General features: G+C 72.1%; 45 protein-coding genes (1 of these 45 cut by a window edge). 30 read left to right on the forward strand and 15 right to left on the reverse strand.

Features of this window, described 5'->3' with window-relative positions; genetic code table 11:
- The 16 genes from hisG to argH all read left to right on the forward strand — a co-directional run.
- Nucleotides 1-481: the 3' portion of an ATP phosphoribosyltransferase gene (gene hisG, locus O7614_RS13405; protein WP_278138776.1), read on the forward strand. Its footprint begins 365 nt before the window's first position; the window shows 481 of its 846 coding nt (coding positions 366-846); its start codon lies beyond the left edge, outside the window; the stop codon is at nt 479-481.
- Nucleotides 482-763: 282 nt separating this feature from the next.
- Entirely contained in the window at nt 764-1246 is a 483-nt protein-coding gene (locus O7614_RS13410) for a PH domain-containing protein (RefSeq protein ID WP_278138777.1), read from the forward strand.
- A gap of 357 nt (nt 1247-1603) precedes the next feature.
- Nucleotides 1604-2254 (forward strand): translation initiation factor IF-3, encoded by a 651-nt coding sequence (infC, locus tag O7614_RS13415; RefSeq protein WP_278138778.1) that lies wholly within the window; start codon nt 1604-1606, stop codon nt 2252-2254.
- A gap of 19 nt (nt 2255-2273) precedes the next feature.
- Nucleotides 2274-2468, forward strand: a complete 195-nt coding sequence (gene rpmI, locus O7614_RS13420; protein WP_030488428.1) for a 50S ribosomal protein L35 — start codon at nt 2274-2276, stop codon at nt 2466-2468.
- A 32-nt stretch (nt 2469-2500) separates the two neighbouring features.
- Nucleotides 2501-2893, forward strand: a complete 393-nt coding sequence (gene rplT / locus O7614_RS13425; protein WP_007458417.1) for a 50S ribosomal protein L20 — start codon at nt 2501-2503, stop codon at nt 2891-2893.
- 29 nt (nt 2894-2922) lie between these two features.
- The gene (locus tag O7614_RS13430) at nt 2923-3774 is read left to right on the forward strand and encodes an RNA methyltransferase (RefSeq protein ID WP_278138779.1); all 852 of its coding nucleotides are present in this window, start codon (nt 2923-2925) and stop codon (nt 3772-3774) included.
- A gap of 219 nt (nt 3775-3993) precedes the next feature.
- On the forward strand, nt 3994-5061 hold the full coding sequence (pheS, locus tag O7614_RS13435; protein ID WP_278138780.1) for a phenylalanine--tRNA ligase subunit alpha: 1068 nt from the start codon (nt 3994-3996) through the stop codon (nt 5059-5061).
- Nucleotides 5062-5101: 40 nt separating this feature from the next.
- Entirely contained in the window at nt 5102-7681 is a 2580-nt protein-coding gene (gene pheT, locus O7614_RS13440) for a phenylalanine--tRNA ligase subunit beta (protein WP_278138781.1), read from the forward strand.
- 232 nt (nt 7682-7913) lie between these two features.
- Nucleotides 7914-8915, forward strand: coding sequence for an N-acetyl-gamma-glutamyl-phosphate reductase (gene argC, locus O7614_RS13445; protein WP_278138782.1), 1002 nt, complete (start codon nt 7914-7916; stop codon nt 8913-8915).
- The gene (gene argJ / locus O7614_RS13450) at nt 8912-10084 is read left to right on the forward strand and encodes a bifunctional glutamate N-acetyltransferase/amino-acid acetyltransferase ArgJ (protein ID WP_278138783.1); all 1173 of its coding nucleotides are present in this window, start codon (nt 8912-8914) and stop codon (nt 10082-10084) included. Before argC ends, argJ begins: the two co-directional genes overlap by 4 nt.
- 55 nt (nt 10085-10139) lie before the next feature.
- Entirely contained in the window at nt 10140-11045 is a 906-nt protein-coding gene (gene argB, locus O7614_RS13455) for an acetylglutamate kinase (protein WP_278138784.1), read from the forward strand.
- Complete coding sequence (locus O7614_RS13460) at nt 11042-12319, forward strand: acetylornithine transaminase (RefSeq protein ID WP_278138785.1); 1278 nt, start codon at nt 11042-11044, stop codon at nt 12317-12319. The genes argB and O7614_RS13460 overlap by 4 nt, the downstream gene beginning before the upstream one ends.
- On the forward strand, nt 12316-13314 hold the full coding sequence (gene argF, locus O7614_RS13465; protein ID WP_278138786.1) for an ornithine carbamoyltransferase: 999 nt from the start codon (nt 12316-12318) through the stop codon (nt 13312-13314). The genes O7614_RS13460 and argF overlap by 4 nt, the downstream gene beginning before the upstream one ends.
- Complete coding sequence (locus tag O7614_RS13470; protein ID WP_278138787.1) at nt 13311-13826, forward strand: arginine repressor; 516 nt, start codon at nt 13311-13313, stop codon at nt 13824-13826. The genes argF and O7614_RS13470 overlap by 4 nt, the downstream gene beginning before the upstream one ends.
- Nucleotides 13823-15034 (forward strand): argininosuccinate synthase, encoded by a 1212-nt coding sequence (locus tag O7614_RS13475; RefSeq protein ID WP_278138788.1) that lies wholly within the window; start codon nt 13823-13825, stop codon nt 15032-15034. The genes O7614_RS13470 and O7614_RS13475 overlap by 4 nt, the downstream gene beginning before the upstream one ends.
- 76 nt (nt 15035-15110) lie before the next feature.
- On the forward strand, nt 15111-16574 hold the full coding sequence (gene argH, locus O7614_RS13480) for an argininosuccinate lyase (RefSeq protein ID WP_278138789.1): 1464 nt from the start codon (nt 15111-15113) through the stop codon (nt 16572-16574).
- Between the two features lie 43 nt (nt 16575-16617).
- Here the strand turns inward: argH and O7614_RS13485 are convergent, their stop codons facing one another.
- From O7614_RS13485 to O7614_RS13505, 5 genes are all read right to left on the reverse strand, one after another.
- Entirely contained in the window at nt 16618-16971 is a 354-nt protein-coding gene (locus O7614_RS13485; RefSeq protein ID WP_278138790.1) for an MmcQ/YjbR family DNA-binding protein, read from the reverse strand.
- A gap of 180 nt (nt 16972-17151) precedes the next feature.
- Nucleotides 17152-18009, reverse strand: coding sequence for a hypothetical protein (locus O7614_RS13490; RefSeq protein WP_278138791.1), 858 nt, complete (start codon nt 18007-18009; stop codon nt 17152-17154).
- Nucleotides 18010-18049: 40 nt separating this feature from the next.
- Nucleotides 18050-18898, reverse strand: a complete 849-nt coding sequence (locus O7614_RS13495) for a GNAT family N-acetyltransferase (RefSeq protein WP_278138792.1) — start codon at nt 18896-18898, stop codon at nt 18050-18052.
- 176 nt (nt 18899-19074) lie between these two features.
- Complete coding sequence (locus O7614_RS13500; protein ID WP_278138793.1) at nt 19075-20592, reverse strand: GMC family oxidoreductase N-terminal domain-containing protein; 1518 nt, start codon at nt 20590-20592, stop codon at nt 19075-19077.
- A gap of 66 nt (nt 20593-20658) precedes the next feature.
- Nucleotides 20659-21990, reverse strand: a complete 1332-nt coding sequence (locus O7614_RS13505) for an MFS transporter (RefSeq protein ID WP_278138794.1) — start codon at nt 21988-21990, stop codon at nt 20659-20661.
- A gap of 299 nt (nt 21991-22289) precedes the next feature.
- Between O7614_RS13505 and O7614_RS13510 the strand changes: the two genes are divergently transcribed.
- Nucleotides 22290-25262: a helix-turn-helix transcriptional regulator gene (locus O7614_RS13510; protein WP_278138795.1), complete on the forward strand. Its 2973-nt coding sequence runs from the start codon at nt 22290-22292 to the stop codon at nt 25260-25262.
- A 58-nt stretch (nt 25263-25320) separates the two neighbouring features.
- Here the strand turns inward: O7614_RS13510 and O7614_RS13515 are convergent, their stop codons facing one another.
- Nucleotides 25321-25737 (reverse strand): DNA-binding protein, encoded by a 417-nt coding sequence (locus O7614_RS13515; protein WP_278138796.1) that lies wholly within the window; start codon nt 25735-25737, stop codon nt 25321-25323.
- 119 nt (nt 25738-25856) lie between these two features.
- Between O7614_RS13515 and O7614_RS13520 the strand changes: the two genes are divergently transcribed.
- The 6 genes from O7614_RS13520 to O7614_RS13545 all read left to right on the forward strand — a co-directional run bounded on the left by O7614_RS13520 (nt 25857) and on the right by O7614_RS13545 (nt 30425).
- Nucleotides 25857-26483 carry a DNA-3-methyladenine glycosylase gene (locus tag O7614_RS13520; protein ID WP_278138797.1) on the forward strand — a complete coding sequence of 209 codons (627 nt, stop codon included), beginning with the start codon at nt 25857-25859 and terminating at the stop codon, nt 26481-26483.
- Nucleotides 26484-26541: 58 nt separating this feature from the next.
- Complete coding sequence (locus tag O7614_RS13525) at nt 26542-27009, forward strand: NUDIX domain-containing protein (RefSeq protein ID WP_278138798.1); 468 nt, start codon at nt 26542-26544, stop codon at nt 27007-27009.
- A gap of 127 nt (nt 27010-27136) precedes the next feature.
- Nucleotides 27137-28222: an exo-alpha-sialidase gene (locus O7614_RS13530; RefSeq protein ID WP_278138799.1), complete on the forward strand. Its 1086-nt coding sequence runs from the start codon at nt 27137-27139 to the stop codon at nt 28220-28222.
- A 1-nt stretch (nt 28223) separates the two neighbouring features.
- The gene (locus O7614_RS13535) at nt 28224-28499 is read left to right on the forward strand and encodes a ubiquitin-like small modifier protein 1 (protein WP_278138800.1); all 276 of its coding nucleotides are present in this window, start codon (nt 28224-28226) and stop codon (nt 28497-28499) included.
- Between the two features lie 151 nt (nt 28500-28650).
- Nucleotides 28651-29793, forward strand: a complete 1143-nt coding sequence (locus O7614_RS13540; RefSeq protein WP_278138801.1) for an LLM class flavin-dependent oxidoreductase — start codon at nt 28651-28653, stop codon at nt 29791-29793.
- Nucleotides 29790-30425, forward strand: a complete 636-nt coding sequence (locus O7614_RS13545) for an FMN reductase (RefSeq protein WP_278138802.1) — start codon at nt 29790-29792, stop codon at nt 30423-30425. Before O7614_RS13540 ends, O7614_RS13545 begins: the two co-directional genes overlap by 4 nt.
- On the opposite strand, the gene O7614_RS13550 is transcribed toward O7614_RS13545, so the two are convergent.
- The 6 genes from O7614_RS13550 to O7614_RS13575 form a co-directional block, all read right to left on the reverse strand.
- Entirely contained in the window at nt 30418-31296 is an 879-nt protein-coding gene (locus tag O7614_RS13550) for a universal stress protein (RefSeq protein ID WP_278138803.1), read from the reverse strand. The two genes, O7614_RS13545 and O7614_RS13550, sit on opposite strands and share 8 nt — an antisense overlap.
- Before the next feature lie 103 nt (nt 31297-31399).
- Nucleotides 31400-32287, reverse strand: a complete 888-nt coding sequence (locus O7614_RS13555; RefSeq protein ID WP_145783576.1) for a universal stress protein — start codon at nt 32285-32287, stop codon at nt 31400-31402.
- Between the two features lie 89 nt (nt 32288-32376).
- Nucleotides 32377-34974 carry an HAD-IC family P-type ATPase gene (locus O7614_RS13560; RefSeq protein WP_278138804.1) on the reverse strand — a complete coding sequence of 866 codons (2598 nt, stop codon included), beginning with the start codon at nt 34972-34974 and terminating at the stop codon, nt 32377-32379.
- Nucleotides 34975-35136: 162 nt separating this feature from the next.
- Complete coding sequence (pflA, locus tag O7614_RS13565) at nt 35137-35922, reverse strand: pyruvate formate-lyase-activating protein (protein WP_347404349.1); 786 nt, start codon at nt 35920-35922, stop codon at nt 35137-35139.
- Nucleotides 35919-38210 (reverse strand): formate C-acetyltransferase, encoded by a 2292-nt coding sequence (gene pflB, locus O7614_RS13570; RefSeq protein ID WP_278138805.1) that lies wholly within the window; start codon nt 38208-38210, stop codon nt 35919-35921. Before pflB ends, pflA begins: the two co-directional genes overlap by 4 nt.
- Nucleotides 38207-39217: a zinc-dependent alcohol dehydrogenase gene (locus tag O7614_RS13575; RefSeq protein WP_278138806.1), complete on the reverse strand. Its 1011-nt coding sequence runs from the start codon at nt 39215-39217 to the stop codon at nt 38207-38209. Before O7614_RS13575 ends, pflB begins: the two co-directional genes overlap by 4 nt.
- A gap of 155 nt (nt 39218-39372) precedes the next feature.
- Here O7614_RS13575 and O7614_RS13580 point away from each other — a divergent pair, with 155 nt between their 5' ends.
- The 3 genes from O7614_RS13580 to O7614_RS13590 all read left to right on the forward strand — a co-directional run bounded on the left by O7614_RS13580 (nt 39373) and on the right by O7614_RS13590 (nt 41422).
- Nucleotides 39373-39876 (forward strand): helix-turn-helix domain-containing protein, encoded by a 504-nt coding sequence (locus O7614_RS13580; protein WP_278138807.1) that lies wholly within the window; start codon nt 39373-39375, stop codon nt 39874-39876.
- Nucleotides 39877-39950: 74 nt separating this feature from the next.
- Nucleotides 39951-41174 (forward strand): serine hydrolase domain-containing protein, encoded by a 1224-nt coding sequence (locus O7614_RS13585; RefSeq protein WP_278138808.1) that lies wholly within the window; start codon nt 39951-39953, stop codon nt 41172-41174.
- The gene (locus O7614_RS13590; protein ID WP_278138809.1) at nt 41105-41422 is read left to right on the forward strand and encodes a hypothetical protein; all 318 of its coding nucleotides are present in this window, start codon (nt 41105-41107) and stop codon (nt 41420-41422) included. Before O7614_RS13585 ends, O7614_RS13590 begins: the two co-directional genes overlap by 70 nt.
- 50 nt (nt 41423-41472) lie before the next feature.
- On the opposite strand, the gene O7614_RS13595 is transcribed toward O7614_RS13590, so the two are convergent.
- Both O7614_RS13595 and ppdK read right to left on the reverse strand, forming a co-directional pair.
- Complete coding sequence (locus tag O7614_RS13595; protein ID WP_278138810.1) at nt 41473-41925, reverse strand: hypothetical protein; 453 nt, start codon at nt 41923-41925, stop codon at nt 41473-41475.
- An 11-nt stretch (nt 41926-41936) separates the two neighbouring features.
- Nucleotides 41937-44597 carry a pyruvate, phosphate dikinase gene (gene ppdK / locus O7614_RS13600; protein ID WP_278138811.1) on the reverse strand — a complete coding sequence of 887 codons (2661 nt, stop codon included), beginning with the start codon at nt 44595-44597 and terminating at the stop codon, nt 41937-41939.
- A 143-nt stretch (nt 44598-44740) separates the two neighbouring features.
- On the opposite strand from ppdK, the gene O7614_RS13605 reads away from it, so the two are divergent.
- The 3 genes from O7614_RS13605 (at nt 44741) to O7614_RS13615 (ending at nt 47356) form a co-directional block, all read left to right on the forward strand.
- Nucleotides 44741-45241, forward strand: coding sequence for a GNAT family N-acetyltransferase (locus O7614_RS13605; protein ID WP_278138812.1), 501 nt, complete (start codon nt 44741-44743; stop codon nt 45239-45241).
- Nucleotides 45242-45250: 9 nt separating this feature from the next.
- On the forward strand, nt 45251-45892 hold the full coding sequence (locus O7614_RS13610) for a hypothetical protein (RefSeq protein WP_278138813.1): 642 nt from the start codon (nt 45251-45253) through the stop codon (nt 45890-45892).
- Between the two features lie 126 nt (nt 45893-46018).
- Nucleotides 46019-47356: a hemolysin family protein gene (locus tag O7614_RS13615; protein WP_278138814.1), complete on the forward strand. Its 1338-nt coding sequence runs from the start codon at nt 46019-46021 to the stop codon at nt 47354-47356.
- Between the two features lie 19 nt (nt 47357-47375).
- Here the strand turns inward: O7614_RS13615 and O7614_RS13620 are convergent, their stop codons facing one another.
- The gene (locus O7614_RS13620; protein WP_278142251.1) at nt 47376-47759 is read right to left on the reverse strand and encodes a PaaI family thioesterase; all 384 of its coding nucleotides are present in this window, start codon (nt 47757-47759) and stop codon (nt 47376-47378) included.
- 106 nt (nt 47760-47865) lie between these two features.
- On the opposite strand from O7614_RS13620, the gene tyrS reads away from it, so the two are divergent.
- On the forward strand, nt 47866-49158 hold the full coding sequence (gene tyrS, locus O7614_RS13625) for a tyrosine--tRNA ligase (RefSeq protein ID WP_278142252.1): 1293 nt from the start codon (nt 47866-47868) through the stop codon (nt 49156-49158).
- The last annotated feature ends 321 nt before the right edge of the window (nt 49159-49479 follow it).

The following is a 49479-nucleotide window of genomic DNA, read 5'->3' on the forward strand; positions in this document are numbered from 1 at the left end:
GCACCTCGGCGAGGTGGGCGTCAAGGCCGACGTGATCCGCCTTGACGGCGCGGTGGAGAACGCCGTACGCCTCGGTGTCGCCGACGTGATCGCGGACGTGGTGGAGACCGGCGCGACCCTGCGCCAGGCGGGCCTGGTGGTCTTCGGCGAGCCGCTGCTGCGCTCCTCGGCGGTGCTGGTCCGGCGCGCCGGCGCGCCCGCGCAATCGCAGGCCGAGCAGTTGCTGCGCCGCCTGCACGGTGTGCTGGTCGCCCGCCGTTACGTGATGCTCGCCTACGACGTGCCGGCCGGTCTGCTGGACCGGGCCAGCGGGCTCACCCCGGGCATCGAGTCGCCCACCGTCTCGCCCCTGCACCGGGAGGGCTGGGTGGCGGTGCAGGCGATGGTGCTCCGCGACGACGTCCACCGGATCATGGACGAGCTGTACGAGTTGGGCGCCCGTGCCATCCTCGTCACCAACATCCACGCCTGTCGCCTCTGACCGTCCAGGCCCGGTCGTCGCATGTCGGCCCGCGCCGCGCGTGCTGGTCCGGGTGCGCGCCTCGTGCCTTGATCAACGCCGCAAGATCGCGCTCCATCGTTGTTGTGGTGGCCGCACTGCGCGCTCAAGGCCACTACTTCCTGGTGCGAGCGCGATCTTGTGGTGGCGGGTCTCGGATGACGGTCGGCTCGGTCGTGGTCCTGGCGGTCGACGGTGAGGTTTGAGGCGGTGCTCAGCGGGTGGTGCGTTTGAGAGGCTGGGTGTGGGTGGCAGACTGGTGGGGTGAGTGATACCGAGCTGGTCCGCCTGAAGCCCCGCCGCATCCGCGTGGTCTGCTGGTCGGCGGCGGTTGCGTTGGTAGTGGTGTTCGCGCTGGTCGCCACCTCGCTGAGCGGGCCGACCGGCGACGGCTACGGCAGCTTCCAGCGCGGCGACCAGATCGCCATGATCGGCCTGGGCGTCTTCGGCGCGTTGGGGTTCCTGCTGTTCACCCGTCCGCGGGTGGAGGCGGACGCGCGTGGCATCCGGGTGCGCAACGTGATCAGCTCCTACGAGCTGCCCTGGGAGGTCGTGCGGGGAGTCCGCTTCGACCGGGGCGCGCCGTGGGCCAGCCTGGAACTGCACGACGACGACCTGCTGCCGATGGTCGCCCTGCAGGCTGCCGACAAGGAATTGGCCGTCGACGGGGTCCGCGCGCTGCGGCGACTGCACCAGGCGCACCAGGTCCGCCTCGCCGAACGCGCCGAACGCGCCGTGGACCACTGAGCGCCGCGTCCTGGGGCTACCCGAGATGGTGCCCCGGGTGTCCCGGTTTGGGGGTGGCCGGGACGTCGGTGTAGTGTTGTCGAGTCGACCAGGCTGTCTCCGCGTGCGAGCAGGCAGCCTTGAAAGCGGAGCGCCTGCTCCCACCCGAGTCGCCGCTACGGTGGCCGGGTCCGGTCACCGGTTCCGGGCATGTCCCGGCGTCGGATGCGCGATCCTTGTGATGGTGCTGACCGGTCGAGCGGGCCCTGGCATGCGCCGGGGCCTTCTGCTTTTCAGGTCGGTTCCCATCCGGGAGCCGCAGGGGTCGGCCACTGAGCAGAAACGACTCGAGGAGGCCCCATCAGCGTCGAACCACGCGTGAACGAGCAGATCCGGGCACGTGAGGTCCGACTGGTCGGCCCAGAGGGTGAGCAGGTGGGCATCGTCCCGCTGGAGCGCGCTCTTCAGCTGGCCGCGGACGTCGATCTGGACCTGGTCGAGGTTGCGCCGATGGCGCGCCCGCCGGTGTGCAAGCTCATGGACTTCGGCAAGTTCAAGTACGAGAGCGCACTGAAGGCGCGCGAAGCGCGGCGTAATCAGCAGCAGACCGTCATCAAGGAAATGAAGCTTCGGCCGAAGATCGACCCGCACGACTACGAGACCAAGAAGGGTCACGTGGTGCGGTTCCTCAAGGCGGGCGACAAGGTCAAGGTGACGATCATGTTCCGCGGTCGCGAGCAGAGTCGCCCGGAGCTGGGTTACCGGCTCCTGCGTCGGCTCGAATCCGAGATCACGGACCTGGGATACGTCGAGGCCGCTCCGAAGCAGGACGGCCGAAACATGATCATGGTTCTCGCTCCGCACCGGGCCGTCAAGGCTTCCGCGGTCGCCGCCACGGCGTCTCGCGGTGGCCCTCGGGACCGGGCAGCGGACGAGTCCGCCGCTCCGGCAGCCGATGAGACCGCGGCGGTCGGCGAGACCGCAGCAGCCGGTGACACCGGCACCGCCGCCGACACCAGCGGCGAGTAACAGGGGAGAGACGTTCCACATGCCGAAGATGAAGAGCCACACGGGTATGGGTAAGCGGGTCCGGGTGACCGGCAAGGGCAAGATCGTTGCCCAGCAGGCCGGCCTGCGCCACAACCTGGAGAAGAAGCCCTCCACCCAGACCCGCCGGCTGACCGGCACGGTCGTGCTGGCCAAGGCCGACGTCAAGCGCATCAAGAAGCTGCTCGGCCGCTGACGCGCGCCACCTTTACGTAAGAAGGAGTTGAGATGGCACGCGTCAAGCGGGCTGTAAACGCCCAGAAGAAGCGTCGTACCCTGCTGGAGACCGCGAGCGGTTACCGCGGTCAGCGCTCCCGCCTGTACCGCAAGGCCAAGGAGCAGGTGCTGCACTCGATGCAGTACGCCTACCGGGACCGTCGCGACCGCAAGGGCGACTTCCGGCAGCTGTGGATTCAGCGGATCAACGCAGGCGCCCGGGCCAACGGGATGACCTACAACCGTCTGATCCAGGGCCTGCGTCTGGCCGGCATCGAGGTCGACCGCAAGATCCTGGCCGACATGGCCGTCAACGACGCCGCTTCCTTCGCGGCGATCGTCGAGCTGGCTCGGGCCGCGGTCACGGCCGAGGGCACCGGCGGCGCGGCGGCTCAGGCCGCCTGATCCCCACGCACCAGAGCGAGGCGTCTCCCGTGTCGGCATCGCCGTCCGGGGGGCGCCTCGATCGTGCCGAAGGAGCGCACACCATGGCCTTCACCCCGCGTACCCCCAGGGTTGTCGCCGCCCGCCGCCTGCAACGCCGCCGCGACCGCGACGCCACCGGCCGATTCCTGGCCGAGGGACCACAGGCGGTCCGCGAGGCCCTCGCGCGGCCGGGGGTGGTCACCGAGTTGTTCGGTACGCCCACCGCCCTGGACCGGTATCCGGAGCTGGCCGCCGCGGCGGCCCACGCCGACGTGCCCGTGTCCGAGGTGACCGACGAGGCCCTCGCCGCGCTGGCCGAGACCGTCGCCCCGCAGGGGCTGGTCGCTGTCTGCCGGCACCTCGACGTGCCGTTGGCGCAGGCCCTCGCGGGTGCGCCCCGGCTGGTGGCGGTGCTCGCCGAGATCCGTGACCCGGGCAACGCCGGCACGGTGCTGCGTACCGCCGACGCGGCCGGGGCGGGCGCGGTGGTCTTCGCCGGCGACGCCGTCGACCCGTACAACGGCAAGTGTGTGCGGGCCTCCGCCGGCAGCCTCTTCCACGTCGACGTGGTGCGCGCCGCCGACCCGGTCGCGGTGGTCGACGCGCTGCGCGCCGCCGGGCTGTCGATCTTCGCCACCACCGGGTACGGCGACAGCGACCTGGACGACCTGACCGACTACGGGCGGCTCGTCGGGCCCACCGCCTGGCTGTTCGGCTCGGAGGCGCACGGGCTGCCCGACGAGTTGACCGCCGCCGCCGACGCCCGGGTGCGGGTGCCGTTGTACGGGCGCGCGGAGAGCCTCAACCTGGCTGCCGCCGCGGCCGTGTGCCTGTACGCTTCAGCGAGAGCACAGCGCTGACGGTGTCCACACCCGGCGCGACCGACAGCAGGGGAGAGCGTCCGCCCATGAACGCGACACGGCGTTCGTTTAGCCAGCCCGCCGGTGTCGGCGGGCGGCGGGCCTGACCTGCTCCCTGCACAACTCCTACCGGTGGGCTGCGGCACAGCCGCGCGTCCGTAGACTCGCTTCGCCGCCCCGATGAGGGCTGGCGCCGCCGTGAGGGAGTGCCCGTACGCCATGAGCTACCGCAACGATCCGTACGACCCGAAGCAGGTCGCCCTGCTCGACCCCGCCGCCCTGGCCGAGGCCGTCTCGGACGCCACGAAGGCGTTCGAGTCCGCTGCCGACCCGGACGCGTTGACCGCGCTGCGCTCGGTGCACCTCGGTGACCGGTCCCCGGTCTCGTTGGCCCGCCGGGAGATCGGCGCGTTGCCGCCGGCGGCGAAGTCCGACGCCGGTAAGCGGGTCAACGAGGCCCGCCGGGCGATCGAGACCGCGTACGCCGAGCGCGCCGAGGTGCTGGAGCGCGAGCAGGCCGAGCGGGTGCTGGTCGAGGAACGGGTGGACGTCACAGTGCCCTACGACCGGCGTCCGCGAGGCGCCCGCCACCCCCTGAGCGTCCTGATGGAGTCGATCAGCGACCTGTTCGTCGGGATGGGCTACGAGGTGGCCGAGGGTCCCGAGGTCGACCTGGAGTGGGTCAACTTCGACGCGTTGAACATCCCGGCCGACCACCCGGCGCGCGGTTTGATGGACACCTTCCACATCGCACCGGAGGGCTCCGGCCTGGTGCTGCGAACGCACACCTCGACGGTGCAGACCCGCACCATGCTCAGCCGTAAGCCGCCGATCTACGTGATCGTGCCCGGCCGCGTCTACCGGACCGACGAGATCGACGCCACGCACAGCCCGGTGTTCCACCAGGCCGAGGGTCTGGTGGTCGACAAGGGCATCACCATGGCGCACCTGCGGGGCACGCTCGACCACTTCGCCCGGGCGATGTTCGGGCCGGAGGCGAGGACCCGGTGGCGGCCGCACTACTTCCCGTTCACCGAGCCGTCGGCGGAGTTCGACGTGTGGTTCCCGGAGCACCGCGACGGCCCGCAGTGGGTCGAGTGGGGTGGCTGCGGCATGGTCAACCCGCGGGTGCTGCGCGCCTGTGGTGTCGACCCGGAGGTCTACTCCGGATTCGCGTTCGGCATGGGCATCGACCGGACCCTGATGATCCGGCACGGGGTCAGCGACATCCGCCATCTCTTCGAGGGCGACGTGCGGTTCAGCCGCGCGCTCGGGACCGGGGCGTAGGCGATGCGGGTACGAGACACGGGAACGGTGGTCTGAAGTCATGCGAGTTTCTGTCAGTTGGCTGCGGGAGTACGTCGACCTCCCGGCCGACCTGCCCACCGGTGACCTGGAGCAGGCCCTGGTCGACCTCGGTATCGAGGTCGAGTCCGTGGTGGACCTGGCCGAGTCGGTCACCGGTCAGCTCGTCGTCGGTGAGGTACGCGAGATCGAGGAGCTCACCGGGTTCAAGAAGCCGATCCGGTTCTGCCGGGTCGACGTGGGTGCCGCGAACGGCACCGGGGAGCCGCAGGAGATCGTCTGCGGGGCGCGCAACTTCGCCCCCGGTGACCGGGTGGTGGTGATCCTGCCCGGTGGTGTGCTGCCCGGTGGCTTCGCGATCGGCGCCCGCAAGACGTACGGGCACAACTCGGCGGGCATGATCTGCTCGGCGAAGGAGCTGGGCCTGGGCGACGACCACTCCGGCATCATCGTGCTGGGACCGGACGTGACGGCCAAGCCGGGCGACGACGCACGCCCGGTGGTCGGCCTCGACGACGTCGTGTTCGACCTGGAGATCACCCCCGACCGGGGGTACGCGCTGAGCCTGCGCGGTCTGGCCCGGGAGCTGTCGCACGCGTTCGACGTGCCGCTTCGTGACCCGGCTCTGGTGCCCGCTCCGGGCGGCACCGAGACGCCCGCGTACCCGGTGGAGGTCCGGGACACGGTCGGCTGCGACCGGTTCACCGCCCGCCTGGTCCGGGGCGTCGACCCGAGCGCGCCCACGCCGTCCTGGATGGCGCAGCGGCTCGTCACCGCCGGCATCCGCAGCATCTCGCTGCCCGTCGACATCACCAACTACGTGATGCTGGAGCTGGGCCAGCCGATGCACGCGTTCGACGCCGACCGGATCGTCGGGCCGCTGGTGGTCCGCCGCGCCGAGGCGGGGGAGAAGCTGACCACGCTGGACGGGGTCAGCCGGGTGCTCACCCCCGACGACATGGTCATCTGCGACGCTGGGCTGGACAGCGCCCTCGGGGGCGAGGGCGACGGCGTCCCGATCTCACTCGCCGCGGTGATGGGCGGCGAGACCAGCGAGGTCGTCGCCGGCACCACGAACGTGCTCTTCGAGGCGGCGCACTGGGACCCGGCGATGGTCGGGCGTACCGCCCGGCGGCACAAGCTGTTCAGCGAGGCCGCGAAGCGTTGGGAGCGGGGCGTCGACCCGGCCGTGGCGCTGGTCGCGCTGGAGCGTGCCGTGCGGCTGCTCACCGAGCACGGCGGAGGCACGCCGAGCGCGGAGATCCTGGACATCGACCACGTCCGTCCGCGTACCCCGATCACCCTGCCGGCGGACCTGCCGACCCGGCGGGTCGGAGTCGAGTACCCGCCGGCGCGGGTGGTGGCCCTGCTGGAGCGGGTCGGCTGCACCGTCGCGCAGGGCGCGGACCGGTTGTCCGAGGACCCGGGCGCGGTCGGCGTGGCCAGCGGAGTCGGGACGACGCTGAGCGTCACCCCGCCGACCTGGCGGCCCGACCTGACCGACCCGGCCGACCTGGTCGAGGAGGTGGTCCGCCTCGACGGGTACGACAAGGTGCCGTCGGTGCTGCCGACCGCGCCTCCCGGTCGCGGTCTGACCCCGCGACAGCGTCGCCGCCGGGCCGTCGCCGGGTCGCTGGCCGAGCGGGGGTACGTGGAGGTGCTCGCGCACCCGTTCGTGTCGCCGGAGTTGGCCGACCAGCTCGGCCTGCCGGCCGACGACCCGCGCCGCCCCGCGGTGCGGCTGGCCAACCCGCTGTCCGAGGAGGAGCCGCTGCTGCGCACCACGCTGCTCGGCCCGCTGCTCGGCATCCTCAAGCGCAACCTCGGTCGGGGTCACCGCGACCTCGCCCTCTACGAGATCGGCGCGGTCTTCCACCCGCGCGTCGGCGCCGGCAGCCCGCCGGCGATGGGCGTGGATCGCCGCCCCACCGACGAGGAGTTCGCGGCCGCCGACGCGGTGGTCCCGGCGCAGCCGGTGCACGTCGCGGCGGTGCTGTCCGGCGACATCGACCCGGCTGGCTGGTGGGGTCCGGGTCGACCGGCCGGCTGGGCGGACGCCATCGAGGCGGCCCGGGACGTGCTGGGCGCCGCCGGGATCCCGGACGAGCGGGTCGAGGTGCGAGCGGCCGAGTACGCGCCGTGGCACCCGGGCCGCTGCGCCGAGCTGCTGGTCGACGGCACTGTCGTCGGGCACGCCGGTGAGCTGCACCCGGTGGTCGTCGGGGCGCTGGAGCTGCCGCGTCGTACCTGCGCGATGGAGCTGAACCTCGACGCGCTGCCGCCGACCCCGGTGACGCCCGCGCCCACGGTGTCCGGCTTTCCGCCGGCGCTGATCGACGTGGCCCTGGTGGTGGACGACTCGGTGCCGGCCGAGCAGGTGCGCCGGGCGCTGGAGGCGGGCGCCGGTGAGCTGCTGGAGGACGTGCGGCTGTTCGACGTCTACTCCGGAGCGCAGCTCGGCGAGGGCCGCCGGTCGCTGGCGTACAAGCTGACCTTCCGGGCGCCGGACCGGACGCTGACGGTCGAGGAGGCGGTCGCGGCGCGGGACGCGGCGGTCGCCGTCGCGGCAGAACGCCTCGGCGCGACCCTGCGCGGCGCCTGACCGGACCGGCCCGTCCCCGGCCTCAGTCAGATCGATCATGGAGTTGTGGTGCCTGGTTTGGTGATATTTGGGGGACTCTGTCACCCGCCACAACTCCATGATCGACGGGCGGTGCGGACCCTCCCGCAGCGCCAATCAAGCGAGCTATTCATTAGCATGCAGTAGACTGCATGAACTTGCACTCGTGAGTCGTCCTTGTTAATCTTCGCTGCATAGTCATGCGGAGGTGAGTATGGGGATCCGAGTCGCGGTTGCCGGTGCGAGCGGCTACGCCGGGGGTGAGTTGCTGCGCCTGGTCGCCGGGCACCCGGAGTTCGACCTGGTCGCCGCCACCGCACACAGCCAGGCCGGGCACCGCGTCGACGCGGTGCACCCCCAGCTCACCGGCCTCGACCTGGTGCTCGGCACGACCGACCCCGCCACGCTGGCCGACGCTGACCTGGTCTTCCTGGCCCTGCCGCACGGTGAGTCGGCGGCCCTCGCCGCGCAGATGCCGGCGGAGGTGCGCGTCGTCGACCTCGGTGCCGACCACCGGCTGACCGACCCGTACGCCTGGGCGCAGTACTACGGCGGCACGCACGCCGGGCAGTGGACCTACGGCCTGCCCGAGTTGCCCGGCCAGCGGGAGTTGATTGCCGGCTCGACCCGGGTGGCGAACACCGGCTGCTACGCCGCAGCGATCACCCTGGCGCTCGCGCCGCTGATCGCCGACGGTGCGGCCGACCCGGCCGACGTGGTGGTGGTCGCCGCCTCCGGCACCTCCGGCGCCGGCCGCGCGGCCAAGGCGCACCTGCTGGCCAGCGAGGTGATGGGCGACCTGTCGCCGTACCGGGTCGGCACCCACCAGCACGTACCGGAGATCAAGCAGGCCACCGGCGCGACCGGGCTGTCGTTCACCCCGGTCCTGGCGCCGATGCCGCGCGGCATCCTGGCCACCGTCACGGCGGTGCCGGCGCGCGGCGTCGACCCGCAGGAGGTGCTGGCGCGGGCGTACGCGGACGCGCCGTTCGTGCACGTGCTGCCGGAGGGCCGCTGGCCGCACACCGCGGCCACGCTGGGCTCCAACTCGTGTCACCTGCAGGCCACCGTCGACGTCGACTCGGGTCGGCTGATCGTGCTCAGCGCACTCGACAACTTGGGCAAGGGCGCGGCCGGTCAGGCGGTGCAGAACGCCAATCTCATGCTCGGCCTGCCGGAGACGACGGGCCTGTCGATCTGGGGGACCGCACCGTGAGTGTCACCACCCCTCGGGGGTTCCGGGCGGCCGGGGTGGCCGCCGGCCTGAAGACCAGCGGCGGCGCGGACGTCGCACTGGTGGTCAACGACGGCCCGGACGCCGGTGTCGCCGGTGTCTTCACCACCAACCGGGTCAAGGCCGCGCCGGTGCTCTGGAGCCACCAGGTCGTGCAGGGTGGTGTGGTCCGCGCGGTGGTGCTCAACTCCGGCGGCGCCAACGCCTGCACCGGTCCGGGCGGTTTCCAGGACACCCATGCCACCGCCGAGCACACCGCCGCCACGCTGACCTCGGTGAGCCCACGGCTGATCCTCGGTGCCGGTGAGGTAGCGGTCTGCTCGACGGGCCTGATCGGTGAGCGGCTGCCGATGCCGAAGCTGCTGTCCGGCGTCCGGTCGGCTATCAAGAGCTTGTCCCGCGACGGTGGCGCGGCCGCCGCCGAGGCCATCATGACGACGGACACCCGGCCGAAGACCACAGTGGCCCGGGGCAGCGGTTGGACGGTCGGCGGCATGGCCAAGGGCTCCGGGATGCTCGCTCCCGGGATGGCGACCATGCTCTGCGTGCTCACCACCGATGCGGTGGCCGGGCCGTCGACCCTGGACGAGGCGCTGCGCGCGTCCACCCGGGTCACCTTCGACCGGGTCGACTCCGACGGCTGCATGTCCACCAACGACACCGTGTTGCTGCTGGCCAGCGGTGCGAGCGGCATCGAGCCGACACCGGCCGAGCTGACCGCCGCGGTCACCGCCGCCTGTCACGACCTGGCCCAGCAGTTGGTGTCCGACGCCGAGGGCGCGACCAAGGAGGTCGCCATCGATGTGGTGAACGCCGCCGACGAGGACGACGCGGTCGAGGTGGGCCGTACGGTGGCCCGCAACAACCTGGTCAAGACCGCGCTGTTCGGCAACGACCCCAACTGGGGCCGGATCCTCGCCGCCGTCGGCACGACCGCCGCCGCGTTCGACCCGGACGAGGTGGACGTGGCGGTCAACGGCGTGTGGGTGTGCCGGCGTGGCGCCGGGGCCGAGGACCGCTCGAAGGTCGACCTGACCGGGCGGAGCGTGACCATCCGGATCGACCTGCACGCGGGTACGTCGGCGGCGACGATCTGGACCAACGACCTGTCCCACGCGTACGTCCACGAGAACTCGGCGTACTCGACGTGAGCGCGAGGAACGCAGCGAAGCGGAGTCCCGCAGTCGCGAACGAAAGGCCGGCGCGATGAGCCTCAGCACTGATCTCGCCCGGGCCCAGGTCAAGGCGGAGACGCTGATCGAGGCGTTGCCCTGGTTGGCGCGTTTCTCCGGTTCCACGGTCGTGGTCAAGTACGGCGGCAACGCGATGACCGATCCCGAGTTGCAGCGGGCGTTCGCGGCCGACATGGTCTTTCTGCGCTACGCCGGTCTGAAGCCCGTGGTGGTGCACGGCGGGGGTCCGCAGATCTCCGCCATGCTGGGTCGGCTCGGCATCGCCAGTGAGTTCCGGGGTGGCCTGCGGGTGACGACCGCCGAGGCGATGGACGTGGTCCGGATGGTGCTGGTCGGGCAGGTGGGCCGCGAACTGGTCGGTCTGATCAACTCGCACGGCCCGTACGCCGTCGGTCTCTCCGGCGAGGACGCCCGGTTGTTCACCGCGGTGCGCCGCCCGGCGTACGTGGACGGGTTGCCGGTCGACGTGGGTCAGGTCGGGGACGTCGAGTCGGTCGACGTGTCCGCGGTGACCGACCTCATCGAGGCCGGCCGGATCCCGGTGATCTCCACGGTGGCGCCGGACGCGGACGGGGTGCTGCACAACCTCAACGCGGACACCGCCGCGGCCGCGCTGGCGATCGCGTTGCAGGCCCGCAAGCTGGTCGTGCTCACCGACGTCGCCGGCCTGTACGCGGACTGGCCGGACACCACCAGCCTGGTCTCCGAGATCGCCGCGGACGACCTGGCCAAGCTGCTGCCCAGCCTGGAGTCGGGCATGGTGCCGAAGATGGAGGCCTGCCTGCGGGCGGTGCGTGGGGGAGTGCCCGCCGCGCACGTCGTCGACGGTCGGGTGGCGCACTCCACGTTGCTTGAGGTGTTCACCTCGGAAGGGTTCGGAACGATGGTGGTGCCGGGAGACGGGATGGTCGCGCCGTGAGCACGTTGGGGCAGCGCTGGAAGCAGTCCATGATGGACAACTACGGCACGCCGCCGCTGGCGCTGGTCTCCGGCGCCGGTGCCGTCGTGGTCGACGACGCCGGCCGGGAATATCTGGACCTGGTCGGTGGCATCGCGGTCAACGCCCTCGGTCACGCCCACCCGGCGGTGGTGGCGGCGGTGTCGAAGCAGGTGGCGACCCTCGGGCACGTGTCCAACCTCTACGTCGCCGAGCCGCCGGTCGCGCTGGCCGAGTTGCTGTTGGCGCTCGCCGGCCGACCTGGCCGGGTGTTCTTCGCCAACTCGGGCGCGGAGGCGAACGAGGCGGCGTTCAAACTCTCCCGGCGCACCGGCCGCACCCACGTGGTGGCCACCCGGGGCGGCTTCCACGGTCGCACCATGGGGGCCCTCGCGTTGACCGGCCAGCCGGCCAAGGCCGACCCGTTCCGGCCGCTGCCCGGCGAGGTGACCCACGTCGACTACGGCGACGTGGCCGCCCTGGAGGAGGCCGTCTCCGACGCCACCGCCATGGTGATCCTGGAGCCGATCCAGGGCGAGAACGGTGTGGTCGTCCCGCCGGCCGGCTATCTCGCCGCGGCACGGCGGATCACCGCCCGGCACGGGGCGTTGCTGGTCCTCGACGAGGTGCAGACCGGCATCGGTCGTACCGGGCACTGGTTCGCGCACCAGGCCGAGGGTGTGGAGCCGGACGTCGTCACCCTGGCCAAGGGTCTGGGCGGCGGGTTGCCCATCGGCGCCACGCTGGCCTTCGGCCCGGCCGCCGACCTGCTCACCCCCGGCTCGCACGGCACCACTTTCGGCGGCAACCCGGTCAGCTGCGCGGCGGCGCTCGCCGTGGTGGCGACCATCGCCAACGAAGGGCTGCTGGACAACGTCAAGCGGGTCGGTGAGCGGCTGCGCCGGGGCATCGAGGCGCTGGACCACCCACTGGTCGCCGGCGTACGCGGCACCGGGTTGCTGCTCGGCGTGGCGCTCACCGCGCCGGTGGCGTCGGTGCTCGCCGACGCTCTGCGGGAGGCCGGTTTCCTGGTGAACGCGGTGCAGCCGGGAGTGCTCCGGCTGGCCCCGCCACTGATTCTCACCGCAGCCCAGGCGGACGCCTTCGTCGCCGCACTGCCCGCCGCCCTGGACGCGACCACCCCGGCCGCCGCCGGAACCGACACAGATCTTGGAGGGAAAGCGCCCCTCCAGGGGCCGAAATCTTCCAAGATCTCGACGCCGACCACCACCACCACGACGGGGACGACCGTATGACCCGGCACTTCCTGCGCGACGACGACCTCTCGCCCGCCGAGCAGTCCACGGTCCTCGACCTGGCGGCGCGGATGAAGGCGGACCGGTTCGGCCACCGGCCGCTGGTCGGCCCCCGCTCGGTGGCGGTGCTGTTCGACAAGCAGAGCCTGCGGACCAGGATCTCGTTCGACGCCGGGATCGCCGAGTTGGGCGGGCACCCCCTCGTCGTGGACACGCAGGTCACCCACTTCGGCCGGGGCGAGTCCCTCTCCGACGCGGGGCGCGTGCTGTCGCGCTACGTCGCGGCCATCGTGCTGCGCACCCACGGCGACGACCGGATCGCCGAGGTGGCGGCGGGGGCCAGCGTGCCGGTGGTCAACGCGCTGACCGACGGTTTCCACCCGTGCCAACTGCTGGCCGACCTGCTCACCATCCGGGAGAGGTGTGGCGGCACGGCCGGTCGCACTCTGACGTACGTGGGGGACGGTGCGAACAACATGGCGCAGTCGTACCTGCTGGCCGGCGCGACGGCCGGGATGCACGTCCGGGTCGCCGGCCCGGTCGGGTTCGCGCCCGACCCGGCCGTGGTGGACCGGGCGGCCCGGATCGCCGCCGGGACCGGCGGATCGGTTCGGGTGTTGACCGACCCGACCCAGGCGGTACGCGACGCCGACGTGCTCGCCACCGACACCTGGACCTCGATGGGTCAGGAGTCCGACGGGCTGGACCGGATCACGCCCTTCCTCCCGTACCAGGTCAACAAGGAGCTGCTCGGTCAGGCCGCGCCGGACGCGATCGTGCTGCACTGCCTGCCGGCACACCGCGGCGAGGAGATCACCGACGAGGTGCTCGACGGCCCGCAGAGCGCGGTCTTCGACCAGGCAGAGAACCGGCTGCACGCCCAGAAGGCACTGCTGACGTTCCTGCTGGGAACCGCGACGGGGGACGCCGCGACTGGGGACACCACCACCGGTGACACCACCGCCGGCGACACCACCGCAGGCGGACCCCGATGACCGCCCCGCTGACCCGCGCGGCCCGGCACGCCCGGATCGTGGAGCTGATCCGCGACAAGGCCATCCGGTCGCAGACCGAGCTGGCCGACCTGCTCGCCGCCGACGGTGTGGGCGTCACCCAGGCCACCCTCTCGCGGGACCTCGAAGAGCTGGGCGCGGTCAAGGTGCGCGGCGGCGACGGCCCGGCCGTCTACCTCATCCCCGAGGACGGCAAACGACCGCTGCGCGACGCCGAGGCCGCGCCGGCCCGGCTGATGCGGCTGCTGCACGAGCTGCTCAACGGCGTCGACTCCAGCGGCAACATCGCCGTGTTGCGTACCCCGCCGGGCGCAGCCCAGTACCTGGCCAGCGCGTTGGACCGGGCGGGCCTGCCCGAGATCGTCGGCACCATCGCCGGCGACGACACCATCCTCGTCGTGGCCCGCGAGGCCGTCGGTGGGGCCGCGCTCGGCGAAAAGCTCGCCGGCTGGGCCCGACGGGACGACAACGTCGAAGGGAACGCCACGTCATGAGTGAACGGGTCGTCCTCGCGTACTCCGGAGGGCTGGACACGTCCGTCGCCATTCCGTACCTGGCCGAGCAGACCGGTGCCGAGGTGATCGCGGTCGCGGTCGACGTCGGTCAGGGCGGGGAGGACCTCGGCGCGATCCGGCAGCGTGCCCTGGACTGTGGCGCCGTCGAGTCGGAGGTGGTCGACGCGCGGGACGAGTTCGCCGCCGGGTACTGCCTGCCGGCCATCCGGGCCAACGCCCTCTACATGGACCGCTACCCGCTGGTGTCGGCGCTGTCCCGGCCGTTGATCGTGAAGCACCTGGTGGCGGCGGCGCGGGCGCACGGCGGCACGATCGTGTCGCACGGCTGCACCGGCAAGGGCAACGACCAGGTCCGGTTCGAGGTGGGCCTGAACGCGCTCGCCCCCGACCTGAAGATCATCGCGCCGGCTCGGGACTTCGCGTGGAGCCGGGACAAGGCGATCGCCTTCGCCGAGGAGCGAGGGCTGCCGATCGACGTGTCGGCGAGGTCGCCGTACTCCATCGACCAGAACCTCTGGGGTCGCGCGGTGGAGACCGGCTTCCTGGAGGACATCTGGAACGCCCCGGTCGAGGACCTCTACTCGTACACTGCCGATCCGGCGCAGGACCGCGACGCCGACGAGGTCGTGATCACCTTCGACGCCGGCGTACCGGTGGCGGTCGACGGTGAGACGGTCACCCCGTACCAGGCGATCCTTGAGCTCAACCGGCGTGCCGGCGCCCACGGCGTCGGCCGGCTCGACATGGTCGAGGACCGCCTGGTGGGCATCAAGAGCCGTGAGGTGTACGAGGCGCCCGGCGCGATCGCGTTGATCACCGCCCACCAGGAGTTGGAGGCGGTGACAGTGGAGCGGGACCTGGCCCGCTTCAAGAAGAGCGTCGACCAACGGTGGGGCGAACTCGTCTACGACGGCCTGTGGTTCTCGCCGTTGAAGGACTCGTTGGACGCGTTCATCGACGACGCGCAACGACACGTCAGCGGCGAGGTCCGGATGACCCTGCACGGCGGCCGGGCCACTGTCACCGGCCGGCGCTCCGAGGCGAGCCTCTACGACTTTCAGATGGCCACCTACGACACCGGCGACACCTTCGACCAGTCCCTGGCCAAGGGTTTCGTGCAGCTGTGGGGGCTGCCGAGCCGGCTGGCCGCCGCCCGGGACGCCCGGCTGGGCGGTGGCGCGCAGTGAGACGTGCGAGCGCGAGCGCAGCGCGAGCGCAGCGAGTAGGCCCCGCAGTCGCGACCGAAAGGCAAGCAGAGCAATGATGGGCGACGTGGACGACAAGAGCCTGACCGAGAACAGCGCCGCCACCAACCGGACGAGTCTGTGGGGTGGCCGGTTCGCCGGCGGTCCCGCCGAGGCGCTCGCCCGACTGTCGGTGAGCGTGCAGTTCGACTGGCGCCTGGCCCCGTACGACATCGCCGGCTCCCGGGCGCACGCCCGGGTCCTCGCCGGCGCCGGCCTGCTCGACCCGGAGGAGCTGGGTCGGATCCTGGCCGCGTTGGACGACCTGGAGGCCGCCTGCGCCTCCGGGGCGTTCCGCCCCACCATCGACGACGAGGACGTGCACACGGCGCTGGAGCGCGGTCTGCTGGAGCGCCTCGGCAGCCTCGGCGGCAAGCTGCGGGCCGGCCGGTCCCGCAACGACCAGGTCGCCACCGACCTGCGGCTGTACCTGCGTGACCACGCCCGGGGCGTGGCCAGCCGCCTCGTCGAGCTGGCCGAGGCGTTGGTCGAGCAGGCCGAGCGGCACATCGACACCGCCGCGCCCGGCATGACCCACCTCCAGCACGCCCAGCCGGTCACCTTCGGGCACTGGCTGCTCGCCCACGTGCAGCCGCTGTTGCGGGACCTGGAGCGGCTACGCGACTGGGACCACCGGGCGGCCGTCAGCCCGCTCGGCGCGGGTGCCCTCGCCGGTTCCGGGCTGCCCCTGGACCCGGTGGCCGTGGCCAAGGAGCTGGGCTTCCGTACGTCGTTCGCCAACTCCATGGACGCGGTCGCCGACCGGGACTTCGTCGCCGAGTTCCTCTTCACCACCGCCATGATCGGGGTGCACCTGTCCCGACTCGGCGAGGAGGTGGTGCTCTGGACGTCGCACGAGTTCGGCTGGGTGGAGCTGGACGACTCGTTCGCCACCGGTTCGTCGATCATGCCGCAGAAGAAGAACGCGGACATCGCCGAGCTGGCGCGCGGCAAGTCCGGGCGGCTGATCGGTGGCCTGGTCACCGTCCTCACCATGCTCAAGGGCCTGCCGATGACGTACGACCGGGACATGCAGGAGGACAAGGAGCCGGCCTTCGACGCGGTCGACACCCTGGAGCTGCTGCTGCCGGCCCTGGCGGGAATGATCTCCACGATGTCGGTCCGGGTGGACCGTCTCGTCGCCGCCGCCCCGGTCGGGTTCTCCCTGGCCACCGAGGTTGCCGACTGGCTGGTCCGGCGCAACGTGCCGTTCCGCGACGCGCACGAGATCACCGGCCGGTTGGTGGCGCTCTGCGCGGCCCGGGAATGCGAGCTGGAGGACGTCTCCGACGACGACCTGGCCGCGATCAGCGGGCACCTCGACCCGTCGGTGCGCGACGTGCTCTCGGTCCGCTCGGCCCTCGCGGCCCGCACCACCCCCGGCTCCACCGGCCCCGGCCCGGTCGCCGACCAGCTCGCCGCCGCCGCCGACCGGTTGACCGGCTGGCGGGAGTGGGCCACCGAGTCGGTCGTTCCGCGCTGACCCCGCTGCGGCGTCGGCGCGTTCCGCCGGCGCCGCGGCCGGTTCAGACCGTCGGGCGCTCCCGCTTCGGGAGCTTGGCAACCACCATCTCGTACGACCCGTCGACCGCCTCGGTCAACTCCTCGGCGTCGATCCCGCCGTCCAGGCGCAGCGTGTTCCACCCGGAGCGGCCGATGTAGGCCATCACCCGGGCGTCGTGGGGGTGCCGGTGCAGCCACTCGTCGGCCATCTCCCGGGTCGGCCCGCACTTGACGCCGACCGTCGGCTCACCCGCACCGTTGCCGAGGAACGCGAAGATCCGGCTGCCGACCTTCACCACCTCGTCGCCCTCCCACGGCCGGTCCAGCCATGCCCCCGGCTTGGCCAGGCAGTACGCCAGCATCTCCGCGCGCTCCATGGGTGCCTCCTCGTCCTGCGCACAGTGTGCCCCCGCCCGACCGCCGCCGCAGGGGACCTGGCCGGCTGATCTCACCGTGGCGTCGGCGCATGCCGTCGGCGCCACGGCGGTTCAGGCCGTCGCTCCCGGACGAGCACCGGCCGCCCCGCCACCGCAGTGGGGCAGCGGGGCGGCGATCCGTCAGGTGGGCCAGTTCCTCACCGCCTGTCCGACCTCAGGGTCGATCTCGTCGAGCATCGCGAGAACGTCCGGTCGGGTCAGCTCCGGGCCCCGTGACACCTCACACAGGCGCTGGAAGGCTGCCGGCCCATGTCTGTCCCACAGCCGCCGGGCCACGATGATCAGTCCGAGTTGGAACCAGATGTAGTTGGCCACCCCGTCGAGCCCGTGGCCGTCTGCCGGCTCGCGGATGCGGGCAAGCTCGCGTATCGGCCACCGCATGGGTGTCGACCAGCAGGCCGTAGCCGCGTCGAGGATCGGCAGCATCTCCGTCTCGGCTTCCGAGAGGTAACCGACCATGCCGACGTTCGCGATCAACTCCCGGAGCCAGAGGTTGCCCGGGTCATGCCAGCCCGCGAAGTCGTGCGAGAGATGGCTCATCTCGTGGGCCACGAACAGGTCGTTCAGCGGGGCGAGATCGATCGGGTCGCCGAAGCGGGCATTCAACTGCCCCGTGGTCTGCTGCGGCAGCTCCGGGATGACGTTGTCCAGGAATGCGTCCCACATGGGAGGGAGCTCCTGGTTGATCACCATTCGGTCGCGGGACACGTGCACCACGCCGTAGATCGGGAAGATGGCGACCTTCGCCCAGTCCCGCGGACCGACCACGAAGAGCGGCGGTGTCGGCGGGGCGCCGACCGTCTCGGACAACCAGGAAGCCACCTGTTGGGCGCGCTGCGCGACGAGTACACCCCGCTCGGCCCCGCCCGGACTGACATGGACGGGGAACGGGAATCCGCTGACCTCGTGCAGTCCGCTGAGGTCCGGAGCGGGCCGCTCAGGCCGCTGCGGCGGTGTCTCGCCGGCTTTCGTGCTCATGTCCTACCAATCGTCAGGGCGCTCGGGGTCGGTGGACGGCTCACGAGCGCGATGCCGTCACGAGGGTGGTCGCCGGCCGCCAGATCCAGTTCCGGCGGTCGTAGAGCCGGGTGAATCCGGCCCTGGCCATGTTGTTCAGTGACGGGTTCGTACCCTCGACCTCGGGCTTGCCGACCTCGCTGACGAGCCAACGGCAACCGGCTGCCGCCGCGTGTTCGGCTCGGGCGGCGATCAGGGCCGACTGCACGCCACGGCGGCGGTGGCTCTCCCGGGTCGCTCCGGAGTTGAGGTGGGCCGACTTCCCGTGCAGGAAGAGGTTGGCCACGCCGACCATCTGGTCACCGTCCCACGCGGCGAACGCCTGGAAGCCGTCGGTCCGGGCCACGGCGGCAAACACCTCGATCAGGTGCTGGTCGGGCACGCCGAAGAACTCCCAGAGCCGCGCCGCCCACTCGTCGGTCTCCTGCGCACCGACCAGCCCGACGCGCAGATCCGTGCCGGCGGGCTTGACGTCGCCCACCTCCGCCGCGAATCGGACCAGCTCGCCGCCCGGTTCGAGGCCGTGGCCGGCACGTATGTCGGCCCATTCGCTCGGCAGGAGTTCCGGGGCGATCTGGATGTGGGCCATCGGGCTGCCGTGCGTCCGGTGGAAGTCGAGCACCTCGCTGATCACCTTGTCGGTAACCGATTCGGTGACACCGAGCCCCAGGGACTTGTTGAAGATGCCACCCGTCGGGTCGTTGCGAACGGAGACCGTTGTTCCGCCGCCGATCCGGCCGGTGGTGATGCCGAGCGCTCGGCGGGTCGGCTCGGGTACGGCGGCGTCCAGTCGGTAGTTCACCTCCGCCTCGACGAGCTCGGCGATCTTGGTCAGGTCAGCTGGTGACATGCTGTGCTCCGGTCAAGGGTTGGACTCACTGGCACGAGGGTTCGTCGAATCCACCGGGCGGCGGCACGGGAGCGGGTCGGCGTCCCAGTGGGATCGGGACAACGGGCCGGGCGGCAGACCGGGCCCGGTGTGCGGGCGGCGTGGCGGTAGGGACCAGGGTCGGCCCACGGCGCGGCTCACGGGCGGGTGAGGCCCCTGATGAGATCCGCCGCCCGTTCGGCCACGGCCAGCACGGTCGCATGCGTGTTGGCCGCCGGGATGGAGGGCATGACGGACGCGTCGGCGATACGCAGCCCGGTGACTCCCCTGACCCGCAACTCCTCGTCGACCACCGAGGTCGGGTCCGACCCCATCCGGCAGGAGCCGACCGGGTGCCAGTAGACGACGAGGCTCTCCTGGATGTACTGGCGCAGGGTCGCGTCATCGTTGATCGGTCCTGGGACCACCTCCTCGCCTCGCCACGGGGCGAGCGCGGGTGCCGCACCGATCTGACGGGCCGCGCGCAGTCCCCCGATCATGGCGTCGAGGTCACGGGGGTCGGCGTAGCAGTTGGGGTCGAGCAGCAGGGGCGCCTCCGGGGCGGCGCCGGAGAGGCGGATCGTGCCGCGGCTGCGTGGGTTCATCAGCGAGACGAGGAAGGAGTATCCGTGGCCGTATTCGACCTGCGGAGCCAGCGGCGACAGCGGCGCCTCGCTGAGGATGAGCTGCACGTCGGGCACGGCCAGGGCGGGGTCGCTGCGCAGGCGTACACCCACCTCGGCGTGGTTTCCGGCACTGCCGGGTACCTCTCGCGATGAGGTGTAGGTGACGGTGGTGGTGGGGTGGTCGTGGTAGTTCGCGCCGACCTCGGGCGCGTCCACCAGCACGTCGACACCGACCTCGCGCAGATGCTCCTCGGGGCCGATCCCGGAGAGCATCAGGAGCTGTGCCGAGCCGGTCGTGCCCGCCGTCAACACCACCTCACCGGAGCACTGCGCCGACTTCGTTTCGCCCGCGACGGTGTAGTCGACGCCGACGCACCGGTTACCGTCGAAGACAAGCCGGTGGACCACTGCGTCCGTCACCACGTGGAGGTTCGGCCGGTGCAGGACCGGCCGGAGGTAGGCGTCGGCGGCGGTCTGGCGTACGCCGTCGACGATGTTGAGGTCGAACAGGCCGACTCCGTCTTCCAGCCCATTGGAGAAGTCGACGGCACGCGGGTGTCCCGCCTCCACGGCTGCCTCTCCTGCCGCCGCCATCAGCGGGTGCACGGAAGCCGCAGGAGCTACCTGCATCGGGCCCTCCTGGCCGCGGATGGCCGCGTTCCTGTCCCGCGTCCGCTCGGTGCGCTGGAAGTACGGCAGCAGGTCGTCGTAGCCCCAGCCGTCCGCGCCCGCCTTCGACCAGGCGTCGTAGCTCGACCGGTGGGCGCGGAGGAAGATCATGCCGTTGATGGCCGAGGAGCCGCCGAGCCCGCGCCCCCGTGGCTGCAGGAGCGTCGCGCCGGTCTGCGCGTGCGGCACCGAAACGTCTCCCCAGTTGGCGGGCGAGTTCATGAGGGCGGGCCACGCCGCCGGTACGGCGCTCAGGGCCGGCAATTCCCTGCTCCCGGCCTCCAGGAGCAGTACCCGTACGGAGAGGCGTACGGACAGCCGTGCCGCGATCACCGATCCGGCTGAGCCGCCGCCCACCACGATGTAGTCATAACCAGGCATGATGAATCCTCTTTCAGGTGCAAGGGTGTTGGCTGTCCGCGGCGCCGGTCGGGTCGGCGCGTTCGGCTAGCGGATGCCGGCAGTGATGCTCTGGGCGGGAACCGCGCGGGCGGGTAGCCGGAGCGCCGGGTTCGACACCGGACCCTGTGGGCCCGCGGACCTGCCCCCGACGTCCCCTCCCGAGCCGTCAGCGCTCCGGGCGGCCCGGAGGAACAGGATCCAGAAGCCGGCCGCGGCGACCACACCGACGGCGGCGCAGAGGGACCAGAGGGCGTATCCGCCCCGGTGGTCCAGCACCAGTCCGCCCAGAAGTGGCGCCAGGACCGACGCCACGGAGCCGCTCAGGCTGTAGACGCCCTGATAGCGGCCTCGGGTCTGCGTGTGCGCCAGTTCGCCCACGGCGGCCGACGACGCGGGGGCGTACAGGATCTCGCCCAGGGTCCAGATCACCACGCACAGCGCGGAGAAGATCAACGAGGTGCCGGCGAGGCCGGTCAGGCCGAATCCCGCACCGAGCAGGACCGCGCTGAGCGTCAGCACCGGAGCCAGGCCGAGTTTGCGCCCCTTCACCAGGGCGGTGACGGGGATCTGCAGCAGGATGATGACCACGCCGTTCAATGCGATGATCAACCCGTACGCCTGGGTGCTGATCCCGCGGCCGGCCATGTCGACCGGCAGGATGCTCCACCCCTGGTACATCATCAGCCACACGCCGAGGGCGAGCAGGCAGAACGTCATGAACCGGGAGTCTCGGAACACCTGCCGAGAGCTGATGGGCGCCTCGGTGCCCGAGGAGGCGGTGTCGGCACGCTCGGGCCGGGTCTCCGGCAACCGGACCCACATGACCACGGCGCAGATCAAGGTCGTGGCGGCATCGCCGAGGAAGATCCAGAGATAACCCTCGTGTACGAGATAACCGGCAACCACGGCGGAGAAACCGAAGCCGATGTTGACGGCCCAGTAGTTGACCGAGAAGGCACGAACGCGGTCCTTCTGCGGGACCATGTCCACGATCATCGCCTGTACCGCGGGCCGCGACGCGCTCACACCGAGCCCCATGAAGAACACCAGCACGGCGATAGTCGCCCCGTTCGGGGTGAAGCCCATGATCGCGGTCGACACGGCGGCGAGGAGTTGGGCGCCGGCCATCGTCGGGCGCCGGCCGATTCGGTCGGTCAGCTCACCGCCGATCAAGGATCCTGCGACGGATCCGATGCCGAAGGTCGCCAGCACGAGCCCGGCGGTCGTGGCCGAGTACCCGAGTTCGGTGGTCAGGTAGATCCCGAGAAGCGGATAGACGAAGGTGGCCATCCGGTTCACCAGGGTCGCGCTCCACAGCACCCAGAATCCGCTGGGAAAGCCGGTCATGCTGCGGTAGAGCGAGCGAGACATCCTCATGGGCGGGTTTTCTCCAGGGCTCAGGAGTCGGAGGTCGGGGCGGGCGCTATCGATGATCACGGCCGGCAACGGGCGCGGCATCGGGAGAAATCCCGGCGTTTGACCGGCTCCGGGACCTGAATCGCGGGCGGCAGCCGCCACAGCTCGGACGAAATTCCTAGAACGTGGCCTGCGAGCGGTTCGCGAAAGTGTTTCCGCGAGCCGGATGGGAGATTCGGGGCGCCTGCCGAAACCGACACTCTGCGGTTTGTGCAATTGTTGGTCTTGTGGGACTCGCCGCTACCGTCACCCCTGCCTTTGTGGGGCGGGACGCCGAACTGGCCGAGCTGCGCCAGGCCGCCGAGGCGGCCGACCGCGGCACCCCCCAAGCGCTGCTGCTGAGGGGCGAGGCGGGCGTCGGCAAGACCCGCCTTGTCGACGAGCTGCTTCGCACGCTCGACAAGCAGGCCGTCGTGGCGGTCGGTCGTTGCATCGAGGTCGGCGGCGACGCGTTCCCGTTCGCGCCGTTCACCGCGGCGCTGCACGTCCTGTGGCAGCGGCTACCCGATGAGGTCCAGTCGGCGAGCGCGGGTCAGGAGGCGTTGCTCGCCCGGATCCTGCCGGATCTGGACGCCGGGACGTCCGTGGAACATCGAAGCGAAAACGTCGCACGGCTCCTCGAACTCACCACGCGGGTCCTGGAACGCCTGGCGTCGAGCCGCCTGGTGGTGCTGGTGATCGAGGATCTGCACTGGGCCGACGCTTCCACGCGCAACCTGCTGGGATACCTGTGCCGCAGCGGGCGCACCGGACGTCTCCTCCTTGTCGGCACCTACCGGTCCGACGAGATCCACCGCCGACACCCCCTGCGCCCGCTCCTGGCGGAGTTGGACCGGCTCCGGTCGGTACGCCGCGTCGAGCTGTCCCGGTTCAGCCGAGTCGAGGTGACCAAGCAACTCGCTGGTCTCTTCGGGGCGCTGCCTGACCCGGTCGTCCTCAACGACATCTTCGCCCGCTCCGACGGCAACGCGTTCTTCGTCGAAGAGCTCGCCCGCGCCTACGTGGAGCACGCGGGGGAAGAGCTGCACAACCTCCGGGAGGTGCTGCTGGCGCGGCTCGAGGCGCTGCCGGACACCAGCCAGCGGATCGCCAGGATTGCCGCGGAGAGTGGCGCGGCGATGGGATATCCGCTGTTGAAGGCCGTGACGGGTCTACCCGAGGACGAGTTGATCGAGGGATTGCGCGAGGCCGTGCTCGCCCAGATCCTCGTCCCCGAACCAAACGGATCGGACTATCGATTTCGCCACTCGCTGGTACGCGAGGCCGTCAGCGACAGCCTGCTGCCCGGCGAACGAGCCCTGATCAACCGACGGTACGGCGAGGCGCTGGAAGCCGCGCCCTCGCTCGTGCGGCCCGATGAGTTGACCGGCCGCCTCGCCCAGCACTGGTATGCCGCCCACGATGACGCCAAAGCGCTGTACATGTGCGTCCTCGGCGCCGACGAGGCGTGGACCCGATACGCGTACGCCGAGCGGCTGAGCCTCCTGGAACGCGCGCTCGAGCTGTGGGACCGGGTTCCGGATGAGGTACGCGCCACCCTGCCCGCCCTGGGCCTGCCGGAGCGGTACCCGCGCCGCGGGCACGGCGCGGGCGAGGTGGGGCCGGGCCTCCTTGACCTGCTCGCCGCCGCCAGCACGGCCGGGTGGCACAGCGGGGATCTCGACCGGTCGCTACACCTGGCGCGGACCGCGCTGGAACTGCTCGCGGGAGAACACGAGCCAGATCCGGTCCGTGCGGCGTGGTTCTGGATGCGCTGTTCCCAGCTGGTCCAGGCGTTGAACCGGGGGGATGGGTGGCGGGAGCTGCAAACTGCGCAGGAGTTGGTCGCCGAACTGCCCCCGTCGATGCTGCACGCCGACATCCTGGGGCACATGGCGACCTGGGGGGCGCGGCACCGACCCGGACCGCAGAGCCGTGCCGCGGCCGACCTCGCCGTGCGGTACGCCGCCGGCTGCGGCGCCGAGGACCTGGAGCTACGAGCTCGCATCACGCTCTGCTGGCTCGACGCCGCGACCGATCTCGACGGCACCAGCCTGGCGGACCTGTACGAGGTACGAGATCGTGCCGAGAAGCTGGGCGTGGTCGACCTCATCGGGCGGGTGAACCAGAACCTTCCCTCGATCCTGGAGGGGATGGGCCGCTCCGAGGAGGCGATCCGGACGGCCGATCACGGCATAAAGATGTGTCGGTCGCTCAGCCTGGCCGATACCGAGGCGTGGGTGCACTGCAACCGCTCGGTCTCCCTGTTCTCGCTGGGCCGTTGGCCGGAGTCGGAGGCGGCGCTCGACGAAGCCGCGGCGGTCGCCCAGTCGGACAAGCCACGAGCCGCCATCGTGGGGCGCCGCGCCTACGGCCAGTTGGTGCGGGGACATGTCACCGGGGCCGCCGACCAGTTGATGCTCGCCCGCGAACTCTTCGGTACCGAGGATCTCCAGCCGCAGTTCCTCATCCCGTTGGTCCAGTACATCGTGGAGACTGCCACCCGTCAGGGCGACATCGCCGGCGCTCGAGCCGAGTTCCTACGTATCGCCGCGGCGCTGGCCAGCGGGCCGGTGAGCGATGTGCTGCCGGCGCTGTGCGCCGCCGCCGCGATCGAGGCGGATGCGATTTCGGCCGGTACCGGCTCTGCCGAGGTGCTCGCCGTCGTACGCGAGGCCGCCGAACACCTGCGGATCGTGTTTCCCATCTCGCACGCGTTCGCGCGTGTCCTGCAGGCCCAGTTGTCGCGGGCGGAGGGGGACGACGACCCGGGGCGTTGGGCCGCCGCCGTCGCCGCGTTCGAGCCGTTGGAGCGTCCCTACGAGCTGGCGGGCGCACTCTTCGGCGAGGGGCGCGCCCTGCTCGCCGCACAGCGGCGCGACGCCGCGGCCGATCGGCTCACCGCTGCGCACCGGATCGCCACCGGGCTCGGCGCTCAACTGCTCCTTGCCGACATCGAGGTCCTCGCTGCCCGGGCCGGGATCGCGGCGGCGTTCGTGGCGGACCGCCGGCCGGTGGACGAGCAGGACGCTCAGCACGACGCCGCCGTCTCCTTGGGGCTCACCCCGCGTGAGACCGAGGTGTTGCGGCTGGTCGCGCGGGGGTACAGCAACCGGCGGATCGCCGAAGAACTCTTCATCACGCAGAAGACCACGAGCACCCACGTCTCCAGCATTCTCGCCAAACTCGGCGCGTCCAGCCGGACCGAGGCTGCGGCGGTCGCGCACCGAGCAGGTCTGGCCGGCGTGGAGTGAGGCGGGGCCGCCTCATCGTCGACACCTGCTGTGCCGCGTTGGACGCGGCCAACGTCATCTACCCGGCGGAGCGGGCGGCGACCCGTTCGTAGCGCTGTCGGGCCGCCTGTGCGCTGCCCAGCCCCAGCCCGTACGCGATGGCCTGCCAGGTCAGCCCCCGGTCGCGGGCCAGCGTCAACAGGCCGGCCTCCAGGGCGTCCAACTCGGCGCGGACGTGTGGCAGCAGGGTCAGCGCGGCGGTGAGGTCGGCGGTGTCGACCGGCTCCTCCGCGGGCTCGCGCTCGGCCCCGCCGGCGGCCAGGGCGGCGACCAGGGCGACGGCCTCCCACGGGTCCAGCACGTACGGGTGGGCCCAGCGGCCCCGCTGGGTGTCGGTGCCGGCGTGCCGCTCGCTGATCCGCTGCAACGCCTCGTACGTCCGGTGGGCCCGGGCCCGGCCCGGGTCCGGCGCGGTGAACATGTCCTCGGTCGTCATACCCCGAGCACACCCCATCAACGAGCTGTTGTCAACATAGTGTTGAAGAGTGGTGGTGGCCGGCGGCTGCCCTGCTCGTCGGTTTGCAGGTCGAGGCCGGGGCAGGGTTTCCTGGAAGGATGGATTACCCCTGGCTGGCGGCCCCTGCCAGCAATGTCGCCGAGACAGCACGGACCCTGCTCGGCTGGGAGATCACGGCCGGTGGTGTTCGGATCAGGCTGACCGAGGTCGAGGCGTACGCGGGCACGGGGGAGGATCCGGCCTCGCACGCCCACCGGGGCCCCACGCCCCGCACCCAGGTGATGTTCGGTCCGGCCGGGCACGCCTACACCTACTTCGTGTTCGGCGTGCACTGGTGTCTGAACATCGTGTGCGGTCGCGAGGGCGAGGCGTCCGCCGTCCTGCTGCGGGCCGGCGAGGTCCTCGACGGCCTGGACATCGCCCGAGAGCGCCGGGGGGACCGGGTGCCCGATCGCGACCTCGCCCGCGGGCCCGCGCGGCTGGTGGTCGCGCTCGGGATCGGCGCGTCGGCCAACGGCACGTCCCTGCTCGACGGCGAGGGACCGCTGCTGTTGACGCCGCCGACCCGACCGGTCGGGAGATCGGCCATCTCAGCCGGGCCGCGAGTCGGAGTGGCCGCCGCGCACGAGGTTCCGTGGCGCTTCTGGATCACCGGCGACGCCACCGTGAGCAGCTACCGGCGGCACGCGCCCCGCCGTCGGACCGCACCGGCGGTCGGCGCGTAGCCCGCTCGAGGACCTCGTCTCCACGAGCACCGGGATAGGGTCCGCCGGGAGGTGTGCTGTGAGTTTCCGACTGGCGGCGTACGCCGTGTGCATCACGAACGAGCGGGTGCTGCTCGCGCACTACGTGAGACCGACCGGCGAGATGCACTGGACCCTGCCCGGCGGCAAGGTCGAGCATGCCGAGGATCCGTTCGACGCGGTGGTCCGGGAGGTCGCCGAGGAGACCGGTTACGAGGCGGTGGTCGAGCGACTGCTGGGCGTGGATTCGCGGGTGATTCCCGCCGCCGAGGCGCTGCGGGGCGTCGAGCACCAGAATGTCGGCATCTTCTACCAGGTCCGCGTCGTCGGCGGCACGCTGCGGCCCGAGCCGAACGGGGAGACCGCCGAATCGGTCTGGACTGCGCTGCCGGACGTGGTGGGCCTGCGCCGATCGGCGGTGGTCGACATCGGCCTCGCCCTGGCGCGGACGCTTCCGTCGACGGGCCACGTCGGCCCCGTTGCGGTCGGCGGCCTCGTCCAGCACTGAGAACGCGCGAGGCCGTGGTCGCCCCCCCGGCCGACGTCCGCACCGGGGTCGGCGTGTGCCCCGCCGAATGTGTCGGAGGGTGTGGCCATAATCACCGCACCTGCTCACCGACGGCTCGGAGGACGTCATGGCAACGCTGCTCGCGATCGGCACAGCAAAGGGATTGTTTCTCGCCACCAGCACCGACGACCGGCGCAGTTGGGAGATCACCGGTCCGCACTTTCCGATGACAGGTGTCTACGCGGTCGCGGTCGACACCCGTCGCCCCACCCCCCGGTTGCTCGCCGGGGTGACCAGCTCACACTTCGGTCCCAGTGTCGCGACCAGCGACGACCTCGGCGCGTCGTGGGACGAGCCCGACCAGGCGCCGGTCGCGTTCCCGGCGGACACGGGTGTCTCCCTCGGTCGGGTCTGGCAGCTGATGCCGGCGGGCCCGGACGAACCGGACGTGGTCTGGGCCGGCACCGAGCCCTCGGCGTTGTTCAAGTCCACCGATGGTGGTCGCAGCTTCGAGCTGGTCCGGTCCCTGTGGGACCACCCGCACCGCCCGGAGTGGGAGGCCGGCTTCGGTGGTCAGGCCGTGCACACCGTGCTGCCACACCCGCGTGACCCGGCCCGGCTGCTGGTCGCCATGTCCACCGGCGGGGTCTACCGCTCGGAGGACGCCGGGGCGAGTTGGGCGCCGGGCAACACCGGCATCCGCGCGTACTTCATGCCCGACGAGTGGCCGGAGTTCGGCCAGTGCGTGCACAAGGTCGCCCGGGACGCCGGCAACCCCGAGCGGCTGTACGCGCAGAATCACCACGGCGTCTACCGCTCCGACGACGACGGCCGCACGTGGTCCTCGATCGCCGACGGGCTGCCCAGCGACTTTGGCTTCCCGATGGTGGCCCATCCCGGGCGCGGCGGCATGGTGTGGACCTTCCCGTTGGTGGCCGACAGCGAGCGGTTCCCCACCGACCACCGCTGCCGGGTGTTCCGTTCCGCCGACGCGGGCGGCAAGTGGGAGCCGCTGTCGGTGGGGCTGCCCGAGGGCCCGTTCTACCCGGCGGTGCTGCGTGACGCGATGTGCGCCGACGACTCCACCCCGGGTGGGGTCTACTTCGGCACCCGGTCGGGCTCGGTCTTCGCCAGCCGCGACGAGGGTGACTCCTGGTCGTCGGTGGCCACGCACCTGCCCGACGTGCTCTGCGTCCGCGCTGCGACGGTGTGACGTGGTCACCGTGCTGCTGCCCGGTCCGCTGCGGGGCGAGGCCGGTGGTGTCAGTCGACTGAGCGTCGCCGCCACCGGGACGCTGCGGGCGGTCCTCGACGAGTTGGCCGCCCATCACCCACGGTTGTCGCGGCGGATCCGTGACGAGCGTGGTGAGCTGCGCCGTTACGTCAACGTCTTCGTCGACGGGGAAGACTGCCGGCACTCCGGTGGTCTCGCCACCCCGGTCGGCGACGACGCCGAGGTGCAGGTGTTGCCGTCCGTGGCGGGCGGCTGACCGAGGCCCCGGACCGACCGAGATCCGCTCCTGGGAGGTGACCGACGCCACTTCGGGGCGTCCCGCCGACGGAATAGTTGACTCGTCAAATAAGTTGACAGCTGCGTCCGGGCACCACGAACGACCCGGTTCAACACGCGAGGAGCTGGTCATGCAGTTCGGAGTCTTCACCGTCGGCGACGTCACGGTCGACCCGACCACCGGTCGGGAGCCGACCGAGCATGAGCGGATCAAGGCGATGGTCGCGATCGCGCTCAAGGCCGAAGAGGTCGGCCTGGACGTCTTCGCCACCGGCGAGCACCACAACCCGCCGTTCGTGCCGTCGTCACCGACGACCATGATGGGCCACATCGCCGCGCGTACCGAGCGTCTGCTGCTGTCCACCGCGACCACGCTGATCACCACCAACGACCCGGTGAAGATCGCCGAGGACTACGCGATGCTCCAGCACCTGTCCGACGGTCGGGTGGACCTCATGATGGGCCGCGGCAACACCGGCCCGGTCTACCCGTGGTTCGGCAAGGACATCCGGGCCGGCATCCCCCTCGCCATCGAGAACTACGACCTGCTGCACCGGCTGTGGCGCGAGGACGTGGTCGACTGGAAGGGCAAGTACCGCACCCCGTTGCAGTCGTTCACCTCGACGCCGCGTCCGCTCGACGGGGTGCCCCCGTTCGTCTGGCACGGCTCGATCCGCAGCCCGGAGATCGCCGAGCAGGCCGCGTACTACGGCGACGGCTTCTTCGCCAACCACATCTTCTGGCCGAAGGAGCACACCCAGCGCATGGTCGGGCTCTACCGCCAGCGGTACGCGCACTACGGCCACGGCGCCGCCGACCAGGCCATCGTCGGTCTGGGCGGGCAGGTGTTCATGCGCCGCAACTCGCAGGACGCCGTCCGGGAGTTCCGTCCGTACTTCGACAACGCCCCGGTCTACGGGCACGGGCCCTCGCTGGAGGAGTTCACCCGAGAGACCCCGCTGACCGTGGGCAGCCCGCAGCAGGTCATCGACCGCACCCTGAGCTTCCGGGAGTACGTCGGCGACTACCAGCGGCAGCTGTTCCTGATGGACCACGCGGGCCTGCCCCTGAAGACGGTGCTGGAGCAGCTCGACCTGCTCGGCGAGGAGGTCGTGCCGGTGCTGCGCAAGGAGTTCGCGGCGCTGCGTCCGGCGCACGTGCCGGAGGCGCCCACCCACGCCTCGCTGGTCGCCGCCGCCGGCGGTGCCAAGGACGGCACCGTGCACGCCGTCGACGACGTGACGGGCAAGGCACCGGAGGGGGCGACCCGATGACCCACCGCACCCTGGCCGTGGTCTCGGCGGGGCTGAGCCAGCCCTCGTCGACCCGGCTGCTCGCCGACCAGCTCGCCGCGGCCACCCGCGACGAGTTGGTCCGGCGCGGCTCCGAGGTGGAGCTGCACGTCGTCGACCTGCGGGAGTACGCCCACGACGTGGTGAACAACATGCTCACCGGGTTCGCGCCGGCGGCGCTGCGCGAGGTCGTCGACACGGTGACCGGGGCGGACGGCCTCATCGCCGTCACCCCGATCTTCAGCGCCTCCTACAACGGGCTCTTCAAGTCCTTCTTCGACGTGTTGGACTCCGAGTCGCTTGTCGACCGGCCGGTGCTGATCGGGGCCACCGGCGGCACCGCCCGGCACTCCCTCGCTCTGGAGCACGCGGTCCGCCCGATGTTCGCGTACCTGCGGTCGGTGGTGGTCCCGACCGCGGTCTTCGCCGCCCCGGAGGACTGGGCCGACGGCACCGCCGACGGCGCGTTGCGCGGTCGGATCCGGCGTGCCGCCGGGGAACTGGCCGACCAGATCGAGCGTCGGCCGCCGACCGGCGGCCCCGCCGACCCGTTCGCCCTCACCACCGACTTCCTGCAGATGCTCGGCCGAGGAGACGACGCGCCGGTCAGCTGACCGGGTACGGGTGGGCGACCAGCACCGGGCAGTGCGCGTGCTGGATCGCCGCCTGGCTGACCGAGCCGAGCAGCATCCCGGTGAACCCGGCCCGGCCCCGGGTGCCCACGACCAGCAGCGACGCCGTGCCGCTGGCCTCGATGAGCCCCTGGGCCGCGCCGGCCGCCCGGACCGGATGCTCCCGCACCACGAGGTCGGGATGCTCGGCGCGGACCGCGCTGGACGCGTCGGCGAGCAGCCGCACGGCGTCGGCCTGGTACGCGGCCTGCGACTCCTCGATCTCCTCCGGCACCGTCCGGCCCCCGTCCGGCGGGCCGACGTGCACCAGCACCAGCGGCACGTCCCGCAGCTCCGCCTCGTCGGCGGCGTAGCCCGCGGCGAGCCGGGACGGCTCGGACCCGTCGACGCCGACCAGCACCGGGGCGTCCACCGGGATCGGCTGCTCGTCCGGGCGGACCACCAGCACCGGGCAGTGCGCGTGCGCGGCCACCTGCGCGCCGACCGAGCCGAGCAGCAGCCCGGCGAACCCGCCCAGCCCTCGACTGCCCACCACCACGAGGTCGGCCCGGCGGGACTCCTCGATCATGGTGGCGCCGGGACCGCCGGCGACCTGGCGCACCTCGACGACCAGGCCGGGCCACCGGTCGGCCAGCTCGGCCGCCGTACGCTCCAACATCTTCTGCGCCTCCTCGGAGGGAGCCGGCACCCCGAGGTCGTACGGGTTGAGCGGCACGCCGTAGCCGAGCGGGTGCAGGAAGCCGTGCACCAGGTGCAGCGGCCGGGACCGGAGCAGCGCGGCGCGGGCCGCGTGCTCGGCGGCGACGAGGCTGGACGGCGATCCGTCCACGCCCACCACGACGGGTCGGTTCATCGAGGACTCCCTGGGTCGGTCAGGTCATTGTCGACCGTGCACCCGCGCGGCGCCGCCGAACGCGCCGGCCGGGAGGCGGCCGGCGCGGACGGGGAGACGGCGTTCAGGCGTCCCGGCGGTGCCGGACGATCGCCAGCGGGCTGTGCGAGTGGTGCAGCACCGCGTGGCTCACCGAGCCGAGCAGGGCACCGGCGAGGGCACCCCGGCCGTGTGCTCCGACCACGGTGAGCTGCGCGCTGGCGGACTGCTGCACCAGCACCCGCGCCGCCGCGCCGTACGCCACACACTGGCGTACCGGCACCTCGGGATACCGCTGCGACCAGCCGGCCAGGGATTCGGCGAGCACCCGCTTCTCGTCGGCGGCCAGCGCGTCGACGTCGTACACCAGCGGCAGGATGTCGCCGGGGCCGGTCGGCGTGGGGGTGAGCCAGGCGTGCACGGCCACCAGGTCGGTGCCGCGCAGCGCGGCCTCCTCGAAGGCGAACGCCAGGGCCTCGGTGGACAGGGCCGAGCCGTCGACGCCGACCAGCACGGGGCCGTCGGCGCGCGCCTCACCCTTGACCACCAGGACCGGGCACTCGGCGCGGGCGGAGACCTGCACGGCCACCGAGCCGATCAGCAGCTCGGCGAAACCTCCCAGGCCCCGGCTGCCGAGCACCAGGAGTGCCGCGTCGCGGGATTCGCCCAGGAGCACCGGCGTGGCGGCGCCGTCGATCACCGCGCCGGTGACGGCGAGTTCCGGCGCGGTCTTGCCGGCCTCGGTCACCGCCTCGGCGACGGTCAGCTCGGCCTGGTGGCGAAGGCCGGCGTCGACGGGGGCGCCCGGCGCCGGGATCAGTGGTACGTCGTAGAGGGGCCAGATGAACGCGTGCACCACCCGCAGGGGGCGCTGCCGCACCGTCGCTTCCTGGGCGGCGACCCGCACCGCCTCCAGCGCCGAGGTCGAGCCGTCCACCGCCACCACGATGGGAGCACCGGATCTGATGGTCATCACGTCCTCCTTCATCCGTCTTCATCCTCCTGCGAGGTCGTCTCGGCGGTCAGGGGCGTAGGGCAAGGGGGCGGGGGCCGTTGGTCCCGTCACTCGTCACGCCCCGTCAGCGTCCGGCGGGACGCCGCCAGCGACGGCCGGCGACGGGCCAACCGCAGCGCCAGCCCGGGCACGACGCTGACCGCCGCGCAGGCCAGCAGCACGCTCGGCCCCAGCGGGTCGGTGCCGAGCAGCTCCCGCAGCGGGGCGAACAGCACCCCACCGACCTGGAGCAGCGCCGACGCCGCCACCGCGACGAGGAGGCCGGGGTTGCCGTGTCGGGCCTGCGGCCGCCGGGGCGCTCGGACCGCCAGCGCCACCCCGAGCTGGGCGAGCCCGAGCACCACGAAGACCACCGACTGCCACGGCAGGCCCCGATGCGCGGCGAACACGCCGGCGCCGAGCACCACGGCGGCGATCAGCGCGCCGGTGACCAGGACGTCCCGACCCAGCCCGGCACCGAGCACCGACTCCTGGGGCGAGCGTGGTGGGCGGCGCAGGGTGCCGGGTTCGGCCGGCTCGGCACCGAGCGCCACGCCGGGCACCCCGTGGGTCAGCAGGTTGACCCAGAGGATCTGGGCGGGCAGCAGCGGTACGGCCAACCCGAACAGCGGGCCGGTCAGCATCACCATGATCTCCGCCACCCCACCGGCGAGGGCGTACCGCAGGAACCGACGGATGTTGTCGTAGATCCGGCGGCCCTCGCCGATCGCGGTGGCCACCGTGGACAGCTCGTCGTCGACCAGCACCAGGTCAGCGGCCTGCCGGGCGACCTCGGTGCCACTACCCATCGCCACCCCGATGTCGGCGCGCCGAAGCGCCGGGGCGTCGTTCACCCCGTCACCGGTCATCGCCACCACCTCGCCTCGGGCCTGCATGCCGGCGATGATGTCGAGCTTCTGTTCCGGCTGGGTCCGGGCGAAGACCCGGGTGTCCGGGTGCGCCGTCTGGCCGTCGTCGCCGCTGGCGACGGGGTCGCCCACGCGCCAGAGGCCGAGCTGACCACCGATCGCCGCGGCCGTGGCCGGGTGGTCTCCGGTGATCAGCAGCAGCCGTACGCCGGCGGTGTCGAAGCTGTCGGCGATCTCCGGGGCGCCGACGCGCAACGGGTCACCGACGGCGACCAGCCCCACCGGACGCAGCCCGGTGGGTGCGGCGAGATTGGGCATCCGGTCCACCAGGGCGGCCGCGACGGCGAGCACCCGTGCCCCTTCGGCCGCCAGCCGCCGCGCGGTGGTGGTCAGTTCCTCGATCTCCTCGGTGCTCGCGTCGACCAGCGGCGCGCCGAGGATGCTCTCGGGTGCACCCTTGCAGACCACCAGGTAACGCTGGTCGCAGGAGCGGTGCACCGTGACCATCCGGCGTTGCGCCTGGTCGAAGGGGTGCTCGGCGACCCGGGGCCAGGCGGCCCGGGTCGTCTGCGGGTCGAGGCCGCACCGGGCCGCGAAGGCGACCAGCGCCGCTTCCAGCGGGTCACCGACCGCAGCCCAGTCGGGTCGCTCGTCGTCCGGCGGCGACAGGGCGGCGTCGTTGCAGAGCAGCCCGGCACGCGCCAGTCGGCGCAGCCCTTCCGGTACGGCCACCGCCGCGCCGTCTCGATGCACAGTGCCGTACGGGGCGTACCCGGTGCCGGTGATTCCATATCGGGCACCGTCGGACGTGACCACCTGCTGCACCGCCATCCGCCCCTCGGTGAGGGTGCCGGTCTTGTCGGAGGCGATCACCGTCACCGAGCCGAGTGTCTCGACCGCGTGCAGTTGGCGCGGGATGGCGTGTGCGGCGGCCATCCGGCGGGCGCCGAGCGCGAGGGCCAGCGTCACCACGGCCGGCAGCGACTCGGGCACCGCCGCGACCACCAGGCTCACCGCGGTGATCGCCATGTCCACCACCGGCCGGCCACCGACGACGCCGATGGCGAACACGAGCCCGGACAGGGCCACCGCGACCAACCCGAGCACCCGGCCCAGGGCGGAGAGCCGGCGCTGCAGTGGTGTGGTGGTGGGACGGGTGCCGGCCACCAGCGCGCTGATCCGGCCCAGGGCGCTCACTGCTCCCGTGCGGAGTACGGTGCCGGTCGCCCGTCCGGTGGTGACGACGGTCCCGGCCAGCGCCTCCTCGCCGGGGGTACGCCCCACTGTCACCGACTCACCGGTCAGCGCGGACTCGTCCAGGTGCAGCCGGTTCGCCTCGATCAGCAGCAGGTCGGCCGGGACGATGTCGCCGGCCTCGACGCGGACCAGATCGTCGGGGACGAGGCCGGCGGCGGGCACCGCCAGTTCCCGGCCGTCGCGCACCACCCGGGCGGTGGGCGCGGCGAGCCGGTCCAGAGCGGCGATCGCGCGGTCGGCGCGTACCTCCTGCACCACCCCGATGACGGTGTTCACCAGCACGACCAGGACGATCACCGCGGTGTCCGGGTAGTCGCCGAGCAGCGTGGTGACGGCCGCCGCGGCAAGCAGAAGTGCCACCAGCGGGTCGGTGAGCTGGTGCAGGATCCGTACGGCCAGGTGTTGGCGGGGTGGTGGGGTGACCGTGTTGGGGCCGGCGGCCCGCAGCCGGGCGGCGGCCTCGGCCGCGTCGAGCCCGACCGGTACGGCCAGGTCGACGGGGTCCTCCAGGGTCCCGCCTCGTCCTCCGGTCGTCGTCACCCGTGACCTCCCCGTCCTGCGGCGTGTCGTCGGCGCGCCGTCCCGTCCCACCATCCGGCTGTGCGATCGTGCCGGGCAGAGGCGTTGCGCCCGTGCGGCGCAGGACCAACGGCCCTCGCACCGCGCACCCGGGAGGGGTCGGACGGGGTCTGGCCGGCCGCCTCAGTAGACGGCCAGCCCTCGTTCGGCGAACTGCCCGCGGACCCGGGCCAGCAACTCGGGATCGGGCGGCTCGGCGTCGGCCAGAGGGAAGGTGAGCCCCAGTTCGGCGTACTTGTGCGCGCCGAGCCGGTGGAAGGGCAGCACGTCGACCCGCTGCACGGAGGCCAGACCGGCGGCGAAGTCGGCGACGCCCGCCACGTTGTCCACCGCGTCGGTCAGGCCGGGCACCAGCACGAACCGAATCCAGATCGGCGTGCCCCGCTGCGCCAGGCGGCGGCCGAAGCGCAGCGTCGGGCTCACCGAACCGGTCCGGGTGACCTGCCGGTACGTCGCGGGATCCCACGACTTGACGTCCAGCAACACGAGATCGGTGGCGTCGAGCAGGTCGTCGTCGGCGCGCACCCCGAGGAAGCCGGACGTGTCCAGCGCGGTGTGCAGACCGAGGTCGTGGCAGCGGCGCAGCACCTCGCCGGTGAACCGGGGTTGCAGCAGCGGCTCGCCGCCGCTGAGCGTCACGCCGCCGCCGCCGATGCTGATGAACCGCCGGTACCGTTCGATCTCCGCCATCAGCTCGTCGACGGTGCGGGTTCGACCACTGCGCCGGTACCAGGTGTCCGGGCTGTGGCAGTAGCGGCAGCGTAGGGGGCAGCCGGCGAGGAACGCCACGAAGCGGATCCCCGGCCCGTCCACCCCCACGGAGATGTCCCACGAGTGCACGCTCCCGACGGCCGGCGCGTCGGTCCGCCCGGGCCGACGCCCGGGCGGCGACATCGGTCGTGTCGTCACAGCGACCCGTGGAAGGTACGCGACACCACGTCGCGTTGCTGCTCGGGCGTGAGCCGGACGAAGTTCACCGCGTACCCGGAGACCCGCACGGTCAGCTGCGGGTAGCGCTGCGGGTGTGCCATCGCGTCGACGAGGGTGGCCCGGTCCAGGACGTTGACGTTGAGGTGGAACCCGCCGGCGTCGGTGTACCCGTCGAGCACCCCGGCCAGGTTGTCGATGCGCTCCTGGCGGGTGCGCCCCAACCCGTCGGGGCTGACCGTTGCGGTCAGCGAGATCCCGTCGCGGGCGGCGTCGTACGGCAGCTTCGCCACCGACAGCGCCGCCGCGACCAGGCCGTGGTTGTCGCGTCCGTTCATCGGATTCGCCCCGGGGGCGAAGGGCTCGCCCGCGCGCCGGCCATCCGGGGTGTTTCCGGTGTGCTTGCCGTACACCACGTTCGAGGTGATGGTGAGCACCGACATGGTCAGCTCGGCGTCGCGGTAGGTGCGCTGTCGGCGCAACTTCGCCGCGAACGCTTCGGTCAGCCACACGGCGATGGAGTCGGCCCGGTCGTCGTTGTTGCCGTAGGTGGGGGGAGCACCCTCCACGACGTAGTCGACCGCGAGTCCGCTGGCGTCGCGCAGCACCGTCACCCGGCCATAGCGGATCGCGGCGAGGCTGTCCACCGCCACCGACAGGCCGGCGATGCCGGTGGCCATGAATCGGCGTACCGGGTGGTCGTGCAACGCCATCTCCAGCCGTTCGTACGCGTACCGGTCGTGCTGGTGGTGGATCACGTTCAGGGCGTCGACGTACGTCTCGGCGAGCCAGTCCAGCGTCCGGTCGTACGCGGCGAGCACTGTGTCGTAGTCGAGGACCTCGCCGTCCACCGGTGGTGTGGCCGGAGCGACCTGTTCGCCGGTCAGCTCGTCCCGGCCGCCGTTGATCGCGTAGAGCAGTGCCTTGGCCAGGTTCGCCCGCGCCCCGAAGAACTGCATGTCCCGGCCGACCCGCAGGGCGGACACGCAGCAGGCGATGGCGGTGTCGTCGTCGTACGCCGGGCGGATCAGCTCGTCGTTCTCGTACTGGATGGCGCTGGTGTCCAGCGACACCTGGGCGCAGAACCGTTTGAAGCCGGCGGGCAGCCGCGGCGACCAGAGCACGGTCAGGTTGGGCTCCGGGGCCGGACCCAGGTTGTAGAGGGTCTGCAGGTAGCGGAAGCTGGTGCGGGTGACCAGCGGCCGGCCGTCCGCGCCCATCCCGCCGAGTGCCTCGGTGACCCAGGTGGGGTCACCGGAGAAGAGCTGGTCGTACTCCGGGGTGCGCAGGAACCGGATGATCCGCAGCTTGATCACGAAGTCGTCGATCAGCTCCTGGGCGGCCATCTCGGTCAGCCGCCCCTCGGCGAGGTCCCGCCGCAGGTAGACGTCGAGGAAGGTGGCCGTGCGCCCGAGCGACATCGCCGCGCCGTTCTGTTCCTTGGTGGCGGCGAGGTACGCGAAGTACAACCACTGGATGGCCTGCCGGCCGGTGGTGGCCGGTCCGGAGATGTCGTGGCCGTAGCTCAACGCCATCTGCTTCAGCTCGTCCAGTGCCCGGATCTGCTCGGCCAGTTCCTCCCGGTCGCGGATCACGTGGTCGGTCGACGGCCGATCGTCGAGGGCCTCCTTGACCGCCCGTCGTTCGGCGATCAGCCGGTCCACGCCGTAGAGCGCGACCCGGCGGTAGTCGCCGATGATCCGACCCCGGCCGTACGAGTCGGGCAGCCCCGTGATGACGTGCGAGCGCCGCGCGGCCAGCACGTCGGCCGGGTACGCGTCGAACACCGCGTCGTTGTGTGTCTTGCGGTAGTCGGTGAAGATCTGGTGCACCGTCGGGTCGGGCTGGTAGCCGTACGCCCGCAGTGCGGTCTCCACCATCCGTAGGCCGCCGGTGGGCATGATGGCGCGACGCAGTGGCGCGTCGGTCTGCAGGCCGACGATGAGCTCCCGGTCCCGGTCGATCCAGCCGGGGGCGTGCGCGGTGATCGTCGACGGGGTGGCGGTGTCGATGTCGAGGACACCTCGGCGGCGCTCCTCGACGAAGAGCTTCGCCAACGCGCCCCAGACCTCCAGGGTGCGGCAGGTCGGCCCGGTGAGGAAGCTGCCGTCGCCGGTGTACGGCTCGTGGTTGACCCGGATGAAGTCGGCGACGTCGATGGTGTCCTGCCACCTGCCGTGGGTGAACCCCCGCCAGGGTGCGCGGGGGGCGGTGCCGAACGCGGCTGCTCCCGCCCGAGCGCTCGGGGGTGACGATCGCAGGGCGGTCATGGCTGGAGAACCAGACGGGCGGTGACCCGGCCGGCGAGGACGTCCTCGACCGCCGTGTTGATCTCGTCGAGCTTGCGGGTCTCGTAGGCGACCCGGGTCCGGCCGGCAGCGTGCAGCCGGAACACGTCGGCGAGGTCGGCGCGGGTGCCGACGATCGAGCCGACCACCGTGATCCCCTTGAGTACCGTCTCGAAGACCGGCAGGCTGATCGTGTTCTCCTTGGGCAGGGACACCAGCACGAGCCGTCCGCCGCGGCGCAGGCACCGGTGCGCCTGCTCGATAACCGTGGGGTTCGCGGCGAGGACGACGGCCACGTCGGCTCCACCGAGGCCGGTGATCGCGTCGACCGGGTCGACCTGCGCGGCGTTCACGGTGTGGGTGGCGCCGAGCGCGGTGGCCAGCGCGAGCTTTTCGGCGGTGACGTCGACGGCGACGGTCTCGCCGCCGAAGAGCTGCGCGTACTGCTGCGCGAGGTGGCCGAGACCACCGATCCCGAAGATCGCCACCCGGTCCCCGGGGCGTACTGCGGCCACCTTCACGGCCTTGTACGTGGTGACCCCGGCGCAGGTCAACGGGGCCGCCTCGAACGGATCCACCCCATCGGGTACGCGTACCGCGTAGCGCGCGGCGGTGACGGCGTACTCGGCGTGCCCGCCGTCGATGCTGTAGCCGGTGTTGCGCTGCGACTCGCAGAGGGTCTCCCATCCGGTCACGCAGTAGGAGCAGGTGCCGCAGGCCCAGCCGAGCCAGGGCAGGGCCACCCGGTCGCCGACGGAGTGTTCGGTGACCCCGGGGCCGACCCGCTCCACGATGCCGACGCCCTCGTGGCCGGGGACGAACGGCGGATCGGGCCGGACCGGCCAGTCGCCGCGAGCGGCGTGGATGTCGGTGTGGCACAGCCCGCTCGCCTCGATCCGGACCAGCATCTCGCCGGCGCCGGGTTCCGGCACGGGCAGGTCGAACATCTCCAGTGGACGGTCGAACGCGGTGACGACGGCTGCGCGCATCGGGGACCTCCTGGGTCGTTTCTCCGCTTCCAGGACCAGCCTGGCCCGCATTGCCGGAGCGGGGCAGGGGCACGAGACCGCGACCGGCCGGGACCAAAGTCACGGATTCCACTCCGCGCTTTGCACGCAAGTACGTAACTTCGTAGTATCGACGCATGGGTACGATGGAGGAGCGGCTTGCCGCGCTGGAGGCGCAGGTCGCCACCCTGACCGAGCATCTGACGGCGACACCGGCGACGCCGCCTGCGCCCGAGGGCGCCTTCTGGGCCCTCGACGGCCTGAAGCAACGACTGCCGGCCGACGGCACGGGCGCGGTCCTCTACACCGGCACCGTCCGCGTCGCCGACCAGCACTACGACTGGCAGTACGGCCGCACCGTCGACGACCTGCTCGCCGCCGACTGGACAGAACTGGCCAGCACCCTCTCCGCGCTGGCCCACCCGGTGCGGCTGCGGCTGCTGCGGGAGGTCCTCGGCGGTCGGCAGAGCACCAGCGAGCTCGCCGAGATCGAGGACCTGGGCACCACCGGTCAACTGCACCACCACCTGCGCCAGATCACCGCCGCCGGTTGGCTGCGCAGCGCCGGCCGGGGTCGGTACGCGATACCGGCCGAACGCGTGGTGCCGCTGCTGGCCATCCTCACCGCCGCCGGCCGTTGAACCCCGCCCCCGAGGCACCGACCGCGCGAGCCACCACCACTGTGGACACCCCTCGCGTCGATGGAAGGAGCACCATGCGCAGGGAAATCGTCAGCACCCTCGTCGTCGCGCTGATCGCCGTCCTCGTCGGGGTCGCGCTGATGCCCCGAGTGCCGCGACTCGGCTCGCACGGCACCGGCGATCCCGGCCTGATCAGCGCCGCCCGAGCCGCTGCGTCCGACCCGAAGGGGCACCGAGGGCTTGCCGTCGCGCTGGTCGAGAACGGCCGGGTCCGCACCGCGGGTCTGGGCGACCGGGACCTCGCCGGTCGGCCCGTCGAGCCCGGCACCGCGTTCGAGATCGGCTCGATCACCAAGGCGCTCACCGGCATGCTCCTCGCCGACCAGGCCGCCGCCGGTGTCGTCCACCCCGACGACCCGCTCGGCGGCACCTGGCCCGCGATCACCGGCCCCGCCCGCGACGTCACCCTCGCCGAGTTGGCCAGCCACCGTGCCGGGCTGCCCCGGGTGGCCCTCGGCTCCCCGCTGGCCTGGGCGCGCATGCTGTTGTCCAACGTCTCCGGCGGAAACCCGTACGCCGGGCAGAGCGTCGACACCGTCCGCGGCGCCGCCGACCGGGCCACCCCTGGCGACGGGCGCGGCGAGGTCCACTACTCCAACCTGGGGGCGTCCGTGCTCGGCCATGCGCTCGCCGCGAAGGCCGGCGTCGCGTACCCCGATCTGCTCCAGGAACGGCTGCTGCGGCCGCTCGGCATGACCGCCACCGTGGTCGCGGCCCAGGCCGACGGCCTGCCGGCCGAGCGCGCCCACGGCAGCCGCGCCGGCGGCCGGCCGCTCGACCCCTGGACGGGTGCCGGCTACGCACCGGCAGGCACCGGCGCCTGGTCCACGGCGGAGGATCTGGCCCGGTTGGCCGCCGCGACCCTCGCGGGCACCGGGCCGGGCGTCGACGCCGCCACCGCCCGGTTCCGCGAGGACGGGGACACCCGCATGGGGTACGGCTGGTTCACCACCCGGCACGGCGATCACGAGGTGGTCTGGCACAACGGGGCGACCAGCGGATTCCGGTCCTACATCGGCCTCGAACGGGCCACCGGCCGGGCGGTGGTGGTGCTCGGCAACACCGACCGGGCGTCGAGCCGATCGGTCTGCGGCTGCTCGGCGTGCCGCAGGAGGAGGCCGAGGCGGCCGCCCCGGTCACCCCGGTCTGGATCGGTATCGGCCTCGCGGTGGCCTTCACCTTCCTCGGCGGCCTGTCACTGCTCGGCACCGCCCGCCGTCGCGAACTGGACCGGGTGACGCTGCTGGCGGCGACGGTGTGGGGGGTGGCCTACCTCGGGTTGGCGCACCGCGTGGGGGACTGGTCGGTGGTGCCGGCGTGGCTGTGGCCGGTCGGGGCCGGCCTGTCCGCGGTGGGAATCGCCCTGGCGGCGTCACGGTGGCGGGCCCTGCCGACGGTCGACGCGAGGGTGCCGTGGCGTCGCCTGCTGTCGGTGGCGAGCTCCCTGGTGGCCGCCGTGCTGGCCGTCGTGGCCGTGACGACCTGAGCGACGCGCGGGCCGCCGGGGTCGCAACACGGCCCCGGCGGCCCCGGCGCTCAGCGGTCGACGACCAGCCGGCGGGCCCGCAGCGCCCGCGCCCACCACGGGCGCGGTGTCGCGGAGCGCAGCGCCGGCGCGCGGACACCCCGCAGGCTGACCCAGCCGCCCGGCCCCATCGTCACCGCGCCGATCGCCGGCGGCTTGCGGCGCCCGACCACGGCGACGGCCGCGGTGAGCACGGCGACCGCGAACGCGCCGGTCGCCGCGGCGAGCAGCCGGTCCGGGTCGGTCACCGGCCGGTACCGGACCCGCCCGCCGGAGAGGACGTACGCCCCCGTCGCCCGGCCGTCACGGACCACCGGCACCAGCGCGGTCGCCGGTGTGCCCGGCAGTTCCAGCACCGGGCCTACCGGCCCTTCGGTGACCGCCGCGGCCGGCGTTTCGGGCGCCCGTCGGGTCGGGACCGGGTTCAGCGGCGCGGCACCGGTGGGGTTGAGGATCGCGGTCATGGCGCTGCCTCCTATCGGGAGTCGGACGTGCCGGTGGTGGCGTCGACCGCGGCCTGTCCGGCGGCCAACCGGGCGATCGGCACCCGGTACGGCGAGCAGGAGACGTAGTCCACGCCGGCGTCGGCGAAGAACGCGATCGAGTCGGGGTCGCCGCCGTGCTCGCCGCAGACCCCGATGGTGAGTTTCGGTTGGGCCGCCCGACCCTCGGCGACGGCAAGCCGGACCAGGCGGCCCACGCCGACCGGGTCGATGCGCTCGAACGGAGACAGCTCGAAGATCCCCCGCTCCAGGTAGGCGTCGAAGAACGAACCCTCCACGTCGTCACGCGAGAACGCCCACGCGGTCTGGGTCAGGTCATTGGTGCCGAAGGAGAAGAAGTGCGCCGCGCCGGCGATCTCACCGGCGGTCAGCGCCGCCCTCGGCACCTCGATCATCGTGCCGAGGGGGATCTCCGGCGCGTCGGGCACCCCGGCAAGGACCGGTTCGATCTCGGCGCGCACCGCGCGGAGTTCCCGCACGTCGCCGACGAACGGCACCATGATCTCCGGGCGAGGGTCGCCGCCGTCGCCCACCCGCTGCGCAGCGGCCTCGGCGATCGCCCTGACCTGCATGGCGAACAGTCCCGGGATCACCAGCCCGAGCCGCACGCCGCGCAGCCCGAGCATCGGGTTGGCCTCGTGCATGCGGCGTACGGCCCGCAACAGCCGACCGTCGCGGCCCGGATCCTCGCCGAGTGCCTCGGCGCGGGCCACCCGCGCGGTCAGCTCGTGCAGCGGTGGCAGGAACTCGTGCAGTGGCGGGTCGATGAGCCGGATGGTCACCGGTAGCCCGTCCATCGCGGTGAGGATCTCCACGAAGTCGGCCCGCTGCAACGGCAGCAACGCGTCCAGCGCCGCGGTCACCTCGTCCGGCCCGTCGGCCAGGATCAGCCGCTCCACCAGTTCCCGACGGGCCCCGAGAAACATGTGCTCGGTGCGGCACAGCCCGATTCCGCTGGCACCGAGGCGTCGGGCGCGCCGGGCGTCCGCCCCGGAGTCCGCGTTGGCGCGTACGCCCAGCCGGCGCACCGCGTCGGCGTGCCCGAGTAGCCGGTGCACCGCCACGACCAGCGGATCGGCCTCCGGTGCCAGCTCACCCGCGAGGTAGCGGGCGACCGGCGAGGGCCGCACCGGCAACTCGCCGGGGTAGACCTTCCCGGTGATCCCGTCGATCGAGACCACCTCACCGGCCCGGACGACCTGGTCGCCGACGGTGAACTCGCCGCGCTCGGCGTCGATGCGCAGCGCGTCCACGCCGCAGACGCAGGTACGCCCCATACCCCGAGCCACCACGGCGGCGTGCGACGTCTTGCCGCCGTGCGAGGTGAGCACTCCCGCCGCGGCGATCATGCCGGGCAGGTCGTCCGGGTTGGTCTCCCGGCGCACCAGGATCACCGGTCCGTCCGCCGCCTCGGCGGCTGCCGAGTCGAAGACGACGCGCCCCACCGCGGCGCCGGGTGAGGCGCCGAGGCCGACGGCGAGCGGTCGCGGCGCACCGGCCAGGTCGAACGCCGGGAACATCAGCTGAGCCAGCTGAGCGCCGGTGACCCGGTGCAGCGCCTCGTCCAGCGTGATCAGCCCTTCGTCGACCAGTTGCGCGGCGATCACGAACGCGGCCGCCGCCGTCCGCTTGCCCACCCGGGTCTGCAGCATCCAGAGCCGCCCCCGCTCGATGGTGAACTCGATGTCGCACAGGTCCCGGTAGTGCCGCTCCAACGTCGCCATGATCTCCAGCAGTCGGCGGTAACTCACCGGGTCGATGCGCGCCAGCTCGGGCAGGCCGACGGTGTTGCGGATGCCGGCCACCACGTCCTCACCCTGTGCGTTGGCGAGATAGTCGCCGTAGACACCGGGCGCGCCGCTGGCCGGGTCACGGGTGAACGCCACCCCGGTGCCGGAGTTCGGGCCGAGGTTGCCGAAGACCATGGCCATGACGTTGACCGCCGTGCCCAGGTCGTCCGGGATGTGCTCCTGGCGGCGGTACAACCGCGCGCGCTGGGAGTTCCACGACTCGAACACCGACCGGATGGCCAGGTAGAGCTGTTCGTGCGGGGCCTGCGGAAACTCGTGCCCCACCTGGGCGGCGAAGATCTTCTTGTACGTCTCCACCAGGTCGCGCAACTGTTCGGCGTTCGGCCCGGCCGGGCCGGCCGTCGCGCGTAGCGCCGCCAACTCCCGCTCGAACTCCTCGGTCGGCAGCCCGTGCACCGTACGACCGAACATCTGGATCAACCGCCGGTACGAGTCCCAGGCGAACCGGGCGTCACCGCTGTGCTCGACCAGACCACCGACCGTGCTGTCGTTGAGCCCGATGTCCAGTACCGTCTCCATCATCCCCGGCATCGAATACCGGCCACCGGAGCGGACCGCCAGTAGTAGCGGGTCGTGCGGGTCGCCGAGCCGGCGGTCCAGACGCGCCTCCACGTCGCGCAGGTGCGCGTTGACCTCGGTGAAGAGCCCGTCCGGAGGCGCACCGGTGCGCAGGTAGGCGCGACAGGCGTCAGTGCTGATGGTGAACCCCGGCGGCACCGGCAACCCCAGCCGGGTCATCTCGCTCAGGTTCGCGCCCTTGCCACCCAGCAGGTCGGCCCTGCCCCGGTCACCCTCGATGAAGTCGTAGACGTACTTGGGCATGGCTCCGGCCTCCACATTCCGTTTGCCGCACGGACCTCTCCATCTGTTCGTACCAATGTCTGCGGGGCCGTCGGCAGGGCCGGACGGTACGGTCCGCCCGCCAGAGGTCCCGCACTGTCACCGCCGGTGCGTACCCTCACCCGATGACTTCCGATGTGCGGCTGCGACCGGTCCTGGAGGACGACCTCGTGGAGTTCTTCCTGCACCAACAGGACCCGGAGGCCAACCGGATGGCGGCGTTCGGCCCCAAGGACCCCACGGACCGTCGTGAGTTCGCCCAGCACTGGGCCCGGGTGCTGACCGACCCGGTGAACCTGGTCCGCACCGTCGAGGCCGACGGCGAGGTGGTCGGCTACGTGAGCGCCTTCCCGGTCGACGACCAGACCGAGGTCAGCTACTGGATCGACCCCGCGCGCTGGGGTCGGGGGCACGCCACGGCGGCCCTGGCCGCCCTCCTGCGCGAGCTGCCCCGACCGGTGCACGCCCGCGCCGCCAAGGACAACGCCGCGTCCCTCGCGGTGCTCCGCAAGTGCGGGTTCGTGGTGGTCGGTGAAGACTCGGGGTACGCCAACGGCCGCGGCGAAGACGTCGAGGAGTGGCTGCTGGAGCTGCCCGCCGATGGCGCTGACCTGGGCGGGCACTAGTCTCGCGGAGTGAACTGGTTGGATCTGGTCGGCTGGGCCGGCTCCGCGGTGCTGGTCTGGTCGCTGTTGCAGTCGCGCGTCCTGCGGCTGCGCGCGCTCAACCTCGTCGGCTGCGTGGTGTTGATCGGCTACAACGCCGCGATCGAGGTCTGGCCCATGGTCGGCCTCAACATCGTGCTCGCGGTGATCAACATCTGGTATCTGCGCGGGATGCTGGCCACCCGCCACGACGAGAAGACCTACCAGGTGGTCGAGGTCGGCGTCGGCGACCAGTTCCTCGCCCACACGCTGCGGGTGCACGCCGCCGACATCGCCCGCTTCAACCCCGACTTCCACTGGGACCCGGGCGCGTCAGGGCGCTCGGCGTTCCTGGTGGTCACGGCCGACGAGGTGGTCGGGGTGGTGCTGTCGCACGCCGAGGCGCGCGGCGTCGCCCAGATCGACCTGGACTACGTGACCCCGAAGTTCCGTGACTTCACCCCGGGTGAGTTCGTCTACCGGCGCAGCCACCTGTTCACCGAACGGGGCTTCCACCGGGTGGTCAGTCCGCCCCGGATGGTCGCCCCCTACTACCACCGGCTCGGCTTCCGCCCGGAGGGCGACTCGTACGTCCTCGACCTGCCCGTGCCGGCGACCACCGATTCCGCGTAGGCTCGCGGGGCAGGATTCGGCCGGCACGGGACGGGGCAAAGACACGCCTACGCCGAGCGGGCTCACCGACCGGCGGGCGCCGCGCGTATCTGCCGGTGCCACCACCGGAGAGGGAGCGAACCGGGCGTGCAGAGCTACGGGAGCCAACTGGCCCTGGTCGGAATCCTGATCGTGATCAACGCGCTCTTCGCCGGCAGCGAGATGGCGTTGGTGTCACTGCGGGACAGCCAGATCCAGCGGCTGGAGCGCACCAGCCGCGCAGGGCGGGTGCTGGCCCGGCTCGCCAAGGACCCGAACCGCTTCCTCGCCACCATCCAGATCGGCATCACCCTCGCCGGCTTCCTGGCCTCCGCCGCGGCGGCGGTCTCGCTGGCCAAGCCCCTGGTGCCGCTGCTCGGGGTGTTCGGCGGCGCCGCCGAGACGGTGGCGATCGTGGCGGTCACCCTCGCGCTGACCTTCGTCACCCTGGTCTTCGGCGAGCTGGCGCCCAAGCGGATCGCCATGCAGTCCGCCGAGCGGTGGGCGCTGCTGGTGGCCCGCCCACTCGACCTGCTGGCCTCCTTCACCCGCCCGGCCGTCTGGGCCCTGGGCGCCACCAGCGACCTGGTGGTCCGCCTGGTCGGGCTCAACCCCAAGCACGAGCCGGAGGAGATCGGCCCGGACGAGCTACGGGACATCGTCGCCGGCAACCACGGCTTCACCAAGGAGCAACGCACCATCATCGCCGGGGCGGTGGAGATCGCGGATCGGCGGTTGCGGGCTGTCCTCGTACCCCGGTTGCAGGTCTTCACGCTCGACAGCGGGACCACCGCGGAGGCCGCGCGGCTCGTGCTGGCCGCCACCGGGCACTCCCGCGCTCCGGTGGTGCGCCACGGCGGCCTGGACGACACGGCCGGCGTGATCCACCTGCGCGACCTGGTGGGAGTGCCCGACGACCGCCCGGTCGACGAGATCGCCCGACCCCCCATGCTGCTGCCCGACTCGCTGCCCGTGGTGGACGCCCTGCGTCAGTTCAAGGCCGAGCGTCAGCACATCGCGCTGGTCGTGGACGAGCGCGGCGCCGTCGACGGCATCGTGACGCTGGAGGACATCCTGGAGGAGATCGTCGGAGAGATCTACGACGAGACCGACCGGGACGTGAACTCGGTGCGCCGTGACCCCGACGGCGCGTTGCTGTTGCCCGGCACCTTCCCGGTGCACGACCTCCCGGACGTCGGCGTCGAGCTGCCGTCGCGACCCGCCGGGGACTACACCACCGTCGCGGGGCTGGTGCTGGCCCGGCTCGGGCACATCCCCACCGTCGCCGGGGAGGACGTCACCCTGGACGGCTGGGTGCTGATGGTGGCGGGCATCGATCACCGGGCGATCACCGAGGTACGGCTCAGCCGCGTACCCGAGGACACCGACACCGACACCGACGCCGAGGCGACCGCGGAGCCGGTGCTGGACGAGGCCCGCAGCTGAGCCGCCCGGGTGCCGCGGCTCAGTCGCGTGCGAGGTTCTGCAGCCGCACCTGACCGCGGGCGACCAGCCGATCGTCGGCATCGGTGATCTCCACCTGCCACAGCTGCTGGCTGCGGCCCCGGTGCACCGGGGTGCCGACGGCGGTCAGCTCCCCGTCCCGGACGGCCCGCAGGAAGTCGGTCTGGTTCGACACCCCGACCACGGTCCCGCGGTCGGCCAGCCAGAGGCCGCCACCCACGCTCGCCGCGGTCTCCACGACCGAGCAGTACACCCCGCCGTGCAGGATGCCGTACGGCTGGTGCAGCTCCGGTCGCACGTGCCAGCTGATGACCACCCGGTCGGCGGACGCCTCCTTGAACGTCAGGCCGAGCAGGGCGACGAGACCACCCGTCAGGTCCGGCATCTCCACGGCACATCCCTCCTCGATCAACTTGGCGCAAGCCTAACCGGGACGGGTTGCGGCAAACCCGGTACGGGTCGGTGCCGGCGATGGGGGAGAATCGGTGACCGTGACCGACAGCAGCCTCCCGCCGCCCGGGCGGGACTCCCTGACCGACGACCTGCTCTGGCGTGGCCTCATTCAGGACTCGACCGGCCTCGACGAGCTGCGCGAGCTGCTCGACGGTGGGAAGTCCACCACCTACTACGTGGGCTTCGACCCCACCGCGCAGAGCCTGCACGTCGGCTCGCTCATGCAGGTCACCACGGCCCGCCGGCTGCAACTCGCGGGGCACCGCCCGTTGCTGCTGGTGGGCGGGGCGACCGGGCAGATCGGCGACCCGAAGGAGAGCGCCGAGCGGACGCTCAACCCGCCCGAGGTGATCGCCGGCTGGGTCGAGAGGATCCGGGAGCAGTTGGCGCCCTTCGTGTCGTACACGGGCGACAACGCGGCGCAACTGGTCAACAACCTGGACTGGACCGGCGAGATGTCGGTGGTCGAGTTCCTGCGCGACGTGGGCAAGCACTTCCCGGTGAACAAGATGCTCGCGCGGGAGGTGGTGCGGGCCCGGCTGGAGACCGGCATCAGCTTCACCGAGTTCAGCTACCAGTTGCTCCAGGCCAACGACTTCTTCGAGCTGCACCGCCGACACGACTGCCAGCTCCAGTTCGGCGGGTCCGACCAGTGGGGCAACATCACCGCGGGCGTCGACTACGTACGCCGGCGAGGTGCGGGGCCGGTGCAGGCGTTCACCACACCGCTGGTCACCAAGGCCGACGGCACGAAGTTCGGCAAGACCGAGGGCGGTGCCGTCTGGCTCGACCCGACGCTGACCAGCCCGTACGCGTTCTACCAGTTCTGGCTCAACGTGGACGACCGAGAGGTCGACCGCTACCTGCGCTACTTCAGCTTCCGTACGCGTGAGGAGCTGGAGGAGTTGGCGAAGGCGACGGCCGAACGGCCGGCGGCCCGCCTGGCGCAGCGGGCGCTCGCCGAGGAGCTGACCAGCCTTGTCCACGGGCCGGAGGAGACGCGGCAGGCCATCGCGGCCAGTCAGGCGCTCTTCGGGCGCGGGTCGCTAGACGAGCTGGCTGCGGAGACGCTGCGCGCGGCGCTGACCGAGGCCGGCCTGGTGCGACTCTCCGGCGACCTGCCGGACGTGGCCGGTCTGTTGCGGGACTCGGGCCTCGTGGGTGGCCTCAAGGAGGCTCGCCGGGTGATCGCCGAGGGCGGCGCGTACGTGAACAACAACCGGGTGACCGAGGTGGACGCCCAGGTCTCGCCAGCCGATCTGCTGCACGGGCGTTACCTGGTCCTGCGCCGCGGCAAACGCTCGTTCGCGGGCGTCGAGCTGGGCGAATAGCTGGCTGTCGACGGTGTGACGGGGGACGCGTTCGGCGGATTTGACGATCATCCCGCCGGACGCGTAACTTTCTCTCTGCCAGCGCGGAACGGGGCAAACAGGGCGAAAGTCCTGAGGCTGCGAAACGAGCTGGCAACCGGGTCAGATGGGGGTTCGCTCCTGTGGGACTCGGCCGGGCGGGGCTTGCCGGATTGGCCGCGAGGCGGATTTGGTGCGGCGAAGCCGACCGGGTAAGGTTTGCGACCGGCAGGGCACCGGGCGAGCGTGCGGGACACCGCAGCGGCCGGCCTGCCAAATCCGTGACGAGAGCGGCGAAAGCCG

This window comes from Micromonospora sp. WMMD961, assembly GCF_029626145.1.
Lineage (GTDB): Bacteria > Actinomycetota > Actinomycetes > Mycobacteriales > Micromonosporaceae > Micromonospora.

Coding starts and splice junctions, on each gene's coding strand:
- rpmI (WP_030488428.1), top strand. CDS start 2,274: ATGCCGAAGATGAAGAGCCACACGGGTATGGGTAAGCGGGTCCGGGTG.
- rplT (WP_007458417.1), top strand. CDS start 2,501: ATGGCACGCGTCAAGCGGGCTGTAAACGCCCAGAAGAAGCGTCGTACC.
- pheS (WP_278138780.1), top strand. CDS start 3,994: ATGAGCTACCGCAACGATCCGTACGACCCGAAGCAGGTCGCCCTGCTC.
- pheT (WP_278138781.1), top strand. CDS start 5,102: ATGCGAGTTTCTGTCAGTTGGCTGCGGGAGTACGTCGACCTCCCGGCC.
- argC (WP_278138782.1), top strand. CDS start 7,914: ATGGGGATCCGAGTCGCGGTTGCCGGTGCGAGCGGCTACGCCGGGGGT.
- argB (WP_278138784.1), top strand. CDS start 10,140: ATGAGCCTCAGCACTGATCTCGCCCGGGCCCAGGTCAAGGCGGAGACG.
- argF (WP_278138786.1), top strand. CDS start 12,316: ATGACCCGGCACTTCCTGCGCGACGACGACCTCTCGCCCGCCGAGCAG.
- O7614_RS13470 (WP_278138787.1), top strand. CDS start 13,311: ATGACCGCCCCGCTGACCCGCGCGGCCCGGCACGCCCGGATCGTGGAG.
- O7614_RS13475 (WP_278138788.1), top strand. CDS start 13,823: ATGAGTGAACGGGTCGTCCTCGCGTACTCCGGAGGGCTGGACACGTCC.
- argH (WP_278138789.1), top strand. CDS start 15,111: ATGGGCGACGTGGACGACAAGAGCCTGACCGAGAACAGCGCCGCCACC.
- O7614_RS13485 (WP_278138790.1), bottom strand. CDS start 16,971: ATGGAGCGCGCGGAGATGCTGGCGTACTGCCTGGCCAAGCCGGGGGCA.
- O7614_RS13490 (WP_278138791.1), bottom strand. CDS start 18,009: ATGAGCACGAAAGCCGGCGAGACACCGCCGCAGCGGCCTGAGCGGCCC.
- O7614_RS13495 (WP_278138792.1), bottom strand. CDS start 18,898: ATGTCACCAGCTGACCTGACCAAGATCGCCGAGCTCGTCGAGGCGGAG.
- O7614_RS13500 (WP_278138793.1), bottom strand. CDS start 20,592: ATGCCTGGTTATGACTACATCGTGGTGGGCGGCGGCTCAGCCGGATCG.
- O7614_RS13505 (WP_278138794.1), bottom strand. CDS start 21,990: ATGAGGATGTCTCGCTCGCTCTACCGCAGCATGACCGGCTTTCCCAGC.
- O7614_RS13515 (WP_278138796.1), bottom strand. CDS start 25,737: ATGACGACCGAGGACATGTTCACCGCGCCGGACCCGGGCCGGGCCCGG.
- O7614_RS13520 (WP_278138797.1), top strand. CDS start 25,857: ATGGATTACCCCTGGCTGGCGGCCCCTGCCAGCAATGTCGCCGAGACA.
- O7614_RS13530 (WP_278138799.1), top strand. CDS start 27,137: ATGGCAACGCTGCTCGCGATCGGCACAGCAAAGGGATTGTTTCTCGCC.
- O7614_RS13540 (WP_278138801.1), top strand. CDS start 28,651: ATGCAGTTCGGAGTCTTCACCGTCGGCGACGTCACGGTCGACCCGACC.
- O7614_RS13545 (WP_278138802.1), top strand. CDS start 29,790: ATGACCCACCGCACCCTGGCCGTGGTCTCGGCGGGGCTGAGCCAGCCC.
- O7614_RS13550 (WP_278138803.1), bottom strand. CDS start 31,296: ATGAACCGACCCGTCGTGGTGGGCGTGGACGGATCGCCGTCCAGCCTC.
- O7614_RS13555 (WP_145783576.1), bottom strand. CDS start 32,287: ATGACCATCAGATCCGGTGCTCCCATCGTGGTGGCGGTGGACGGCTCG.
- pflB (WP_278138805.1), bottom strand. CDS start 38,210: ATGACCGCCCTGCGATCGTCACCCCCGAGCGCTCGGGCGGGAGCAGCC.
- O7614_RS13575 (WP_278138806.1), bottom strand. CDS start 39,217: ATGCGCGCAGCCGTCGTCACCGCGTTCGACCGTCCACTGGAGATGTTC.
- O7614_RS13580 (WP_278138807.1), top strand. CDS start 39,373: ATGGGTACGATGGAGGAGCGGCTTGCCGCGCTGGAGGCGCAGGTCGCC.
- O7614_RS13585 (WP_278138808.1), top strand. CDS start 39,951: ATGCGCAGGGAAATCGTCAGCACCCTCGTCGTCGCGCTGATCGCCGTC.
- O7614_RS13595 (WP_278138810.1), bottom strand. CDS start 41,925: ATGACCGCGATCCTCAACCCCACCGGTGCCGCGCCGCTGAACCCGGTC.
- ppdK (WP_278138811.1), bottom strand. CDS start 44,597: ATGCCCAAGTACGTCTACGACTTCATCGAGGGTGACCGGGGCAGGGCC.
- O7614_RS13605 (WP_278138812.1), top strand. CDS start 44,741: ATGACTTCCGATGTGCGGCTGCGACCGGTCCTGGAGGACGACCTCGTG.
- O7614_RS13620 (WP_278142251.1), bottom strand. CDS start 47,759: ATGCCGGACCTGACGGGTGGTCTCGTCGCCCTGCTCGGCCTGACGTTC.